The organism is Candidatus Nitrosacidococcus tergens (assembly GCF_902810445.1).
Lineage (GTDB): Bacteria > Pseudomonadota > Gammaproteobacteria > Nitrosococcales > Nitrosococcaceae > Nitrosacidococcus > Nitrosacidococcus tergens.
Genome location: NZ_LR778175.1, coordinates 575,859 through 633,529, shown reverse-complemented (window position 1 = coordinate 633,529; position 57,671 = coordinate 575,859). Strand labels below are relative to the sequence as shown.

General features: G+C 36.5%; 52 protein-coding genes (2 of these 52 cut by a window edge). 19 read left to right on the top strand and 33 right to left on the bottom strand.

The genetic code is table 11. From position 1 onward, the window contains the following. The 6 genes from fghA to NSCAC_RS03095 all read right to left on the bottom strand — a co-directional run. A protein-coding gene (fghA, locus tag NSCAC_RS03120) for an S-formylglutathione hydrolase (RefSeq protein WP_197744966.1) crosses the window boundary here: on the bottom strand, positions 1-609 show its 5' portion. It extends 231 nt beyond the left edge of the window; only the first 609 of its 840 coding nucleotides appear in the window; its start codon is at positions 607-609; its stop codon lies beyond the left edge, outside the window. Positions 610-632: 23 nt separating this feature from the next. Then, positions 633-1,739, bottom strand: a complete 1,107-nt coding sequence (locus NSCAC_RS03115) for an S-(hydroxymethyl)glutathione dehydrogenase/class III alcohol dehydrogenase (RefSeq protein ID WP_197744965.1) — start codon at positions 1,737-1,739, stop codon at positions 633-635. Between the two features lie 112 nt (positions 1,740-1,851). Then, positions 1,852-4,014, bottom strand: coding sequence for a CotH kinase family protein (locus tag NSCAC_RS03110; protein ID WP_197744964.1), 2,163 nt, complete (start codon positions 4,012-4,014; stop codon positions 1,852-1,854). Further along, entirely contained in the window at positions 4,011-4,826 is an 816-nt protein-coding gene (locus NSCAC_RS03105; RefSeq protein WP_197744963.1) for a VTC domain-containing protein, read from the bottom strand. Before NSCAC_RS03105 ends, NSCAC_RS03110 begins: the two co-directional genes overlap by 4 nt. Positions 4,827-4,829: 3 nt before the next feature. Next, positions 4,830-5,402 (bottom strand): DUF4956 domain-containing protein, encoded by a 573-nt coding sequence (locus NSCAC_RS03100; protein ID WP_197744962.1) that lies wholly within the window; start codon positions 5,400-5,402, stop codon positions 4,830-4,832. Positions 5,403-5,520: 118 nt separating this feature from the next. Continuing rightward, complete coding sequence (locus NSCAC_RS03095; protein ID WP_197744961.1) at positions 5,521-7,782, bottom strand: CotH kinase family protein; 2,262 nt, start codon at positions 7,780-7,782, stop codon at positions 5,521-5,523. A gap of 579 nt (positions 7,783-8,361) precedes the next feature. Between NSCAC_RS03095 and NSCAC_RS03090 the strand changes: the two genes are divergently transcribed. Both NSCAC_RS03090 and metA read left to right on the top strand, forming a co-directional pair. After that, complete coding sequence (locus tag NSCAC_RS03090) at positions 8,362-9,207, top strand: ATPase (RefSeq protein WP_197744960.1); 846 nt, start codon at positions 8,362-8,364, stop codon at positions 9,205-9,207. Positions 9,208-9,223: 16 nt separating this feature from the next. Beyond that, the gene (gene metA, locus NSCAC_RS03085) at positions 9,224-10,312 is read left to right on the top strand and encodes a homoserine O-succinyltransferase MetA (RefSeq protein WP_197744959.1); all 1,089 of its coding nucleotides are present in this window, start codon (positions 9,224-9,226) and stop codon (positions 10,310-10,312) included. On the opposite strand, the gene NSCAC_RS03080 is transcribed toward metA, so the two are convergent. Next, the gene (locus tag NSCAC_RS03080) at positions 10,302-11,093 is read right to left on the bottom strand and encodes a tetratricopeptide repeat protein (RefSeq protein WP_197744958.1); all 792 of its coding nucleotides are present in this window, start codon (positions 11,091-11,093) and stop codon (positions 10,302-10,304) included. The genes metA and NSCAC_RS03080 overlap by 11 nt on opposite strands. Before the next feature lie 168 nt (positions 11,094-11,261). On the opposite strand from NSCAC_RS03080, the gene NSCAC_RS03075 reads away from it, so the two are divergent. Then, the gene (locus NSCAC_RS03075; RefSeq protein ID WP_197744957.1) at positions 11,262-11,642 is read left to right on the top strand and encodes a hypothetical protein; all 381 of its coding nucleotides are present in this window, start codon (positions 11,262-11,264) and stop codon (positions 11,640-11,642) included. A gap of 75 nt (positions 11,643-11,717) precedes the next feature. Here the strand turns inward: NSCAC_RS03075 and NSCAC_RS03070 are convergent, their stop codons facing one another. Beyond that, on the bottom strand, positions 11,718-11,951 hold the full coding sequence (locus tag NSCAC_RS03070; protein WP_197744956.1) for a hypothetical protein: 234 nt from the start codon (positions 11,949-11,951) through the stop codon (positions 11,718-11,720). Positions 11,952-12,282: 331 nt separating this feature from the next. On the opposite strand from NSCAC_RS03070, the gene NSCAC_RS03065 reads away from it, so the two are divergent. Then, positions 12,283-13,122, top strand: a complete 840-nt coding sequence (locus NSCAC_RS03065; RefSeq protein ID WP_197744955.1) for an arylamine N-acetyltransferase family protein — start codon at positions 12,283-12,285, stop codon at positions 13,120-13,122. Positions 13,123-13,204: 82 nt separating this feature from the next. Beyond that, entirely contained in the window at positions 13,205-13,564 is a 360-nt protein-coding gene (locus NSCAC_RS03060) for a DUF1523 family protein (protein WP_197744954.1), read from the top strand. A 2-nt stretch (positions 13,565-13,566) separates the two neighbouring features. Here the strand turns inward: NSCAC_RS03060 and NSCAC_RS03055 are convergent, their stop codons facing one another. The 3 genes from NSCAC_RS03055 to NSCAC_RS03045 all read right to left on the bottom strand — a co-directional run bounded on the left by NSCAC_RS03055 (position 13,567) and on the right by NSCAC_RS03045 (position 16,678). Next, entirely contained in the window at positions 13,567-14,223 is a 657-nt protein-coding gene (locus tag NSCAC_RS03055; protein ID WP_197744953.1) for a class I SAM-dependent methyltransferase, read from the bottom strand. A 7-nt stretch (positions 14,224-14,230) separates the two neighbouring features. Continuing rightward, positions 14,231-15,253 carry a ChuX/HutX family heme-like substrate-binding protein gene (locus tag NSCAC_RS03050; protein WP_197744952.1) on the bottom strand — a complete coding sequence of 341 codons (1,023 nt, stop codon included), beginning with the start codon at positions 15,251-15,253 and terminating at the stop codon, positions 14,231-14,233. 306 nt (positions 15,254-15,559) lie between these two features. After that, positions 15,560-16,678 (bottom strand): PepSY-associated TM helix domain-containing protein, encoded by a 1,119-nt coding sequence (locus NSCAC_RS03045; protein WP_197744951.1) that lies wholly within the window; start codon positions 16,676-16,678, stop codon positions 15,560-15,562. A 202-nt stretch (positions 16,679-16,880) separates the two neighbouring features. Between NSCAC_RS03045 and NSCAC_RS03040 the strand changes: the two genes are divergently transcribed. The 3 genes from NSCAC_RS03040 to NSCAC_RS03030 are packed head-to-tail and all read left to right on the top strand — an operon-like array spanning position 16,881 to position 22,884. Next, on the top strand, positions 16,881-18,176 hold the full coding sequence (locus NSCAC_RS03040; protein ID WP_197744950.1) for a TolC family protein: 1,296 nt from the start codon (positions 16,881-16,883) through the stop codon (positions 18,174-18,176). Between the two features lie 20 nt (positions 18,177-18,196). After that, entirely contained in the window at positions 18,197-19,720 is a 1,524-nt protein-coding gene (locus NSCAC_RS03035; protein WP_197744949.1) for an efflux RND transporter periplasmic adaptor subunit, read from the top strand. Positions 19,721-19,734: 14 nt separating this feature from the next. Further along, positions 19,735-22,884, top strand: a complete 3,150-nt coding sequence (locus tag NSCAC_RS03030; protein WP_197744948.1) for an efflux RND transporter permease subunit — start codon at positions 19,735-19,737, stop codon at positions 22,882-22,884. On the opposite strand, the gene NSCAC_RS03025 is transcribed toward NSCAC_RS03030, so the two are convergent. Then, positions 22,867-23,274 (bottom strand): DUF4870 domain-containing protein, encoded by a 408-nt coding sequence (locus tag NSCAC_RS03025; protein WP_197744947.1) that lies wholly within the window; start codon positions 23,272-23,274, stop codon positions 22,867-22,869. The genes NSCAC_RS03030 and NSCAC_RS03025 overlap by 18 nt on opposite strands. Before the next feature lie 211 nt (positions 23,275-23,485). Between NSCAC_RS03025 and NSCAC_RS03020 the strand changes: the two genes are divergently transcribed. From NSCAC_RS03020 to NSCAC_RS03000, 5 genes are all read left to right on the top strand, one after another. After that, a complete protein-coding gene (locus NSCAC_RS03020; RefSeq protein ID WP_197744946.1) occupies positions 23,486-25,417 on the top strand; it encodes a cytochrome c/FTR1 family iron permease in 1,932 nt (643 codons plus the stop codon). Between the two features lie 38 nt (positions 25,418-25,455). Next, positions 25,456-25,965, top strand: coding sequence for a hypothetical protein (locus NSCAC_RS03015; RefSeq protein WP_197744945.1), 510 nt, complete (start codon positions 25,456-25,458; stop codon positions 25,963-25,965). Between the two features lie 108 nt (positions 25,966-26,073). Further along, positions 26,074-27,513 carry a TolC family protein gene (locus NSCAC_RS03010; RefSeq protein WP_197744944.1) on the top strand — a complete coding sequence of 480 codons (1,440 nt, stop codon included), beginning with the start codon at positions 26,074-26,076 and terminating at the stop codon, positions 27,511-27,513. Between the two features lie 10 nt (positions 27,514-27,523). After that, on the top strand, positions 27,524-28,717 hold the full coding sequence (locus NSCAC_RS03005) for an efflux RND transporter periplasmic adaptor subunit (protein WP_197744943.1): 1,194 nt from the start codon (positions 27,524-27,526) through the stop codon (positions 28,715-28,717). Between the two features lie 8 nt (positions 28,718-28,725). Further along, complete coding sequence (locus tag NSCAC_RS03000) at positions 28,726-32,058, top strand: efflux RND transporter permease subunit (RefSeq protein ID WP_197744942.1); 3,333 nt, start codon at positions 28,726-28,728, stop codon at positions 32,056-32,058. On the opposite strand, the gene NSCAC_RS02995 is transcribed toward NSCAC_RS03000, so the two are convergent. From NSCAC_RS02995 to NSCAC_RS02955, 9 genes are all read right to left on the bottom strand, one after another. Continuing rightward, entirely contained in the window at positions 31,953-32,591 is a 639-nt protein-coding gene (locus NSCAC_RS02995; protein ID WP_232085980.1) for a DUF599 domain-containing protein, read from the bottom strand. The genes NSCAC_RS03000 and NSCAC_RS02995 overlap by 106 nt on opposite strands. 20 nt (positions 32,592-32,611) lie before the next feature. Then, positions 32,612-33,592 carry a magnesium/cobalt transporter CorA gene (corA, locus tag NSCAC_RS02990; protein ID WP_456298413.1) on the bottom strand — a complete coding sequence of 327 codons (981 nt, stop codon included), beginning with the start codon at positions 33,590-33,592 and terminating at the stop codon, positions 32,612-32,614. Positions 33,593-33,653: 61 nt separating this feature from the next. Next, positions 33,654-34,028 (bottom strand): HPF/RaiA family ribosome-associated protein, encoded by a 375-nt coding sequence (locus NSCAC_RS02985; RefSeq protein WP_197744940.1) that lies wholly within the window; start codon positions 34,026-34,028, stop codon positions 33,654-33,656. A 149-nt stretch (positions 34,029-34,177) separates the two neighbouring features. Then, the gene (locus tag NSCAC_RS02980) at positions 34,178-34,951 is read right to left on the bottom strand and encodes a PEP-CTERM sorting domain-containing protein (RefSeq protein ID WP_197745283.1); all 774 of its coding nucleotides are present in this window, start codon (positions 34,949-34,951) and stop codon (positions 34,178-34,180) included. A 514-nt stretch (positions 34,952-35,465) separates the two neighbouring features. Further along, complete coding sequence (locus tag NSCAC_RS02975; protein ID WP_197744939.1) at positions 35,466-36,272, bottom strand: sterol desaturase family protein; 807 nt, start codon at positions 36,270-36,272, stop codon at positions 35,466-35,468. Between the two features lie 95 nt (positions 36,273-36,367). Further along, a complete protein-coding gene (locus NSCAC_RS02970; protein WP_197744938.1) occupies positions 36,368-37,138 on the bottom strand; it encodes a PEP-CTERM sorting domain-containing protein in 771 nt (256 codons plus the stop codon). Between the two features lie 309 nt (positions 37,139-37,447). Beyond that, positions 37,448-38,248: a PEP-CTERM sorting domain-containing protein gene (locus NSCAC_RS02965; protein WP_197744937.1), complete on the bottom strand. Its 801-nt coding sequence runs from the start codon at positions 38,246-38,248 to the stop codon at positions 37,448-37,450. A gap of 303 nt (positions 38,249-38,551) precedes the next feature. Then, the gene (locus NSCAC_RS02960) at positions 38,552-39,346 is read right to left on the bottom strand and encodes a PEP-CTERM sorting domain-containing protein (protein ID WP_197745282.1); all 795 of its coding nucleotides are present in this window, start codon (positions 39,344-39,346) and stop codon (positions 38,552-38,554) included. 514 nt (positions 39,347-39,860) lie between these two features. After that, positions 39,861-40,694 carry a pirin family protein gene (locus NSCAC_RS02955; RefSeq protein WP_197744936.1) on the bottom strand — a complete coding sequence of 278 codons (834 nt, stop codon included), beginning with the start codon at positions 40,692-40,694 and terminating at the stop codon, positions 39,861-39,863. 246 nt (positions 40,695-40,940) lie between these two features. On the opposite strand from NSCAC_RS02955, the gene NSCAC_RS02950 reads away from it, so the two are divergent. Both NSCAC_RS02950 and NSCAC_RS02945 read left to right on the top strand, forming a co-directional pair. Continuing rightward, complete coding sequence (locus NSCAC_RS02950) at positions 40,941-41,561, top strand: glutathione S-transferase family protein (protein WP_197744935.1); 621 nt, start codon at positions 40,941-40,943, stop codon at positions 41,559-41,561. Positions 41,562-41,702: 141 nt separating this feature from the next. Next, positions 41,703-42,368: a DUF2959 domain-containing protein gene (locus NSCAC_RS02945; RefSeq protein ID WP_232085979.1), complete on the top strand. Its 666-nt coding sequence runs from the start codon at positions 41,703-41,705 to the stop codon at positions 42,366-42,368. A 38-nt stretch (positions 42,369-42,406) separates the two neighbouring features. On the opposite strand, the gene NSCAC_RS02940 is transcribed toward NSCAC_RS02945, so the two are convergent. The 4 genes from NSCAC_RS02940 to NSCAC_RS02925 form a co-directional block, all read right to left on the bottom strand. After that, positions 42,407-42,817, bottom strand: a complete 411-nt coding sequence (locus tag NSCAC_RS02940) for a hypothetical protein (RefSeq protein WP_232085978.1) — start codon at positions 42,815-42,817, stop codon at positions 42,407-42,409. 142 nt (positions 42,818-42,959) lie between these two features. Then, positions 42,960-43,865 carry a CbbX protein gene (cbbX, locus tag NSCAC_RS02935; RefSeq protein ID WP_197744934.1) on the bottom strand — a complete coding sequence of 302 codons (906 nt, stop codon included), beginning with the start codon at positions 43,863-43,865 and terminating at the stop codon, positions 42,960-42,962. A gap of 80 nt (positions 43,866-43,945) precedes the next feature. Further along, positions 43,946-44,380 (bottom strand): ribulose bisphosphate carboxylase small subunit, encoded by a 435-nt coding sequence (locus NSCAC_RS02930; RefSeq protein ID WP_197744933.1) that lies wholly within the window; start codon positions 44,378-44,380, stop codon positions 43,946-43,948. A 23-nt stretch (positions 44,381-44,403) separates the two neighbouring features. Further along, on the bottom strand, positions 44,404-45,873 hold the full coding sequence (locus tag NSCAC_RS02925) for a ribulose-bisphosphate carboxylase large subunit (RefSeq protein ID WP_197744932.1): 1,470 nt from the start codon (positions 45,871-45,873) through the stop codon (positions 44,404-44,406). Positions 45,874-46,267: 394 nt separating this feature from the next. Here NSCAC_RS02925 and NSCAC_RS02920 point away from each other — a divergent pair, with 394 nt between their 5' ends. Next, a complete protein-coding gene (locus tag NSCAC_RS02920) occupies positions 46,268-47,164 on the top strand; it encodes a hypothetical protein (RefSeq protein WP_197744931.1) in 897 nt (298 codons plus the stop codon). Between the two features lie 51 nt (positions 47,165-47,215). Here NSCAC_RS02920 and NSCAC_RS02915 read toward each other — a convergent pair whose 3' ends face one another. Then, the gene (locus tag NSCAC_RS02915; protein WP_197744930.1) at positions 47,216-47,494 is read right to left on the bottom strand and encodes a hypothetical protein; all 279 of its coding nucleotides are present in this window, start codon (positions 47,492-47,494) and stop codon (positions 47,216-47,218) included. A gap of 167 nt (positions 47,495-47,661) precedes the next feature. On the opposite strand from NSCAC_RS02915, the gene purB reads away from it, so the two are divergent. Continuing rightward, on the top strand, positions 47,662-49,029 hold the full coding sequence (purB, locus tag NSCAC_RS02910) for an adenylosuccinate lyase (RefSeq protein WP_197744929.1): 1,368 nt from the start codon (positions 47,662-47,664) through the stop codon (positions 49,027-49,029). Between the two features lie 16 nt (positions 49,030-49,045). Here the strand turns inward: purB and NSCAC_RS02905 are convergent, their stop codons facing one another. Both NSCAC_RS02905 and NSCAC_RS02900 read right to left on the bottom strand, forming a co-directional pair. Next, positions 49,046-50,263 carry an argininosuccinate synthase gene (locus tag NSCAC_RS02905; protein ID WP_197744928.1) on the bottom strand — a complete coding sequence of 406 codons (1,218 nt, stop codon included), beginning with the start codon at positions 50,261-50,263 and terminating at the stop codon, positions 49,046-49,048. A 93-nt stretch (positions 50,264-50,356) separates the two neighbouring features. Beyond that, positions 50,357-51,157 carry a ferritin-like domain-containing protein gene (locus tag NSCAC_RS02900; protein WP_197744927.1) on the bottom strand — a complete coding sequence of 267 codons (801 nt, stop codon included), beginning with the start codon at positions 51,155-51,157 and terminating at the stop codon, positions 50,357-50,359. A gap of 131 nt (positions 51,158-51,288) precedes the next feature. On the opposite strand from NSCAC_RS02900, the gene NSCAC_RS02895 reads away from it, so the two are divergent. Together NSCAC_RS02895 and fabA are read left to right on the top strand one after the other, a co-directional pair. Beyond that, entirely contained in the window at positions 51,289-51,942 is a 654-nt protein-coding gene (locus NSCAC_RS02895; protein WP_197744926.1) for a glutathione S-transferase family protein, read from the top strand. A 110-nt stretch (positions 51,943-52,052) separates the two neighbouring features. Continuing rightward, positions 52,053-52,568, top strand: a complete 516-nt coding sequence (gene fabA, locus NSCAC_RS02890) for a bifunctional 3-hydroxydecanoyl-ACP dehydratase/trans-2-decenoyl-ACP isomerase (protein WP_197744925.1) — start codon at positions 52,053-52,055, stop codon at positions 52,566-52,568. 72 nt (positions 52,569-52,640) lie between these two features. Here the strand turns inward: fabA and pnp are convergent, their stop codons facing one another. From pnp to infB, 5 genes are all read right to left on the bottom strand, one after another. Continuing rightward, entirely contained in the window at positions 52,641-54,728 is a 2,088-nt protein-coding gene (gene pnp / locus NSCAC_RS02885; RefSeq protein ID WP_197744924.1) for a polyribonucleotide nucleotidyltransferase, read from the bottom strand. A 74-nt stretch (positions 54,729-54,802) separates the two neighbouring features. Beyond that, on the bottom strand, positions 54,803-55,072 hold the full coding sequence (gene rpsO / locus NSCAC_RS02880) for a 30S ribosomal protein S15 (RefSeq protein WP_197744923.1): 270 nt from the start codon (positions 55,070-55,072) through the stop codon (positions 54,803-54,805). 39 nt (positions 55,073-55,111) lie between these two features. Next, positions 55,112-56,041, bottom strand: coding sequence for a tRNA pseudouridine(55) synthase TruB (gene truB, locus NSCAC_RS02875; RefSeq protein ID WP_197744922.1), 930 nt, complete (start codon positions 56,039-56,041; stop codon positions 55,112-55,114). A gap of 5 nt (positions 56,042-56,046) precedes the next feature. Then, positions 56,047-56,415, bottom strand: a complete 369-nt coding sequence (rbfA, locus tag NSCAC_RS02870) for a 30S ribosome-binding factor RbfA (RefSeq protein WP_197744921.1) — start codon at positions 56,413-56,415, stop codon at positions 56,047-56,049. A gap of 2 nt (positions 56,416-56,417) precedes the next feature. Continuing rightward, on the bottom strand, positions 56,418-57,671 hold the 3' end of the coding sequence (gene infB, locus NSCAC_RS02865; RefSeq protein ID WP_197744920.1) for a translation initiation factor IF-2. The gene runs 1,356 nt beyond the window's last position; the window shows 1,254 of its 2,610 coding nt (coding positions 1,357-2,610); its start codon lies beyond the right edge, outside the window — the gene reads right to left on this strand; the stop codon is at positions 56,418-56,420.

Sequence of the window (57,671 nt, the reverse complement as noted above, 5' to 3'; positions counted from 1 at the left end):
GGTATCATATTTACGCCAAAGTTGGCGATCTTCTCCTAGGTAATTTCTAAATGCTTTTTGCCCTAATGATGAGTAGATAGGAGCAGCAAGGGGAGCAAAAGCAGAGACAGAACAGTATAGTTTTGGGTATTTTAAAGCAAAGATTAAGGCACCGTGACCACCCATAGAATGTCCCCAAATTCCTATTTTATTACTATCTACCGGAAATTCTTCAAGCACAAGCTCATAGAGTTCTTGGGTAATATAACTTTCCATCTTAAAATATTGAGACCAAGGAGCTTGAGTGGCATCAAGGTAAAATCCAGCCCCTGCCCCTAAATCCCAGCTATCAGTTTCGCCAACAATTCCTGTTTGCCTTGGGCTAGTATCTACACTAACCAAAATAATGCCGTATTCTGCAGCCAGTCGTTGAGCCCCAGCCTTGATCATAAAGGTTTCTTCTGTGCTAGTTAGACCTGCTAAGAAAAATAGTACAGGTACTGGACCTTGTTTTGCTAGGTGTGGTATGTAAGCAGAAAATCGCATAGGTAAACCAATCACTTTAGATTGATGCTGATAATAATATTGAGTACCACCAAAACAAGCATGAGAACTACAGCCTTCCAACATAATATTCCTCCAATACTATTATATTAATAAACTACTACTGCTCGAATAGATTTACCTGCTTTCATTAAATTAAAACCTTCATTAATATCTTCTAAAGCTAAGGTATGGGTAATTAAAGAATTGATATTAATTTTTCCTTCCATATACCAATCTACAATCTTAGGTACATCAGTTCGACCTCTTGCACCCCCGAAGGCAGATCCTTCCCACTTTCTCCCTGTAACCAATTGGAATGGACGAGTGCTAATTTCAGCTCCTGCAGGAGCCACCCCAACAATAATGCTTCGTCCCCATCCTTTATGGGTGCATTCTAATGCTTGGCGCATCACTTGAGTATTACCTATACATTCAAAACTATAATCTGCTCCCCCACCAGTAAGTTGAATAATAGTATCCACTACATTTTCAACCTCATTAGGATTAACAAAATCAGTCATCCCAAATTGGCGAGCCATCATTTCTCTATTTGGATTAGTGTCAATACCAATAATCCTATTAGCACCCACCATTTTGGCACCTTGAATCACATTTAAGCCAATGCCACCTAACCCAAAGACAGCTACATTCGCACCTACTTCTACTTGAGCGGTAAAAACTACTGCTCCAATTCCGGTAGTTACCCCACAGCCGATATAACATACCTTATCGAAAGGAGCGTCCTCACGAATTTTAGCTAAAGCAATTTCTGGAATCACACTATAATTTGAGAAAGTAGAGGTACCCATATAGTGAAATATGGGTTTATCTTTAAAAGAGAAGCGAAAAGTGCCATCAGGCATTAATCCTTGCCCTTGAGTCTGACGAATAGCTTGGCAGAGGTTAGTTTTTTTTGATAAACAAAACTTACACTCACGGCACTCCGGGGTGTACAAGGGAATGACGTGATCTCCTACTTTTAGGGATTTCACTCCTGTACCCACTTCTACCACTACTCCTGCACCTTCATGACCAAGAACCACGGGAAAAAGCCCTTCAGGATCGGATCCAGAAAGGGTGTAATAATCCGTATGGCAAATGCCTGTAGCTTTAAGCTCTACTAATACTTCACCCTCTTTAGGACCTGTAAGCTCTATCTCTTCAATTGCAAGAGATTTATTTACCTCCCAGGCGATCGCAGCACGTGTTTTCATAGGTAGTTACTCCTATATCAATTCTTAAATTAAAGAAATAACTAAGTGTACCCTATAAGTACTAGGGTAGCACTTAGGAATTTTAAACGTTCTTGGTTGAATATCTAGCATGTTAACTTACCCTCTCAAACACAGCGATAAGCTTTAAATCAGCCTCAGGTTGTAACTCTAGGATAGGATGAATAGTTTGTTCATCAGTAAGTCCTGCTCCTTGCCAATGACTAAATACATAGCCTGATTTAGGGATAGCCTCTAGCTTAAGGGATAGATTTTTAAAATACTTACCCTGCCAAGGAAAAGCCAGTACTTTATCCATCAGTACCGCTGGACAACTAGCAGCAACTGGCTTTGTTAATTCATTATCCTTTAATCCTAGGTGAAGGGTATTTACTTTTAGCGCTCCAAAATCTGAATCATTTACGTCTATCTTAAGCTGATAAGTACCACTGAGTTCAAAAAAACTCTGTAGTTGCTGATACTGAATAGCGGGGCGTTGTTGAGCAAATCCAATCATTAAATTAATGCTCTTTTCCCATTCCTCTATGCTAAGTGGATATTTCCAGCGTTGAATATGGCGAGGGAGCTCTTTTTCTACTTCTCGTTTAGTGTTTTCTACGACATTCACCATTCGTTCTGGTACGAAAGTAGTATTCATTAAGTCGCTAAAGCGAGTAATAAATCTCTCTTTAAACTCAGGGTTTTTAAGAAGCGTAGAAAATATAAAGGTAAAAGGGTATAGTTCAGAATTGGTAACAGCTGCTCTTTCTAGTGATTTATTATAAATTTCTAAGAAAGTGGCATCTAAATCATAAATAAGCCAACGATATCTGCCATCAGTAGCAGGATTATTTTTATTATGCTCGCCTATATACTTCCAAAAGGCATAGTTATTTTGAGGCCAATCTGTATTAGCTAAGAAAATTTCGGCAATGTAATAATCAATAAAGCTGTCGATATCGATATATTTTTGAGCAAAATCTAAATTCTGATTTTCTTTTTGAGAGAATGCTTGATTAAGCTCGTCCCATTGTGCAAAATTTCCTTTCAAGAGTGCGGGGAGATCTTTGTTACTGGGGACTTCATTATTGGCTTTATTAGATAATATCTCTATTTTTTTTCGATGGGGTAGATGATAGAAGTGACTAACGTAGCGATTATCTTTTACATCTCGGATATTTCTAATGCCATAATATTCTCCATTTAAAAAAATATTACGATAACCGTAGGAGTTTTGGGTACCAAAGGATAATCCTTCTATAATTCTTTGAGCTGCAGTATCAGTAACAAAGTTGCTAGATCTAATGATTCCATGAGGTATTCCATCATGTCTAAAATTTAATCGTAACCCTGTTAACTTCTCTCCATTAGGGACAAAACCCTTTAGTGATTGTTTTTCCTTGAAATAGATTCTAAAGCTCTTATATGAATCCATGCGAGATCCATTACCATGGATTTTTAATTCCACGTTTAAACTAGGCGATAATCGATTTTGACTAATTTGCTCTATGGTAACTTTTACATGTTTACCTCTTCTATGCCAATTAGCGGGCGTACTACTTGCCCGAGAAAGTTTAAGCTGCTCTGGTTCAGTAGCAAGCCAATCATCATAATCACGACCTGCTACAAATATTCCCTCATCATAATCAAATAAATCTTTCTCTGGTACAGTCAAAGCAATAATAGGTAAATCAAAGCTCTCTTGGCTACCAATAAAAAAGGTATGGGTAGCAATCGGGCTTTTTATTCCTAACTCATTAACAGCAATGGCTCTTACCGGAGTGCCTTTCGCTATTTTTTTTATTTTATTGGTATCGTAGGCTTTCCACGCACCCCACCAAGGCTGGGGAAAGTAATCTGGTTTTTCATCAAAGGTAGTAGAGATTTGAGAGATTCTATCAGGATCGTGGCTACGATCTTTAATGAGGATAGGTCGAGTATATTGGTAAGTTTTATAACGATGATATAGAAAGTTATCTTTGGGTTTATTAGGGGGTTGCTCGTAGTTATTTTTATAGCGATAGGTACTGCCCTTTAAGTTATTGGGATCGGGCTCAGAGCCATCTAGGGTGTAGTAGATTTTTACATTGCTATCTGGGTGGCTTAGGCTAAGTTTAAATTCTTTTTCATAAAATCCTGAGGGTTGAGAGAAGGCTACTTCATCTGGATTGGGGATGGTTATTTTTTGCTCTAGGATGGCTTGTGAAGTTGTCTCTGCTTTTAAAGATGTTGTACTAAATAGACTTATTAGTAATAGTACTTTTATTTTATAGTTCATGAAGGTGGTTTTGAGGATAGCGGCGTATATTTAAAACTATCCATAGGTTTATGAAATGATCGACGAATAGTTGGGGTAAATTGAGTGTTTTTATGAGCTAATTTAAGCAAATTCACACCTATGCTATACTTCGAACATTTACTTACAGGACGATGATGATTATGCTGTAGCCAACGATCTACGCTACTGCGTCCTGTAGTAGATTTTACTTCAATAATATACCGATTATAGGGTAAGTTATCTTCTTGTTGTTCAAAGGTAAAAAGGAGCTGGTGATCTACCGTAATCCGCTCAACGCTCTGTTTCGAAACCAAAGTTAAACGTTGGTAGTTAATTTGAATACTCGGAATAAAATCATTAGCTAATGTGTAAGCATAATGTTGATGTATTCTCTCACTAAGAAACCCGAATAATGATTCTGGCAATTTCTTTGTTTGATAAGTTTCTATATCAATAGGTAGTCGATATTTATAAGTCATGCTTCGAGCTTCTCTAATTTTTACCTCGAAGAAAAATAAATTACTTTCTAGGTAATAGCGAAAGCGTACCTTAAAGCGTTTACGTCGATCTTTATTATGATCATAAAAAGTACGTAAATTTGGGCTATCCCAATAAATATTATGATAGGTAAAATTCCTAATGCCATTGATTTTTAATATACAAAAATCATTTTGCATTGCCTCTAGAAAAACAATGAGTGTATCTGTATCTAAAACATACTTGTTATTAGCACGCTGCATTAATTCAGCACGATCTTTTAGCTCAGCTAAGCTAATTCCGATAAAGCCTTGAAGAGTATTCTTAAACTCCATAGATCATGAAATTTTGTAGCTAATTTCTATTTTCACGACTTCAGTAACATAATTTATGGAAAGGACTTTTGCAGAAATTACTTCTACATTGAGTCTTTGTGATAGTTCTTTATATAAAAGCTCAGATTCGGCTAGAATATTTTGTGGGATAGAATCTAAAGTAATATTGATTTGTCCGGTATAGCGGAATATTTTAGGATGGTCTACTAAATAGACTAGTCCTAATACAATAGTCAGTATCGTAATTACAAAACTAAGGCTAGCCCCTCCTATTGAGGTAATGACTGCGATAGAAATACTACCAAAAAAATAAGCAATACTGGATTTATCTATTGCCTCAGAGCGTAGATTAAATAGGGCAAGAATTGCGAATAAACCAAAACCTGCCGCAATACTAAAATCTACGTTAGATAGGATAGATAGAACCCCAAAAGTAAAAGTATTAAATAAAGCTGCAGCTAGCGTGATTTCTTTATTTTTATAGCGTGGCCAAAACATACCAAACAGTAAAATAGCTACTGCTAGCGTGTTTATAGTGAAACTGATTAAAAGTTTAATAGATTCAGCTTCTAACATAATATTTTTTCATTAAATTTATATAAAATAAGTAAGAGGGAGGAAATTTATTCTACTAACTTCATATATTATAATAAATAGAGAAATTCAAAGTGTTTCTAATTGAATATCTAGCATGTTAACTTACCCTCTCAAACACAGCGATAAGCTTTATATCAGCCTCAGGTTGTAATTCTAGGATAGGATGAATAGTTTGTTCATCAGTAAGTCCTGCTCCTTGCCAATGACTAAATACATAGCCTGATTTAGGGATAGCCTCTAGCTTAAGGGATAGATTTTTAAAATACTTACCCTGCCAAGGAAAAGCCAGTACTTTATCCATCAATACCGCTGGACAACTAGCAGCAACTGGCTTTGTTAATTCATTATCCTTTAATCCTAGGTGAAGGGTATTTACTTTTAGCGCTCCAAAATCTGAATCATTTACGTCTATCTTAAGCTGATAAGTACCACTGAGTTCAAAAAAACTCTGTAGTTGCTGATACTGAATAGCTGGACGATCTCGAGCAAAATTAACCATAGTATTAATATTATCTTGCCAAGCTTCTATGCTAAGTGGATATTTCCAGCGTTGAATATGGCGAGGGAGCTCTTTTTCTACTTCTTGCTTAGTATTCTCAATAATACTAATCGTTCGTTCTGGTACGAAAGTAGTATTCATTAAGTCGCTAAAGCGAGTAATAAATCTCTCTTTAAACTCAGGATTTTTCAATAAAGTAGAAAATATAAAAGTAAAAGGATCTTGGGTAGGATTAGCAATCGCAGCTACTTTTAAAGATTCGTAATTAACCTCCTGAAGAGCAGCATCTAAATCATAGAGTAACCAACGGTATCTACCATCTGAGGCTGGGTTATCCTCATTATATTTTCCTAAATATTTCCAAAAAGCATAGTTATTCTGGGGCCAATAATCCTTATTAGCTAGGAAAATCTCTGCAATATAGTAATCAATAAAGCTGTCGATATCGATATATTTTTGAGCAAAGTTTATACTTTGATTCTCTTGTTGATCAAAGGCTTGGTTAATTTTTCTCCATTCTTGAAAATCTCCTTTTAAAAGAGAGGGCAAATCCTTATTAGTTGGAATTTCATTATTAAATTTATTGAATAGTAGTTTTATTTTTTTTCGATGGGGTAGATGGTAGAAGTAACTAAGATAATGAGTATCTTTTACATCTCGGATATTTCTAATGCCATAATACTCCCCATTTAAAAAAATATTGCGATAACCATAAGAGTTTTGAGTGCTGAACGATAACCCTTGGGCTATCCTTTCAGCTGCTGTATCGGCTATAAAATTAGTTGCCTTGTTTCCAATTCTAAAATTAAACCGTAATCCTTTTAAATTCCCCCTTTCAGTAACAAAACTATCTAAAGATTGCCATTTTTTTAAATAAATTCTAAATTTTTTATCTGAATCTGCACGGGAACCATTTCCATGAATTTTTAATTCAATACTTAAAACAGCTGAAGATTGCCCCTGGTTAATTTGTTCTAAAGATGCTTTCTTTCTATTAATTAACTTACCTTTTTTATGCCAATTAGCAGGAATTCTAGCTTCAGTACCTAAATTTTCAGGACTAGAAGCAAGCCAATTATCATAATCATGACCTGCTACAAATATTCCCTCATCATAATCAAATAAATCTTTCTCTGGTACAGTCAAAACAATAATAGGTAAATCAAAGCTCTCTTGGCTACCAATAAAAAAGGTATGGGTAGCAATCGGGCTTTTTATTCCCAACTCATTAACAGCAATGGCTCTTACCGGGGTGCCTTTGTAGCTATATGCAGGAGATTTATATGTTATTAATGGGATAAACTCTTTTGTATGTAAAAGTTTTATTTCTCCTGTAGAGATTTTATAATATTTACGCACTAATCTATTACCAAGTGTATTTATTTGCTCAAAAACTCGATTTATATAAAATATTGTGCTATCCAGTTTGTTACTGATAGGAAAATAAAAAGGCCATTTATCTGTTGTGGTAGAGATTTGAGAGATTCTATCAGGATCGTGGCTACGATCTTTAATGAGGATAGGTTGAGTATATTGGTAAGTTTTATAACGATGATATAGAAAGTTATCTTTGGGTTTATTAGGGGGTTGCTCGTAGTTATTTTTATAGCGATAGGTACTGCCCTTTAAGTTATTGGGATCGGGCTCAGAGCCATCTAGGGTGTAGTAGATTTTTACATTGCTATCTGGGTGGCTTAGGCTAAGTTTAAATTCTTTTTCATAAAATCCTGAGGGTTGAGAGAAAACCACTTTATTAGGGAATTGGGCTTCTCCTTGAGGAACATTACCTGCTTTTAGATATGCTGTACTAAATAGACTATAAGTAATTAATAAAAATAGGATTTGTATTCTATAGTGCATGGGGATGGTTTTGAAAATTCTAATGTATTGATAGTGAGACTAGCTTATTCATTAAAGCTATTGTTCTCAGTGAATTAACTAAATACTGATAGTTAATAAAGTAACATCAATTTCATAGAGTGACACTAAAATCAATAAAACTCTTTTCTTGCTATGTATTATAGATAGTTTTTATCTTATACTCTATGAAATCTACCTCTTATCCCATGAATATCCATTCCTTCCACAGTTTCCGTCTCTTTATCTAAGAACTTTCTCAGCCTCCATAGATTTACTGATTTCCATTAGATTTATCTAACGTATAAAATACAGCTGCTGCAATGATAAACACTAGTAAAGATTGACTTCTCATGATAGATTTCCCGTTAAGATAGAAAATCCATAGTAAATTAGCTATAAAACTCTAATAATAACTATTATTCAATAGATTCTTTTTTCATTAAATTCTACTAAGTACTCTATTTCTGAATTTAAGCCCTATCTTATCTATCGCACAACTTAACAATAATTTGAGTCTCTATTACTACATTGGGAACTAATACGATCTTCAATAACAATAGATAGATCAAGCAGCATAATATGAAATTTACTGTTAAAGAGTTTAAAGATTGGAAAAATAAGGCAATTACTCTGCTCGGTATGTCTGGGGTAGGAAAAACCTATCTTGCCTCTATGCTCTATAAGTATAATTGGTTTCATTATTCTGGAGATTATCGAATTGGTGCTCGTTACTTAGATGAACCTATTCTTGATAATATCAAGCAACAAATGATACATATCCCTTTTTTAAGGGATTTGCTCCGATCGGATTCGATCCATATCCGCAATAACATTACCGTAGATAACTTAAGTCCCGTGTCTAGTTTTTTAGGAAAATTAGGTAATCCAGAATTGGGAGGATTAGGATTAAAAGAATTTAAACATCGGCAAGAATTACACCGGCAAGCAGAAATTGCTGCGATGAAAGATGTGCCTGAGTTTATCCAAAAATCCTATAGTATTTATGGTTATCATCATTTTATAAATGATGCAGGCGGAAGTATTTCAGAGCTAAATGATACTAGTGTTCTAGCCATTTTAGCACAGCACACTTTGATTTTATATATCAAAACTACTGAAAAAGATGAGCAAGCACTCATTAAACGTGCCGAAGAATATCCCAAGCCTCTCTATTTTAGAGAAGATTTTCTAGATGAGCAGCTTGCCCAATATAGTAAAGAAAAAAAGCTCCCATATATAGCTTTAATAGACCCTGATGAATTTGCTCGTTGGGTTTTTCCTCGCTTATTTTATACCAGACTCCCACGCTACCAAGCCATCGCAGATAGTCTTGGCTATACTATTACTACGAATGAGCTTGCAGAAATAAATGATGAAAAAAATTTTTTACAATTACTAGAAACTGCAATCGCAAGACAAATTTAATAACACACAGCTTATTATGCCTTTAGTTGCTAACTCTGATTTACCCACTTTTGAGCGATTAAGACAAGAAGGGGAAACGATTATTCCCAAGGAAGTGGCTATCCGCCAAGATATTCGTGGAATGCATATTGGATTGTTAAATATGATGCCAGATGCAGCTCTTGCTGCAACTGAGAGGCAGTTTTTTCGTCTCATTGGTGAGAGTAATCAAATTGCTCAATTTTATTTACACCCTTTTACCCTACCGGAAATTAACCGTAGCCAAGAAACAACTGAATATATTAAAAAATACTATCAACCCTTTGAACAACTTCAAGAAGAAGGATTAGATGCGTTAATTATTACAGGTGCTAATGTTACTCAACCCCAACTTTCCTTTGAACCATTTTGGGAGCCCTTAATTAAGATTATTAATTGGGCTTATGATAATGTCACCTCTACCTTATGTTCCTGTCTTGCAACCCATGCAGTGCTAGAGTTTCGTTATCATCAACCACGCCAAAGACTGCCTGCTAAACGTTGGGGTGTTTTCTCTCATCAGGTTGTGGATCGAAACCACCCCTTAGTTCGGGGAGCAAACACTCGTTTTGATGTACCTCACTCCCGATTTAATGATATTAGTATGGATCAATTTAAAAAAGCAGGCATTCATATCCTAGCAGAGAGTGGAGAAGGAGGAATCCATCTGGCAGTCAGCGAAGATCTATTTCGAATTGTATTTTTTCAAGGTCATCCAGAGTATGACAGTATTAGCCTGCTAAAAGAATATAAACGAGAAGTATTGCGCTTTGCTCATAAACAACGAGAAGATTATCCTCCTTTCCCTAAAAATTATTTTTGTTTAAAAAGTCAGGCGATTTTAGAAGAATATAAAGATCAAATTATCATGGCTAGAGATAATAGTGCACTTATCCCTGATTTCCCTGAATCATTGGTTGTAACCCCTTTAGATAATACGTGGCACGACACAGCAGAAACTGTATTAAATAATTGGATTGGTAATGTTTATCAGGTTACTCATCATGATCGCTGCATTCCTTTTAAAGAAGGAGTAAATCCTTATGATCCTTTAGGGTTGCGTTACCAAAATGCTACTATTTCATAGGCGTACTTACAGGTTTCCATTGTTTTGTTAAAGCAATTGCTTCATCAATCTGTTTTTTTGTCATTTCTTTAGCGATGGAATCTCTAAATTCAGTTGCTTCTTTATCTCCCTGCTCTGCTGCAAGATTAAGCCAAAAATAGGCCTGTACATTGTTTTGAGCAACTCCATAGCCATCGCTATAGAATTCTCCTAGTTTAATTTGAGCCTGTGCTAAACCATGATTGGCTGCTTCTCGATACCACTTAATAGATTCTTCTGAATTTTCTTCAACACCATAGCCATTTTCATAAAAATAACCAAGATTGAATTGAGCCTCATAATCTCCATCTTTAGCTGCTTTTTTAAACCAACTGATTGCTATTTCATAACTTTGTGGCACCCCATTTCCTTGATAGTACATGACTCCTAAATTAAACTTACCATCTATTCCAATTTGTTGAGCAAATTTATCAAACCATTGTTCAGCTTTTTTAGTATCTAAGGGTAACCCATGTCCATTAGCATACATTAACCCCATATAATACTGGGCATTTTTATTACCCTTTTCAGCAAGAGGTTTAAGCTCTTCAAGGGCTGTGTTGTAATCTTGACTCTTATAGGCTTTTCTACCTAGATCAAGATGGGCTGAAATTTGAGGATCTTCTTTCTTCTCAATAGGAGTAAGCTCTTTAAACTCATAAGTAGGTTCTTGTTCATCAGCTCGAGCAAATGAGAATAAACTTAGAAATAAAATTAAAAATATTATCTTTTGGTAGGGGTCAAATTTTATTGCTTGGTACATTAAGCGTGAAATCTCCTGCATGAATTTTTTGGTATAAAAAAGTAAATTTTTTACACTTTATGTATAGATTAATTAAACTAAATTAAGTACATTTATCATCCTTGATTTTTTTAACTCTTCAATTAAACAACTTAGGATTTAGAAATCAATTATATAAAGGGTATAAAGATGAGTATAGATGATAAAGCACTTTGGTATGGATACCTTAATTCTGGAGATAAAAGTACACCTATTGTTTTAGATTATGAGCTACATACAGGCAGTGATGAAACGATTTATTTATTTAATTTTAAAAGAGGAGCAATTTTAGAATATCGCCGGATAATTGTCGAAAAAAAAATGAAAGAGTTAGATGAAAAAGAATCAGCTCTTATTAAAGAACTAAAGAAAAGCTATTTAGCTGCTAAAGAAAGTTTTAACCTGCCTAAAATCATTAAAAATACCCAATCGATAGACAAGGGGAAAAATAATTCTGAAGATGAAGATTTTAGTGAAGTAGATACTTTTTTAGATATAGATGACGAAGAATTCCTTAGAGAAGAAGATTAGGTCAGGGGTTTTAAAACTGCGTATAAATCCCATGTGAATACATGGGATATATAAACCTATATTTAAAATTTCTGCTTAATGCCAGATATTAGCATAACCTAAGGTTGCTGCTATAAGATAAGCAATACTTGCAAGTGCCATACCTGCCCCTGAAATAACTGCCCAGAAGACCCGTTTTTTAATTCCTAAAATACAAATCCCAACACCCACTATTAAAGAGTAAATAGCGGTGACCATCATGATACCTTCATCAGCCCCGGTGTCTTGAATACCTACCACATCTTCTGGAGAAGTTTCTCTATAGCGCATTTATTTCCCTCTTTTTTTAAAAAATATTATTAGAAAACATAACTAAATATTACACCTTATGCAAGAAAGTAAAAAATTAACTTAAATCTTTCTTAAGAATTTAAACACTTTTGGGTAATTAGTATAGAGATTTATAGCTATCCAAAATATTTAGCTACTAAAATTGCTATAGAAATTACTTTCTCCCATAATAGTGTGTGGGACATTTCTGCAATGATTACTGTTTAAGAAATTATCTTTTGTTGTTTTAGTGATCAGAATCTTAAACTCTACCAGTTTCTTCTCAAGGAGATTAATATCTAACTGTGTATTTAAAATACTATTTATCTAAATGAGTTTAGAAATTCTCAATAATTACTTAAAGAGAATAAACTGGGAATACTCCGCTCCTAAGCCAGATTTAGCCACTTTAACTCTGTTGCAAAAACAGCATACTCATCATATTCCTTTTGAAAATCTAAATCCTTTTTTAGGGATTCTAGTAAAATTAGATTCTGATTCGCTCCAAAGAAAATTTTTACAAGATCATCGAGGAGGTTATTGTTTTGAGCATAGCCTATTTTTTAAACAGATATTAGAGATTATAGGTTTTAAAGTAAAAGGAGTGATGGGGCGAGTTTGGAGAGATAACATCATCGTAGAAATACCCGAGAATCCTAGAACCCATATGATTTTAGTGGTAGATATTGATAACACCCTATTTCACGTAGATGTAGGGTTTGGTGGTTTAGTCCCAACTCAGCCATTATTACTTAAACCAGATAGTATTCAGAAAACTACCCACGAAGATTATAAATTTATTCAAGATAAGTACGAATTTACACTATCTGCCTTAGTAGAAGATCAGTGGCGTGTTTTGTATACGTTTAATTTAGCAGCTCAATATTTTTCTGATTTTGAGATGGCAAATTGGTTCACTGCAACTCATCAAAAATCCTTATTCACTAATCATCTTATCGTAGTAAGAAGATATAGCGATGGTCACTATGCACTAAAAGATAATCGATTGACTACTTATGCTTTCAATAAAGATCCAGAAAGAAAATACTTTGTTTTATCTACAGAAATTAAGGAAGTATTGCAAGATATATTTGATCTTCCTCTTTACAATTTACCGGGGTTAAATGAAAAATTGACCCAAATTATTCATCAAGAGCATCACAAAGCGTAGAAAGTTGTAATATACTTTAAAATAATAGTGGTTACTTATAATTTATATTTGTTAATACATATTTACTTTTAAGAGTGCTTCAGTGAATACATTAAAAACAGCCTTATTTTCCTTTATTGCTATTATAGCTATCTTGTTTTTGAGCTATCAGTGGCCGAGAAATGCTATATTTACCGTGGTTAGTACTGAAGTAAAACGTACAAATAACAAAGATCAATATCGAATTACCGCAATTAAACAAGACAATAGTAAACAGATGGTATTTCGAAATGAGGATTCTTTATCTCATTTAAAATTTAATAGTGCAGATATTCAAGGACTAGCTGCTTATGCAGCTCAAGAAAAAACTCCAGTAAAGATACGTTACTATGGTTGGCGATCTAATCTATTTTCTTGGTTTTGGAATATAACGAAAGTAAAAGTTGTAAAACAAAAGGATTAATTTTAAGGAATCAAAGCTGGTTTTTTCGCAGACCAAAAGTTAATTAAGGAAAACCAGTACCCCATAATTTCTACTTCTTCGAATCCGGCTTGATTTAAATAATTAGGTATTTTTCCTTTAATGTTTGTCGCAATATTTGGAATTGCAAGATAGAGCCACAATATTGACCACCATAAGAAGTGTTTAGGCTCTCCAATATCTACCCCTAAAAATCGTCCATTTGGTTTAAGCACTCGAAATATTTCCTGTAACCCTTTTAATTTTAGATCATTAGGTAAGTGGTGGAACATCAAGCTAGAGAGTACTAAATCAAAAGAACAATCTAGAAAAGGAAGATCTTCAATAACTCCTAGCTCAAATTTAGCGGTACTTTGAAGTTGCAAGGATTTTTTTTGAGCTAAAGAAATCATCTGTACTGAAGGATCAACCCCAATAATTTCACCCATATCCCCTACTTTCTTAGCAGCCAATCGAGTAAGTACCCCTGTACCACAGCCTACATCTAGCACTCTCATCCCAGTGTTAAGTTGAGCATAATTTAAGGTAGCTTGACGAAAGTTGCTGCTCAGCCCTACTAAAGTACATTCAAGATCATAGATATAAGCCTGCCACTTTAAGACAGAACCCTTAGTTTTAGGTATCAAATCTTGTTTTCTCATAGAAGTATTACACTTTTTTTTCTAAAGTAGTTAATAACTGTTGCCAGATTTTTTTTGCAGTACGCCCATACCCATTTTGGCTAGAGATCTGAAAAACAGGTGTACCATAGCGATCATATAAGCTAATGACTGCCATTTCATTGCTTCCTTTAAATTTACGGATGATCCATAATTTTGTTTCTTTTAAAGATCGCATTCGAAGAGAAAAGTAAGTATCTAAAATGGTAACGCAACCTCCAGTTGCTGCACAGTACTGTACCTCACCCTGGTAGGTTTGCACTGCTCCTTGATTATACGTACGAAACACAACAGGAAGTTTTGTCTCTTGTAGTAAATTTAATAAATACTGTAAACCATACACCGTAATAGGTACCGCAAAATCAGTACCAGCAATTTGTAACCCCTTAAGTTGATCTACTCCAAAATAGTGAAAAATACTGGGTAAATCTTGAAGATCTTGAAGTTCCTGCCAGCATTGTTGTAATTGAGGTGAGGTGATTTCATCCTGATGAGGGTGAATTTTTCTGGGTAAAGGAGAAATAGATTGTCGAGGGGTTTGATCGGAACTACGATGGCGTATAACTAAACTTTTATAAGTGTATTGATTGCTTTTAGTAGTCAAATGTATCTTATATACTCCTACTCCATCCCGATCAAAAAACTGCAAGCTATAAGAAAACTTTCCATTGCTATCCCAATCTTGAATAGCAAATCCATAGTGCCAGTGATTTAATAACAAACATAGGCAAGTATTGCTTCCTTGAATACTCCCCTGATTGTCCCATAACTTAGTTTCTTTGTACTGGATAGTTTGTCCCTGAATAGCATACGGATTACTTATCACTGCTCTCACTTTTCCTAATTTAGGTAGCTCTTGAATTAAATCCTTTAGCCCACTTAATCGAGTAGCTGTACCTCCACATTTTTCGGCTAATAACTCCACCTCACTTATATGTTTTTGAATGGAAGGTTCTATATTGTTAATTTTGCTATTTTTTTGGAGATGGGTAGGAGTTGTTAGGGTAAGCATTTTAAATGACCTCTTAGCTCAGCAGTAATTTCATTTTCTTTAAATGATAATGATAATCATTTAATTTAATAAGTCAATAAATACTTGTAGTTGTTGAAACTAGCCAAATATTATTTAGTTAAATTAAAAATCTAATATTTTCCCCCGTTCATAAAATGGGTTGAATATATTGAACTTACTGTATTAAATATATAAGGTATTGAGACATCTCTTATAGAATATTTGGTAGGATGGCACTTTTTTTGCTAAGTTTTTATTTTTTGGAAGAAATACTACTTATTGTTGCTTATATTGATAAGTAGCTTATCAGTGCTTACGCCAGTAAGTAACTAGACCGCTTGTAATCAGCCCTAAAGTAATCAGCCCTAAAATAGCAATTACCCAAGATCTCCCTTTATGTAGAAATTCCATAGTATGCAAATAATACAATAGGTTTTTCCAGTGAGAAGAGGGAGAAGAAGTTCCAATTACTTCATTTCCTTGAAAATAAACTAGCTTACGACCTTGAAATTCTAATTGTATCCAATGCATCCAAGGCATCATACTATTACCTGGGAAAGCGATTTCTTCTAAAGGAGCATTGGGATAAATAGCACGTCCCTTAGCAATAATCTGTTCTAATTCTAAAGAATCTAAAGGTTGAACTGCTATCTTTTCCATTTTAACGGGAGGTACAGGATCGATCCATTGATCTAAAAAATCAAACTGATATAGTGCCCCAAAAGTAGCGATTACGGCAGCTATGCCTCCTAAAGTAAGACCAACACCTCGATGAAAGCTACGCAGTTTTACTTTCCAAGATTTCCCTTGCCAAAGGTAACTACGCATGGGGTTACGTTTCCAAACTATAAATCCCACTATCCACAAAACTAAAAACAAGATTCCATTTACACTAGCTACGGTTTCTCCTATTGAGCCAAAGGGTTTCCCATGATGTAGAGAATGTATAAAACCTAACCAGTCTTTATGATCTGCAGATTGAGAGGCAAAGATAAGTCCCGTCGCTGGATTAACAAAAATTAACTGACTTTTATGATCTGCGTTTTTAAGTTTTGCAAGTACTGCATGCGATGGATCTGTAGAAAAAGTAAGTTCAATAATCTGAGCATGAGGATAAGTTTCATAAATTTTTTCTACTAATTTTTCCGGTGATAAGGGATGATTTACTGGAGCATCAAGTTTATAAGGAGACGCGCTATAGCGTAATTGCTGATAAAAACCTAATAAAATACCTGTACTAGCAATAATCAATAAGAATAAAGCACATAAAGTACCTAGATAAATGTGTATTTTCAAAAGAATACTTGTTATTTTTTGACTGCTGGCTACCCTTGATAAAGGTTGTTGATTAGAAATGGAATGGGAAAGTACCCTTTCTTGACTTTGGGGTGGATCATATGTGGCCGGATAGGTCGGTTTTTCCATGGATTGGTGAATCTCCCATATTTACACAGTTTAAAGTTAATAATGATAATCATTACTATCAGTATAGACTATAAAATAGCTAAAAAACTAATCAAGCTATTTTGCTATTTTTCCATCGTTACTCTACTTTTATTTATATATAAAAGCTAGTATCCTTAAAAACAACTTTACCACTTTTCCGATGATTAATTTTTTCAACGCTATGGTACTGAAAAAATCCATTTTCTTGGCTTTAGTAATAATACTTAGTCAAGTAATTACTAAATCTTTATATGCCTCACAGGAAAAAATAGCACAAAATATTACAATTACTCAGCTTGTAGAGTTAGTACTTTCTTATAGCCCAGGGATCAAAGCACAACAAGCAGCAGTGACCGCAGCAAACTATCGTATTATTCCTGCAGGCAATTTAGATGACCCAACATTAAGTTACTATACAGCACCTGCTACTCTAGGGAATCATCAAAGATTTAGCCAACAAATTGAATTTAGCCAGCCTCTTCCTTGGCCGGGTAAATTAGCGCTTCGTAAACAAGTAGCAGAAGAACAGGCGCATGAGGCTGTAACCGATGAGGACGTACTACGTTTACAAATGGCAACTGCAGCTAAAACTCTATACGCTGAATGGTTCTATGTACACAAAGCACTTGATATTAATAAAAAACATCAACAATTGTTTAAAACTCTACAGCAGGTTAGTGAAACCCAATATAAAGTAGGCAGATCAGGACAAAAAGATTCTTTACAGGCACAGATGGCACAGGCTAGGCTTAAGGTAAAAGCAGCTTCTTTACAGCGTCAATTACGAGAGACTCAAACACAAATAAATGTACTATTAAATCGTCCAGTAGAAACCCTAGTTCCATCTCCTGTCGATCTTCATGGTTTAAATAAATTAACTCTACCTGAGCATATTGAGCAGCTATCTTTCCGTGAGCAACATCCTGAGATTTTACGTGTTTACGCGCAGATTGCTAGAATAGAAGCACAAAAAGGATTAGCCGAAAAGAATTTTTACCCAGACTTTCAAGCGATAGCTGGCTATAATAATTTTTGGGAACAGCCTAGTCAGCGGTGGAATATAGGGTTAGCAGTTAATCTTCCCATTAATTATGGTAACAAAAGAGGAGCTGCCTTGGATGCTGCTCAGGCTGATCTTAATCGAGCTCAATGGCAACTAACTGATGAGAAAGAGCGCTTACTTGGTCAGCTAGAAACTAGCCAAGCAGCGATAGAGGAATCTCAGAAAATCATTAGACTCTATACTAATCAGCTCCTTCCTCTTACTGAGAGCAATTTTAAGACAGCCCAAGCCAATTACCGTACTGGTATAGGATTATTCTCAACAGTGATTGATGCGGAAAACGAACAACTACGTACTGCTGATGAATTAGCCCGTGCAGATGCAGACTATGTACGTAGTTTAGCAAATCTAGAGTATTGGTTAGGTGTACCTCTACCTATACTGATAGTATCAAATACGATAGCAAATCGTTAAAGATTAGATCGTAATATTTTATGGTAAGAAATATTGCCATATTGTTAGTATTAGGCATCTTAGCTGCTCTAACAGCATGGAGAGGTTATTCTTTTATACATTCCCAAATAAATATAGATCTTCCTGTATTACAAAAATATTACTCTGGATCGCTACTCGTTGGTATCGCTCTTAATCCACAGACTCCTATCGTAGGAGAAAATACATTAACCATTACGATACAACGAGATAAAGAAAATAAATTTATTGGTCATAGCATAATTAAGGCAAAAGCCCAAATGCCGGCAATGGGCTCTATGGCAAGTATGCAAATATCCATATCTGTTCATGAGATTAAACCAGGTTTATATGAAGGCACATTTAAAATTCCTATGGAAGGTAATTGGCCACTTACCTTAGAAATTAATACTCAAAAAGAACACACTCAATTACGCTTTGATATGACTACAGGCCAAGCTGGCCTTACTTTAATTTCAGGGGCATCTCTTACTGAAAAAAAGCATAAAATGGAAGGGATGGAAGGGATGGAAGGGATGGAAGGGATGAAAAAAAAACAAGAAAAATCTAGTGCAATTATTATAGATAACCATCGCCGTCAACTCATTGGAGCCAAAACAACTAAAGTTGAATATCGTCGTTTAATTCGTACTATCAGAGCTTTAGGGCAAGTTACTTATGATGAAACCACCCTCACGGATATTACCCTAAAATTCAATGCTTGGATAGGTAAAGTATATGCAAGTTATGTAGGCATTCCGGTTGAAGAAAACACACCCTTATTTACTATTTATAGCCCTGAATTACTCACTGCTCAGCAAGAATATTTAGATTTGACACATCAAGCAGCTCACCACAGTGAATTATCCACTAAAACATTATTAAATACAGCGTACAAGCGGCTTTCTTTATGGAATATGGTACCTGAGGAAATTAAAGCTCTAGTACAACGAGGTATACCTAATGATTACATCTCTATCTATGCACCTCACTCTGGTGTAGTAGTAGAAAAAAATATTGTTGAAGGTACAGCACAGCAAGCAGGTAAGCTATTAATGCGGATTGCTGATCTCTCTAAAGTATGGATAGAAGCTGAAATCTACGAAGATGAGATTCCTTTAATTCAAAAAAATACTCCTGCGCTGATTACCTTTCCCTACTTACCTAATCAAACATTTAAAGCCTATGTTGATTATGTTTATCCTTATCTTCAAGAAAAGACTCGTACAGGAAAAGCACGCTTAATACTAGATAACCCTGAGGGAATCTTAAAACCAGGTATGTATGCTCAGATCAACATTCTTGCTAATTTAGGAAATCGCTTAACTGTTCCTGAAAGTGCAATACTCTTCTCTGGTAATCATCGAATTGTATTTAAGGATTTGGGTAGTGGGCAATTAGCTCCTGTCGAAGTAAAAACAGGTCAATCTAATAAGGATTATATTGAAATACTAACGGGATTAAAGACTGGAGATAGGGTAATTAGCTCTGGAAATTTTCTCATTTCCTCCGAAACTCAATTAAAAGCAGGCCTTGAGCATTGGTAAAATTTCCCTAAAATATGATGATCCAAAAAATCATTGCTTGGTGTGGAGAAAATTGGCTTCTTACCCTAATAGCTATAACCTTAGCAACCTTCTTAGGCTATCATTCTCTTATTCATTCCTCTTTAGATGCGCTTCCTGATCTTTCTGAAACTCAAGTCATTGTTTATACCCAGTGGGAAGGACAAAGCCCAGATCTAGTTGAAGATCAAATCACCTATCCTCTTGCTGCCCTGTTTCTTTCAGCTCCTAAAGTCAGCTATGTACGGGGGCAAAGTATGGAGGGATATTCTTTTATCTATGTTATTTTTGAAGAAAATACAGATATATATTGGGCAAGATCTCGAGTATTAGAATACCTGAATACTGCTCAAGCAAAGCTCCCTCAAAATGTACAGCCTACCCTTGGTCCAGACGCCACAGGGATTGGCTGGGTATATCAATACGCATTAAGAGATACTGGTGGCATGCACGATCTTTCAGAGCTACGGAGTATTCAAGATTTTAATCTTCGCTATGTACTTGCATCAGTAAATGGGGTAGCAGAAATAGCTTCTATCGGAGGTTATGAAAAGGAGTATCAAGTGGATATTGATTCTAATAAATTAGCTGCCCTTAATATTCCCTTAACTAGAGTAATCGATGCAGTACGAGATTCAAACCAAGAAGTGGGTGGACGGGTACTTGAAATAAGTGGTATGCGACAAGTCATCCGTGGTCGAGGTTATCTTCACTCTATTGAGGATTTAAAAAAAACAGTTTTAGCGGCAGATAAAGAAAATATTCCTATTACCTTAAACCAAGTAGCTACAGTCCATTTGGGACCAGCCTATCAAGTAGGGCAGGCGGATTTAAACGGTGAAGGCGTGACTGTAGGTGGCATTGTCATTATGCGTTATGGGGAAAACGCGCTTCATGTGATTGAAGGAATAAAACAAAAAATAGAGGAATTTAAAAAAAATTTACCTAAAGGGATTGAAATTGTTCCTGTCTATGATCGATCTGAGCTGATTAATCGAGCAGTAAATACCTTAAACCATACCTTAATGAAAGAGATAGCTATTGTCTCGCTAGTAATTATTGTTTTTTTACTCCATGCACCTTCTGCATTAGTGGTGATCATTACCCTACCTATTGCGGTATTACTAGGGTTTATTCCTATGTATTATCAAAATCTCACTGCTAATATCATGTCTTTAGGAGGGATTGCGGTAGCTATTGGGGCCATGGTAGATGGTGCGATTGCTATGATTGAGAATGTACATCGTCATTTGGGCCAATGGCAAGGTAGTGCTGAAAAAAACGCAACACGTACACAAGTGATTATTGATGCTCTGCAGGAAGTAGGCCCAAGTATTTTTTTTGCCCTACTTATTATTACCGTTTCCTTTACTCCTATTTTTGCTCTTCAAGGAATGGAAGGACGGCTTTTTAAGCCCTTAGCTTTTACTAAAAGCTATGCCATGTTTTTCGCTGCACTATTATCTATTACCCTTATTCCAGCTTTAGCGGTATTAGTAATAAAAGGATATATTCCTAGCAAGCAGGATTGGTTAAACCAATGGCTGATCACAGGCTATGCCTTTATCGTCCGGGAGATAGTGAAACTAAGATGGATAATCATAAGTATCGCTGGGATTAGCTTAATTGCTATTGTGCCTTTATCTCAATCCCTAGATACAGAGTTTATGCCTCCTTTAAATGAAGGGGCTATTTTATATATGCCCACCTCAGTACCAGGGATGTCTATGCAGGTAGCTACCCAAACCCTACAAACTATGGATCGAATGCTTAGTCAATTTCCAGAAGTAGAGCAAGTATTTGGAAAGACAGGACGATCTACTAGTCCTACAGATTCTGCTCCTCTTTCTATGTTTGAAATTAACATTCAATTAAAACCCCAAGATCAGTGGCCACAAGGAATGACTTGGGATAAGCTAATTCAAAAAATGGATCAAGCTATGGTATTTCCTGGGATGGCTAATATTTGGTGGATGCCTATTCAAACGAGAATTGAAATGCTTACTACGGGAATTCGCTCCCCACTTGGTATTAAGGTTTTTGGCTCTGATTTAAACATGATTCAGCAAATTACTACTGAAATTGAGCAAGCTTTAAAAACCGATTCTCGTATTCAGCCTTATACTCGTAATGCTTTTGCAGAGCAAGCTACTGGGGGTTATTTTATAGACTTTGATATTGATCGGGTTAAGGCAGCTCGCTTTGGACTCAATGTAGCTGACGTGGAAAGTGTGATTACTACTGGTATTGGCGGTAAAGTAGTTTCCCAAACGGTAGAAGGTCGTGAGCGATACAATATTTTAGTACGCTATGAACGATCGTACCGAGATCATCTCCAAGCTCTGCAAAGAACCCTAGTTAATACCTCAAATGAATCCCAAATTCCTATTTCCCAAGTGGCAGATATTCAATTTCGCACTGGACCAGCAACTATTTATAGTGAAAACGCCCAGCTAGTTAACACTATTACGATAAATGTAGCAGATGATATTGGCATTATAGATTATGTAGAAAAAGCTAAAGAAGTTATTAGCAATAGTGTATCTATCCCTATTGGCTATCATTTAGTATGGGCAGGTCAATTTGAGCACTATACCCATGCTAAGAAAAGTCTTGTCCTACTTGTACCCCTTACCCTTGCAATTATTTTCTTTATGCTTTATCTCCATAGAAAATCTTTAATAGAAACATCTATTATTATGATGATTTTACCTTTCTCTTTACTAGGCAGTATAAGTATGCTTGTTTGGCTTCACTACAAATTAAGTGTAGCAATAGTCATAGGCATGATCGCCTCGGCAGGTTTAGCCATTGAGCTAGGAATGCTAATGATGCTCTATCTTAATATTTCTTATCAAAATTATAGAGATAAAGGAAAGTTAAATAACTGGACTGATCTCATTGATGCAATCGTAGATGGAGCGGCAAAGCGGCTTAGACCTAAACTTATGACTGGTTTTGCTCTTTTTATAGGACTTGTTCCTATTATGTATACCGAAGGCACCGGATCTGAAGTAATGCAACGGATTGCTGCTCCCATGATAGGTGGCGTTATCGTTTCTTTTTTAACAGTATTGGTTGTATTTCCTGCAATTTTTTCTATTTGGAAAGGGCAAGAAATAAAAAACTCAGTGAAAAATTCTTAAAGTTAGAGGATAGCGATATTGCTCTCCTTGATTGGCTTTAAAAGAGGCAATAATAGTAAAGACTAACCAATAAATTGCCAGCATTACCCACAAAGGTACCGCAATAATCAAACCTAAACCAAAAGTGATGGTAACGAGTAAAAATAAGGCTAAAGAAAAAATACCTAAAGTAATGTTAAAGTTAAAAGCTTCTTTCCCTTGATCATCTACAAAGGGCATGGTATTACGCTTTATCAGCCATACGATCAAAGGACCTACAAAACAACCCCACCCTGCGGTAGGACTCGTAAGTAATCCGCCAAGAAATGAAGACAAATGAGCTAAAGTTGCCCATAATCGCTCCTCAGCATTTGGCATGTTATTACTCACAGTCAAACTTATATTGTCCATAGTAGTATTACCTACTAGCTAATCTATTTATAATTTAAAATACTTACCATTATATCTATTTACGGTACTTTATATTTTTACCTGACTATAAATTAAGAATAATTGTAATTATTATTCATATTTAATTAATCTAATTGAGTTAACTTAATATCTAAGATTAAAATCCTAAAAAAAGGATAGATTAATCTTTATTCAGAAACGAGGAGTCACTATGCAGTTTAGGTTTTTCACATATCCTATTTGGTTAGGTTTATTTTGCTATAGCATTATGAGCTATGGAGCGTTAAATCAACCTGCTCAAAATGCTCTGCATATGCTGGATTATATTAGTGTAGATTACCCTACTTTTGTTCAAAATGGACAAGTGCTGGATGAGCAGGAATATCAGGAGCAACAGGAATTTTCTCAAACTGTGGTAAAAACTTTAAAAACCCTCCCTGATCATCCTGAAAAAGACACCCTCCTACAACAAGCACAAAAACTAGTTACTCAAATAAACAATAAAGAAGCTGGGGAAGTCATCACCACAATAGCTAACAAAATCCATAATGATCTTATCCAAGCCTACCATCTCGAGATTGCTCCTAAAAATATACCTGATATTGCTATAGGAAAAACCCTGTATCAGGAGCACTGTGCCAATTGCCATGGAGTAAGTGGAAATGGGAAAGGCCCCAATGCTGAAAGCTTAGATCCATTACCGACAGATTTTAGTGATAAGACACGCCAGGATCAGCGTAGTATTTATAGCCTATTTAATACCCTAACGCTAGGGGTATCCGGGACAGCTATGCCTAGCTTCCAAGAAAATTTAAGTGAAGACCAACGCTGGGCTATCGCATTCTTTGTCAGCACGTTTTCTGCTACTGAAAAAGAAAGATCTGAAGGAAAAACTCTTTGGCAACAAGGAATAGGTAAAGATGTTTTTACTAATCTACAAATCTTAACTAGCCAAACCCCAAAGGAAACGAAAACTCAGTATGGTGAGCAGACTCAAAGTATTTTAGCCTATTTACGTAGTGATCCTAACCAAATTAACCGTGGCCAATCCCCATTAGAGTTTAGCCAACAACGCTTAAAACAAAGCCTTGAGGCTTACCAACAAAATAACTATCCTAAAGCACAACAGCTAGCTATTGAGGCTTATTTAGAAGGCTTTGAGTTGATAGAAAATAATTTAGATGCTATCGATTCCCAACTTAGACTCCAAGTTGAACAAGAAATGATGGCATATCGCCAGATGATTCATAAGAAAGTATCTTTAGACATGTTAGAGCAGCAATATGAGTCTTTATATCATCTACTAGAGAAAACCCAGCAACGCCTACAAGAGACAGAACTCTCTACTACTGCTGTTGTTTTAAGTGCTTTAACCATCATTGTTCGAGAAGGATTAGAAGCAGTATTGGTGATTGGTGCCCTACTCTCTGTGCTTATCCGCACTCAAAGGCGAGATGGATTGCTTTATGTTCATGCTGGGTGGATCACTGCCTTAATCTTTGGTGGACTTACATGGTTAGCAGCGACCTATTTTATCAAAATTAGTGGAGCAAGCCGGGAAGTTACTGAAGGGATCGCAGCACTCATTGCTATGATTATTCTACTTTATGTGGGATTTTGGCTGCATAGTAAAACTTATGCAGATGGTTGGCAGCGTTTTATTTCTAAACAAGTGCAAGGAGCTTTAAACCAAAAAACCCTTTGGGCACTGGCTTCTCTATCCTTTCTTGCAGTATATCGAGAAGCATTTGAAACGGTATTATTCTACGAAGCGCTTCTTACTCAAGTAGGTATTGAAGGAAAAAACGCTGTGCTATGGGGCTTTATTACTGGTACTGGGTTACTTATTATTTTAAGCAGCATTATTTTTTACTCGAGCATTCGCCTACCTCTAAAACTATTTTTTAGCGGGACTTCAACTATTCTTGCCTTACTTGCCGTAATACTAGCTGGTAAAGGTATCAGTGCTTTGCAAGAGGCTGGCTGGATTCCCTTAGATTCTGTTACGTTCCCAACAATCCCTCTTTTAGGCGTTTATCCAAACTGGCAAGGACTAAGCCTTCAGGCAATAGTTTTAGCACTTATTCTCTTAGGGTTTTTCTATCAAAATCGAATAGTACAAAACGATAAAGCCACTCAATAATAAAGATAGTTATTAAGCACGCACCATCATTACTAGCCATGCTACTTAGTAAAAATAAAAAACAAGTAATTTGCAAAATATGCCTATCTGCTTATCTTGTAGGTTGGCTAGTAAGTGCTCAAGTATTACCTTTATTTATAGCCACACTTGGTTATTCTCATCAACTATTTGTAACTCAGCAAAATAATCAGTTAGAAATTTTCCTACACCATCCGGGCCATTATGATCAGCATGAACTAGCTTCTTCATCTATTAATTTAGAGCAAGATTTATTAGATAAATTAATTTATTTACTTACAGATGAAAACAAGCAAGAAAATCCAGACCATATTTTTTATATCCCTTTAGATAAACTGCCCTCTTTAGAAGCAGATGAAATATCTGACTCTAAACCCATAAAAGTAATTGCTATATTTTTTGCTTCAATTATTTCACTAGTATTTATTACTTACTCTAGTAGGTATTTATCTACTAGTTCTTTTAGAAAAAAATCCCTAGAGATTCCTTTAATTCCTATGCACCTTGCCACTACGGTATTACAGATTTAGATCAGAATTAGCGTTTTTTATCTAGGATTAGTTTGTAAGGTGTACTTTCTTAGCATGGCTAAGTTCAAGGTTAGACATTTGTATGATTTTGAATAAAAGAAAAGAAATATGGGGATTCTTATTAAAAAAATCTCTAACCTATTTATAGGTTACATTGTTATAGCTACTTTAACTGGATGTGGGGCTTACTATAGCTCTAGATTTCCTAAAATTGGACTGGCTTCAGTTAGAGATCAAGAAATTATTAATGAAAAAAAGGTGATTAAAACTCCTTTAGCTAGAGATATTAAAGAAACTTTACCAGAAGAAGAAACAGAAACCTTTAAGGTACACGAGCCTGCTGGAAATATTACTTTATCTCAAGTACTGACTTTAGTATTAATGAAAAACCCAGTACTCTCGGTCTTTTCTAAAGAAATTAGAGCAAGAGAAGCGGAGATTATTCAAGCCGGTTTATTGCCAAATCCAGAGCTGCACTTCGATTCAGAAGATCTTGCCAATGATCGGCTAAGACAATTTGGAGATGGTCCGCAAATTATTAGTAGCTTAAGCCAAGTAATTCTCCTTGGAGGTAAGCGTATGAAGCGAGTCATTGCTGCAAACCTCACTCGAGATTTAGCTACTTGGGATTATGAAGTACAGCGAATGAATGTACTTACTCAGACGTCTAAAAATTTTACCGCCATGCTCAACGCTCAAGAAAAATTAGATCTTGCAAAACAGCTTATGAAACTCGCCGAGCAAGTCGTCTATGTAGTTTCGAAACGAGTTGAAAGAGGGAAAACCTCACCAGTAGAAGAAACTAAAGCTCGGGTTGCCTTATCTTCTGTGCAAGTAGAATTGATTCAAGCAGCCCAGGAATTTCATGCAGCTAAAAAAAGATTAGCAGTACTTTGGGGAAGTACTGAACCTAAGTTTGAACGGGCTATAGGGCAGCTTAGAGAAATTTCCCCTATTCCTTCTTTAGAACAACTCACTCAATTAATCCACCAAAACCCTGATCTTGCTCGCTGGACTACTGAGCTTGCTCAAAGAAAAGCAATAGTAGATCTAGAAAAAAGTGAAGCCATTCCGGATATTACTGTCAGTATTGGAGATGTACTTTACCCTGGCCCAGGAGACGGGAATCCTTCTACCAATGCTAATGGACTTGCTGCAGGAATTTCAATACCCTTACCTGTATTTAACCGCAATCAGGGGGATATTTTAGCAGCCCACCATCGTTTAGCTAAGGCGAAAGAAGCCCAATATGCTGCTCGAGTACAAATTGTTTCTGATTTGAGCACAGCCTATCAGGAGTTGGCCAGTGCTCGAGCAGAGGCAATTATTTTAAATACTCAAACTGTCCCGGGAGCACAGAGTGCTTTTGATGCTGCTACTCGAGGTTTTCGTTTGGGTAAGTTTGATTTTCTTAGTGTATTAAATGCACAACAAACTCTTTTTGATTCTAAAGCAAAATACTTGCAAGCCCTCACTGAATATCACCAATCTATTGCTGAAGTAGAACGACTTATTGGAGATCGACTTGAGGTTGCGATACATCTTTAAGGATAGCACTATGAAATATAAAACCAAATTGATTGCCATCATAAGTGTTATTGGACTAGGAATCATCCTCGGGGTGCTTATATTAAGATCAGAATCTCCTATAGAATTTTCTCAAAATGAAGAAAAGACAGAGGATATTCAAAATGAAAGTAAAATTTATATCTCTCTTAATGATAAAGAGCGAGAAAAAGTTGATATTCAAATAAAGGTTGCTGGTCCAGAAGTCTTACAATCCACTCTTATTTTTCCTGGAGAAATAGAATTTAATCCGAAAAGAATATCCGATGTAGTGCCATTAGTAGACGGGGTAGCGACTGAGGTGCATAAATTTATAGGGGATAAAGTAATAAAGGGAGAAACCCTAGCTGTTTTAGAAAGCCAAACATTGGCAGAACTTAGAAGCCAATATCTAGTAGCACTTCGACAATTAGACTTTACAAAGGTAATAGCCGATCGAGAAGAAATCTTATGGAAAGAAAAAGTCTCTGCACAACAAGATTATTTAGCAGCTAAGATTGATCGGAGTAAAGCTGAAGTTTTAGTTAAAGCGGCAAAACAAAAGCTGCTTGCACTAGGAATGCCTGAATCTCATCTTTCTGAAGATTCTCATATACCTTTTAATCGTTATGAACTACATGCACCTTTTGATGGAGAAATAGTTCAACAAAACTTAGTATTGGGGGAAGCAGCTGCTCCTTCGGTAGCGGTATTTTCCATCGCCGATCTTTCTACAGTCTGGGGTGAAATCACTATTTACACCAAAGATCTAAATGCTGTTCAGGTAGGTCAGGAAGTAGTTATTGAAGCTACGGACACAGGGCTGACCACGATAGGGACACTTTTTTACATTGGTCCTTTAGTAGGACAAAGAACTCGCTCAGCAATTGCTTATGTAGAGATTCCTAATGTGCAAGGTTATTGGCGCCCCGGATTATTTATTAACGCAAGAATTTCCCGTAAGCAAAATAAAATCCCTATCGCTGTAGATCATGAAGCAATACAAACTTATGAAGATAGCCCAATCATTTTTGTCCAGCATGGGGATAAATTTGAAGCTCGATCCGTTACTTTAGGAGAAAGAGACGATCAATGGGTTGAAGTACGAGAAGGTCTTGCGGCAGGTGAATTTTATGTAGCACATAATAGCTTTTTCTTAAAAGCTGAGCTCAATGGGTTACTTAATAACGATGAGGATGCAGAATAAGTAAAGGTATGTTTGATAAGCTTTTAAATTTCTCGCTCCAGCGGCGTTGGTTAGTGATTTTATTTGTTCTAGGGCTTATCTTTACTGGTGTCTATAGCTTCCAAAATTTATCAATCAGTGCTGTGCCAGACATTAGTAATGTTCAAGTTATTATTAACACCCCAGCACCAGGGTATTCTCCTTCAGAAACCGAAGAGTTAGTTACTTTTCCAGTAGAACTAGCTATGCTGGGAACCCCTCGGCTTCAAGAGACACGATCCATCTCGAAATATGGTCTTTCTCAAGTGGTTGTAATTTTTGAAGATGGTACAGATATTTATTTTGCTCGCCAACAGATCATTGAACGTATTCAAGCAGCTACCGCTAATTTACCCTACGGTATTACTCCTCAAATTGGTCCTATTGCGACCGGACTAGGAGAAGTATTTTTGTGGTCATTAGAAGCAATGCCTTATGCACGCAAACCTGATGGCACTCCTTATACTTTAACTGATTTACGTACTTTACAAGATTGGGTTATCCGCCCTCAATTACTTACCACTCCAGGATTGGTAGAGGTAAATAGTATGGGAGGATATAAGAAAGAATATCATGTAACGCCAGATCCTCAGAAATTAATAGCATACGGATTAAGCTTTCAAGAAATAATTGCCGCACTTTCTTACAACAATAATAATGTGGGTGCAGGTTACATTGAGCACAAGGGAGAACAATATCTCATTCGAGTACCAGGGCGGGTTCATACTTTAGATGAGATCCGCCATATCCAAGTAGGATTCTCTCAAGGCATTCCAATCTTAGTGCAAGACGTAGCCGAAGTCCTATTGGGAAAAGAGCTTCGGACTGGTGCGGCTACTAGGGAAGGTGAGGAAGCTACCATAGGGATTGCGATTATGTTATTGGGCAAAAATGGTCATACCGTTGCTCATGCCACCAATAAGAGGCTCATGGAAATAAATGATACCCTACCTAAGGGAGTAACAGCCCAGCCCTTTTATAATCGAACAACCTTAGTTGATAATGCGATTGCCACTGTAGAGCATAATCTTATTGAAGGTGCTACATTAGTGATTATCGTACTCACATTACTGCTTGGTAATATTAGAGCAGCCCTCATTGCAGCTATTGTAATCCCACTTTCCTTACTATTTACTATTTCTGGCATGGTTAGCGGTGGCATAAGTGCTAATTTATTAAGCTTAGGAGCGATTGATTTTGGAGTAATTGTAGACGGCGCAGTGGTCATTGTTGAAAACAGTATTCGTCATCTTACTGAAGAGCAAGCTCGGTTAAAACGCCCTTTAACTTTAGATGAACGGTTAAAAGCTGTCTATATTTCTTCTCAGGAATCTCGGCGTGCCCTTTTATTTGGGCAGATGATTATTATGGTGGTATATATTCCTATTTTTGCCCTATCTGGGGTAGAAGGTAAAATGTTTCACCCCATGGCTCAGACAGTTATTATTGCTCTTTTAGGTGCTATGATTCTTTCAGTCACTTTTGTACCTGCAGCTCTCGCTTTATTTATTGGACAATGGGTTTCAGAAAAAGAAAATCTTTTTATGGAACTAGCGCAAAAAGCTTATATCCCTATTTTAAATTTTTCTCTTAAAAATAGAGGACTTATGGTAACTATTGCGCTGGTTGCAGTGACCCTAAGTGGTTTATTAGTAACCCGTATCGGCAGTGAGTTTGTGCCTAATTTGGATGAAGGAGATATATTAATTGCTAATTTTCGAATGCCTGGTACCAGTTTAAGCCAATCTATTGCAATGGAAAAAGATCTGGAAAAAGCACTTCGAATATTCCCTGAAATAAAAACTATTGCTTCCCGTATTGGCACTGCAGAGGTAGCTACCGAAGTTATGGGACCTGAGCGTAGCGATACTTACGTTATACTCAAACCTAGAGAAGAATGGCCTGATCCTAAACGATTAAAACAAGATCTAGTAGAAGCAATAGAGCAAGAACTAGAAAATCTACCTGGTGCTACGCTGCACGAAATCAGCCAGCCAATTAAGGATCGTTTTAATGAAATGCTCTCTGGTGTTAAAGCGGATGTCTCAGTTAAAGTATTTGGAGATGATCGTCAAATATTGTTAAACAGCGCAAATCAAATTGCCAATGTTCTTAACATTATTCCTGGAGCTACCGATGTACGAGTAGAGCAAGTGACTGGACTACCAGTTTTAAATATTAAAATAAAACAACAAAATTTAGCCCGCTATGGGCTTAACATTGCTAATATTCAAGGAATTATTCAAGCGGCTACTGGTGGAATGGTCGCTGGGCAGATCTACCAAGGAGATCGCCGTTTTGATTTAGTAGTGCGGTTGCCGGAGCAGTATCGAGAAGATATTTCTCATTTAAGCCGACTCCCTATTCCTTTACCAATACCAAATTTGACTACTTCAAACAGCATTCAAGATTCTAGTAGGCTTTCTACTCATAATATTAGTACGATTGATCCTGCCAATGCTCAACATGGAGGCAGTTACTCTTCTCTTAATTCCCATGGTATCAGTATGGTTAATTATATTCCTTTAAGTGCGGTGGCTAAAATAGATATTCATGCAGGCCCGAATCAAATTACTCGAGAGAATGGAAAACGGCGAATAGTAACAACTTTTAATGTGCGTGGCCGAGATATGGGCTCTGTAGTAGCAGATGCTCAGAAAAAAATCCAAGAAGAAGTAAAAATACCTGCCGGTTATTGGGTAAGTTGGGGAGGAGAATTTAAATTAATGATTAAAGCAGCACAACGCCTTACTATTGTTATTCCTATTGCACTCTTACTTGTTTTTTTCCTGCTATATAGTACTTTTGGTAACTTTAAAGATGGGTTATTAGTTTTTACGGGGATTCCCTTCGCTTTAACTGGAGGAATTCTCGCTCTTTGGATTCGAGGTATTAACTTATCTATTTCTGCTGGAGTAGGTTTTATCGCTCTTTCTGGGGTAGCTGTATTGAATGGGCTAGTAATGGTTGCTTTTATTAATAAACTCTATAAAGAGGATGGATTATCTCTAGAAAAAGCTGTTTACCAAGGAGCGTTAACTCGCTTACGTCCAGTATTAATGACTGCGCTTGTTGCCTCTTTAGGTTTTATCCCTATGGCATTAGCGGTAAGTGTAGGTGCTGAAGTGCAACGTCCTTTAGCTACAGTAGTTATTGGAGGGATTGTTTCCTCTACCATACTTACTTTATTGCTTTTACCTACTTTCTATACTTGGGCTTATACGAACCGATCAAGTCGCAATAGTATTACAATCAGCAATAATGATCCTACTAGTAGCCAAATTGAACCAAATAACCAAAGTGATAAGGGGATAGAAAAGTAATACCCTCGCATTCCTAGCGTATAATGATTTGCTCCTCTTTGAAGGATCTTTGTGACAGATTCTACGCCAATGTTTGCCTCTTCATGCCCAGAGACAGTAATAATAAATCCAACATGATTATAGTAGCGGATAGCTAGGATAAAATTAAAAAAAGCAAAGAAAAAATCGCTGCTTAAAGTGATTAATTTCAATAGCCAGAAGTTTTCACTAGGATAGCCAAGATAGTCTATTAATTTTGCCAACTCAGGTTCGCTTTCTGTCACAAAGGCTACATTTAAAATGCCTAGGGCAATTAAAATTGCAGTAGAAGACAGCAAAGTTGCTGCCATCGTCCAGTTTCTAAGGGTTTGAATAGCAAGCAGTGCTTGATTTTCAGCAATAATTTGCTTTACCCAAATTTTGCGAATTCTGCGAGATAGCCCGATAGCAGTAGATAGGGGTTGATGGTGAGTTTTCCATAGTAACCAAATATGGTAGCTACTTAATATAACGATTGCGAGTAAAGTAAATCCATAATCCCAGTAAGACATCATGGTTTTTTATTTAAAGTAAATTAGAACCACTTACGCTTTTTAAAAAAAGCTAGCAACCCAATTACAATAGAGGCCATCACTAGCCACACTATAGGATATCCGTAATACCATCTTAATTCTGGCATCGCCCAAGGGTTATTATTGCTTGGTTCAAAATTCATTCCATAAACACCCACAATAAATGTTAAAGGAATAAAAATAGTAGAAATAATGGTCAATATTCGCATCACTTCATTAGTGTGATTACTAATGCTAGAGAGATAAAGATCAAGCATATTCCCTGCCATATCTCGATAAGTTTCTAATAGTTCCATTAATTGAATACTATGATCGTAACAATCTCGAAGATATATTTGGGTATCTGGACTAATTAAATCACTTTCCATATGTAGCAATGCGTTAATCACTTCTCTTTGAGGCCAAAATATTCGCCGCAAAAGTAATAGTTCTCGCTTTAGTTGGTGTATTTGAGTAAGCTCAGATCTAGTGGGCTGAAATAATAAAATCTCTTCTAAATTTTCAACTTCTTCTCCCTTGTGTTCTAGTAAGGGAAATCCTTGATCGATCACAGAATCTACCAAGGTATAAAACAGGTAATCGATACTGCGATCTTGAATCTTATTGTTTTTTCGGTGTAATTTCTTTTGAAGGATTGCAAAGGGATTATTTATCCCATCACAAAAACTAATTAGATAGTTCTTTCCTAGAAATAAGCCTACTCTTCTAATTTTTAAAGTATTGTCTTCAGTAATAGGTAATCCTAGAACGATAAATAATTGCTCTTCATAGGGCTCTATTTTGGGACGCTGTTCTTTTTTAAAAATATCCTCTATGGCTAGGGGATGAATATTAAATAATGCTGCAAAGTACAGCAAAGTTTTATAGTCTGCTAAATCTTGAATGTGAATCCAAATATTCTTAGATTCAAGAATATTTTCTTGGCACTCAGGTACCTCAGAAAACTCCTGCATTTTAAGCTGAGATTTTGTATAGTGAGTAATTTGAATAGATTGCAGATTTACAAACGCCCCAAATAGAAAATTTAATTTATTTCATAGTTAATTATAAAAGATCGCTTTCATTTTCAAATGAAGCTTTATCGTGCTTTCCTTGATCCCGCTGGCGACGTATATATTCTTCTAGCTGACGACGCATAGCGCGGAAAGAATCTCGAATAGCAATGTAAACATCTTCATGGGCATGGTTTTTTTCTGGCTCACGGCTGACGACTAGCTCTTTTCCTGGGATAGTAAGATCTATCCGTACATGATAGATATTACCCTGATTATGGTGTTTGTCCCCTTTTTCTACAATCACATGGCAGCGAATAATCTCCTCGTAGAATTGATGTAGTTTATCTGCTTGTTCTTTAATATTTTCTTCTACTGCAGGTGAATATTCAGTATCACGAAAAGTTACCTCTAATGGTAATTTCATTCATTACGCTCCAATTTTAATTTATATCTTTATATATTATCTAACCTTCCTAATGGTGAGAATATCATAACTGAAATTTCACCATAAAAAAGGGCGTATAACTACGCCCTTGCAAATGTGAGGATTAATTTATGAAGTAATAACGATTTCTATTCTAGTGTGACTGTGCGGCGACGGCTTATGAAAGCTAATCCAATTAATCCTGTACCAAAGAGCATCATTACAGAGGGTTCTGGAACATTAGCTACCATAGATACATTGGTTAATAATGCCATAGGAGGAAGCCCACTCGGAGTACCTACAGAAAGAAACGTTAAGGTTTGACTTGCTGCAGTTGCAGTAAAAGTCATAGTCTCAGACTGCCAGCCAGTAAAACTATGAGAAGGATTATCTATAGTACTAGTATCTTGTGTATCACTACCAAAAGTAACTGCAAGATATTCTTGAGTATCTCCATCACGGCTTTGCATTTGTGCTGCACCCCAATCAAAAGTTAGGGTATACTGTTGACCAATTGTTAAATCACCGATAGTTTGGCTAATACTAGATTGGACACCAGAGGTTTGATCTCCATCTAAACCAACAAACGTATTGGTACCATTGGGTGCTGGAGCAATTGCCCATAACATTTCTTTATTAGTATTTTTAGTACTAGTCTCTCCCCATTCTGAAGTGGCATTTACACTAGTTGCTGATGCTGCATCTGGATACCAGATCTCATAACCCTCGTTTCCCGTCCAATTTGCAATAAAGTCAGATGCTACATAGCCATTATTATTTCTAGAACCAAACTGAGTAGGGTCAGTGATACCGCCAACATCAGAAAAGTCCCCATTTTGTACTAAATTAATAGGAGCAGCATGAGCACTCATTGCAAGTGCTGTACTCAAGGTGAGTGCAGTAGATATTTTTGATAATTTCATAGATATTGAACCTCTATATTACTTAAGTTAATTAAAAAATTACTTAAGATATATAGCAACACCTGTGCCATTTATTCTATATTACAATATAATTATATAGTTAATTATTAACTATGATTGATAACTAACTAATAATGTTGACCTATGAGTGCATATTTGAATATCTATTTTGTCAGTGACGCTCATGGTAACAAAAAATCAATATTGAGCTTATCTAAGATAAGATCCAATTATTCATCATAATGATGAAGTTATTATTTTCTTTTAAGAAAGATATTTTATTGGGTAAAAATGATTGCTTATTTCCGTCAGTGTTAATTTTGAGCCATTTAGAGAATAAATACTACCTATATAAAATGCCTAGATAATATACTTAATTGAAAATTAAGGATAAAACCCACAGCAGATAGAAAAACTTAATTTTCTCAAAGAAAAAATAGAAAATTGTCAAGGCTCTTAGCACTATAAGGGCTTAAGCCCAGAGGGATAATCTATCTTAGTACAAGATATAGTATTAAGAAGTACGACGGGTAGTAGCGGAATAAAGGTTAAGAAAAGGTTTAATGAGTTGCCCAAAAAATGAAGCAGGCATGGGAGCATCAATGCCATATTGAGTCGGCCAGTGTTTAGGAGAAATATAAGTACCAAAAATATGATCTAAGATAGGCAACATGGAAGCATAATTTCGATCCCGTTGCCCCATATTGGTATGGTGCCAATGGTGAAAAAAAGGAGAGGCAATAAAATTTTCTAATAGCCCAAAACGCCAGCGGATATTAGCGTGAATAAAAAATCCCCAAGTCACACCAATGACTAAAAACAATGCAGTCACCGTAGAGGAATCTCCAGTCAACCCTAGGGAAAGTACGGGGAGAAAAGTACATATGCGCGTGAAAAGAATATCTACAGGATGAGCACGGGTATTGGTTAAAAAATCCACTTCTTTAGCACTATGATGAATAGCATGAAACCGCCAGAGTAAAGGCACAGCATGGGTAAGACGATGGGCCCAGTAAAAACCTAATTCTCCTACCATGAGTGATAAAGCAAGGCGAGTTCCTCCGGGTAATCCATTGAGTATCTCATGTATGTGGGTTGGAATCAGCTGGTAAATAAAGCCGCCCATAATCGCTAAAGGTGGTGTCAGCACTATGCCAGAAACTACCCCATTGAGCATATAATAGCCGAGATCAACCCAAAATTGAGCGCGAAAAAAATCCTGCTTCTCAATTTTAAATGCTCGCTCTAAGGGAACAAAAATAGCACAGAGCAGAAATAGCCAAACAGATAGATGTAAGATGGTAGCAATTAACGCATTCATGAAGTATGTAAATTTTTTATATTAAAAAGGCTACTAGGAATAGATATTCCTAGTAGCCTCCATCATACAACGCCTTTTTTTAATAAGGCAAATAGTTATAATAAATCAATGGCACGACGGCGAGTAAAGAAGGTTAGCCCAAGTAACCCAGCACCAAAGAGCATCATCACAGAAGGCTCTGGTACAGTATTAGGTACCATAGATACATTCGTTAATAATGCCATAGGAGGAAGCCCAGTTGGGGTACCTACAGAAAGAAACGTTAAGGTTTGGCTTGCTGCAGTTGCAGTAAAAGTCATAGTCCCAGACTGCCAGCCAGTAAAATGTCCAGAAGGATTATCTATAGTATTAGTATCTTGTGTATCACTACCAAAAGTAACTGCGAGATGTTCTGTAGTATCTCCAGTACGGCTTTGCATTTGCGCTGCACCCCAATCAAAAGTTAGGGTATACTGTTGACCAATTGTTAAATCACCGATAGTTTGGCTAATACTAGATTGGACACCAGATGTCTGCTCACCATCTAAGCCTACGAATGAGCCAGATCCACTAGGTGGTGTAGTAACTGCCCATAACATTTCTTTACCAGTATTTGCACTACTACCCTGTCCCCATTGACTATGAGCTTCCGTACCAGTAGCTGCTGATGTACTTGGATACCAGATCTCATAACCATCGTTTCCCGTCCAATCTGTAATAAAGTTAGATGCTGTATAGCCATTACCGCTTGCAGTACCAAACTGAGTAGGGTCAGTGATACCGCCAGTAACAGTAGAAAAGTCCCCATTTGTAATTAAATTTGCATGAACGTTCATTGCAAGTACTGTACTCAAGGTGAGTGCAGCAGATATTTTTGATAATTTCATTAATCCAAGTCTCCTTAAAGTAGTTACATAACTAATTACGTAGCTACTAAAGTATTGGATAAGATGTAATTCTTATTATTCTTACGATCCCCAGCGAAAACTAGATCATAAAATACAGAAATACAAGAGAATCAAAGAATAAAAATTTTAGAGTAAGCTTAAAAAAATTTATTTAAAAATTAATTGTTAAAGATAGAAAATAGAGGATATTTGTTTTTGCCTTGGCTCCTAGTGGTGATGTACTAGGAGCTAAAGCAAAAGCAATTAAGACTATCTTCTTAGTATTCGTTAATTATATAAGGCAAATAATTATAATAAATCAATAGTACGGCGGTGAGTAAAGAGGGCTAGTCCAAATAACCCAGCACCAAATAGCATCATCATAGAAGGTTCTGGAACCGATATATTCACATTAGCTAATAAAACCATTGGCGGTGACTGCACAGCTCCTTCTCCACCCACAGCAGTGAAGGTTAAATTCTCCGAGCTGGCTGTTGCATTGAAAGTAAGAGATTGACTCATCCAGTCACTAAATCTAGCCTGCGTTAGATCATTCGCATCATATGAGGGAGTCATATTCATACTCATAGGATAGTTACCCATCGGAATATCCATGCTGCCCATACCACTCATACCACTCATACCACTCATACCGCTCATACTTCCCGTCATTGTCATTGCCCCTTTAGTATTTTGAACATCCGTGCCTAGGCTTACATTAAGGTAACCAGTCGTTTCTCCGGTATCGCTTTGCAGTTGAGCTACTCCAAAATCGAAACTAACCACATAAGTTTGACCTGGCGTTAAACCGTTTATTGTTTGCTCAATGCTAGCACCTTCACTATTCTTTGAACTACCTCCTTCTAAGCCTACAAATGTTCCAGAGCTGCTAGGTGGTGAAGTGACTCCTTGTTGCAGTGCTCCTGTAGTAGAACTACTAGTCGCTGATGTTGCACCTGAATACCAAAACGTATTACCACCAGTTACAGTCCAATTAGCAAGCTCTTGACCATTGGAGAAGTCCCCATTTTGTACGAGAGGAGCAGCATGAGCACTCATTGCAAGTGCTGTACTCAAGGTAAGCGCAGCAGATATTTTTGATAATTTCATTAATCCAAATCTCCCCAAAGTAGATACATAACAAGTTACGTAGCTACTAAAGCATTGGATAAGATGTAATTCTTATTATTCTACGATCCCCAGCGAAAACTAGATCATAAAATACAGAAATACAAGAGAATAAAGAATAAAAATTTTAGAGTAAACCTAAAAAAATTTATTTAAAAATTAATTGTTAAAGATAGAAAATAGAGGATATTTATTTTTTGCCTTGGCTCCTAGTGGTGATGTACTAGGAGCTAAAGCAAAAGCAATTAAGACTATCTTCTTAGTATTCGTTAATTAGGCAAATAGTTATAATAAATCAATAGTACGGCGGTGAGTAAAGAGGGCTAGTCCAAATAACCCAGCACCAAATAGCATCATCACAGAAGGCTCTGGCACATGAGAAACAGGCGTCAGAGATACATTTGTTAATACTGCCATAGGAGGAAGTCCGACTGGCGTACCTATAGAAAGAAAACTTAATGTTTGGGTTGTTGCATTTGCTGTAAATTGCATGGTCGCAAACTGCCAACCAGTAAACCCTTCGCTAAGATTAGGGATCTTAGCAGTATACTGAACCTGGGGTTGAGATATACCAGGCATAAGTGGATTATTACTTAGGGCAACTGCAAGTTGCTCAGTGGTATTGCCAGTACGGCTTTGCATTTGAGCTGCACCCCAATCAAAAGTAAGAGTATAAGTCTGACCTACTACTAGGTCATCTATTTGCTGACTAATACTAGATGGAGTCCCACCATCTAAAGCAACAAACGTATTTGTACCATTGGGTGGTGGAGTAACTGCCCATAATTTTTCTTTCCCAGTACTCGTCCATTCTCCAGTGGCGTTTACAGTAGTCGCTGATGTTGCATCTGGATACCAGATCTCATAGCCATTGTTTCCCGCCCAATCTGTAATAAAGTTAGATGCTCTATAGCCATTACCGCTTCCAGTGCCAAACTGCGTAGGAGCAGCTACAGGATTTTCGTTTAAATCCGTTTGAGAGAAATCCCCATTTTGCACTAAATTGATAGGAGCAGCATGAGTGCTCATTGCAAGTGCTGTACTCAAGGTAAGTGCAGCAGATATTTTTGATAATTTCATTAATCCAAATCTCCTTAGAGTAGATACATAACAAGTTACGTAGCTACTAAAGTATTGGATAAGATGCCACTCTTATTACTTTATGATAGTTAGGAAGGCTAGACTATAAAATATAGAAATACAAGGGAATAAGGAATAAAAATAAAAGTTTTAGAAAAAATTTAACGCAAAGAAATTTATTTAAAAGTTAGCTAAATATAGGAAGCGAGGGATATTTATTTTTTGATAAAGAATAGGATTCGAAAGAAAAGAAAGATAAAAAAAGGCTCCTAGTGCACCACCACTAGGAGCCAAAACAAAGGCAATTTATGCTACCTTTGAAAACCATCTTACCAAGTACTTTAGTACTCGCTAATATATAAAGCAACTACCGTGCCAATTTTATCTAAATTAGATAATTCAATTAGTTATAAAATTTTTCTAAAAATACTCGCTATTTTTACTGACCTAAATGGTCATTTTATGACCAAATATGACTAAACATGTCATGTTTTAATATTGATTATCAAATTTTTTATAAAGTACCTGATTGATAATCTGCAAGTGCCTGCTGAATTTCCTCTTTACTATTCATCACGAATGGTCCATAGCGCACAATAGGTTCTTTAAGTGGTTGACCTGCAATGAGTAATAACCGAGCAGATTCATCTGTTGTAGTTACAGTGATTGTATTGCCTGAATCAAGCACAGCAAGAGTACCTTGATTTATCACTTTAGCAGGTGTACCTACTTGAGCAATACCTACATAGACATAAATAAATGCATTGTAGTGATTAGATAAAGCTATAGTATGGCTTGTATGAGGTGAGAGCTCTATATCTAAATAAATAGGCTGGGTAGTAGGTGCATCCACAGGTCCTGTATGTCCACTTATTTCCCCTGCAATGACTTTAATTTTTGCCTTATTTTCTTTAAAAACAGGAATACGATCTGATTGAATATCTTGGTATCGGGGAATTGTCATCTTATCTTGAGCTGGTAAATTGACCCAAAGCTGAAAACCCCAAAGTAAGCCATCTTCTTGTTCTGGCATTTCTGAGTGTACAATACCACGACCTGCTGTCATCCACTGCACACTCCCGGCAGTAAGTAGCCCTTGATTCCCCTGATTATCTCCGTGACGCATTCGTCCTGCAAGCATATAAGTGACAGTTTCAAATCCTCTATGAGGATGATCGGGAAACCCTGCAATATAATCATTAGGATTGTCAGATTTAAATTCATCCAATAATAAAAACGGATCTAATTGAAGTAATTGGGATGTACCCATTACTCGATTGATATGTACTCCAGCACCATCGTAAGTCGATTGCCCTTGTACAGTTTGCATTACCTGTCGCTGCTTCATGGATTTATTCCTTTAGCTAAAAACCTGAAATATATAATACTTAATACATGGTGTTTAAAAGATATAAATTCAAGAAATTAAAGACCTCATTAGCTAAGTTTTGTATTTCACTCTATACTTTTTATAGAGCTATTTATAAATAGCTTTTAATTCTGGCTGAATATCCAACATAGCATTTTTGTTACTGTGTTATGGATAGTTAGCCTAAATGTCTAAACTTGATTTAGGTAAGGAGATTAATTAATAATGATTAAGCTTTATTATTCACCCGGTGCCTGCTCTTTAGCTGCTCATATTGTACTTGAGTGGATTGGAGAACCCTATGGAGCAGAAGCGATAACAATTGGTAGTCCACAACTTATTAAATTGAATCCTGCAGGTGCTGTGCCTGTATTAGATACAGGAGAAGGATGGACCTTAACTCAATCAGGCGCAATTCTTAAGTATTTAATTAGCCGCTTTCCTAAATCAAATTTAGGTTCTGACAGTTCTTTACGTGGAAATGCTGACTTTGATCGTTGGTTATTATTTATGACTGGGGATTTGCATCCTGCTTTTTATCCTTTTTACTTCCCTCAACGCTATACCACTTCTAACGATGAAGAGGATTTAGAAATTGTGCGATCCGCTGCAAGAAAGCTCATTGCCAAGCGTTATGAGTTACTTGAAAATCATCTTGATGGTAAAGATCATATTGTAGGGAATAAACGCACTGCAGTAGATGCTTATGCCCTTCCTATGCTCCAATGGGGCAATAAAGCACTAAAAGATGGGATTAAACCCTACCCTAACTTACAACGCTTTCATGATGCTTTAGTACAAGATAGTCAGGTACAACAAGTGCTTAAAATTGAAGGGTTAATTTAATAAGCTCAGGGCTATTTTTAAATTAAATAGCCCTTATATGAAAATTTTTTCCTTTCTATCCATTCTGTTATTATTACCCTATTATTAAAATTCTAAGCAATAAGTAAATTTCTACTCTAATTGATAATTTTTGTATCCACCATGAATCAAGTCCGCTATTTTAATATTATTGCTATTACCCTATTTCTCATGGGTTGTGAGACTGTTTATTACAACACTATGGAGAAATTTGGTGTTCAAAAACGGGATATTCTCACTAGTCGAGTTGAAAAAGTAAGAGATGCCCAAGTAGATGCCAAGGATCAGTTTCAATCAGCCCTCGAGCAATTTTCTTCTGTCGTCAATTTTGATGGAGGGGATTTAGAGGTGATGTATAAAAAAATGAATGGAGAATATGAAGATAGCGAAGCAAAGGCTAAAAAAGTCAATAATCGAATTAAATCTGTTGAAAACGTTGCCGATGCTCTATTTGCAGAATGGGAAGGGGAATTAGAGCAATATAGTAACGCCTCGCTAAAAGCACAAAGTAGACAAGAGCTCATTGAAACTCGAGCTCATTATGAAAAGTTGCTGCAATCTATGAAACGGGCAGCAGCAAAAATGGATCCAGTGCTTACTACCTTTCATGATCAAGTACTTTTTTTAAAGCATAATTTAAATGCAAAAGCGATCGCTTCTTTACAAGGCAGTTTAGATGGAATCAAAACCGATGTAACTAAATTAGTTAGCGAAATGGAAGCAGCGATTGATGAGGCCAATAGCTTTATTCAAACCTATGAAGCTCAAAATAAGAAAGAGAGTAAATAAAATATAAGCTATTTAAAAATTCTCACTTTGTAGAAATATTAAGCGATAGAAGAAGTCTTTCCTTCCTTGATAGAATGGGGACGTACTTCCTCAAGCTGCAGGGCAAGTACTTGGCTAAGATGCTCGATTGCTGATCCCATAATCAATCCTGCATGCATATGATAAAAGCTAAGCATGCAGGAAATAGGCTTGTGGATTGTTTGCCTATGGCTTGTTTGAAAAGATCGCCAAGCAAGAATGAGACGATCCTCATGAAAACTATCTACACAGAGCCACTCTTTATCATCTAGAATCATCACAAGACCTCGATGTCTAGGTAGGGCTATTTGTAGGGGGTTACTTATCCTTCGTAGTGCTAAGCGAACACGATTAAAATGAACCGCATCAATAGTTTTCGGCATTGTCCGAAGGGGTGATAGTTCGTTATTGTCGTTATCATATATGTTCACAATTTACTCCTCCCTATCTAGCCCTAAATAGTTTTTGCTATTTGTGTTACTACATAACTATCTTAATTTATACCATAATTTTAAATAAGCTATAATTATTTTTTTACTTATAAATAAATCGCAAGCTATTGCAATAATTCATTTATCGTAGAATACGGCTAGCTCGTATATCTTCTGCTTCAATAGTAATTAAATCAATCTTGTTTAGCTTCTTACTACGAGAGGCAAATAATCGATTAGCTTGACGAAGGCGAGCACGATCAAGAGCGTTACGAATAGATCTAGCATTTGAAAAGTGTTCAAGTTTCATCCGCTCTGGAATATATTCTGCAAATGCTTGTTCCCCTTCAGCACTAAAACGATAATTTTGGTTAGCTAGCATAATTTTAGCAATCGCCATCAGCTCTTCTGGAGTATAATCAGGGAAATCTAGATGGTGGGCAATTCGAGAACGCATTCCTGGATTACTTAAAAAGAATCGATCCATTTTATCCTTATAACCTGCAAGAATAACAACTAAGTCATCTCGGTTGTTTTCCATTACTTGCAATAAAATTTCGATGGATTCTTGGCCATAATCCCGCTCATTTTCTGGTTTATAAAGATAGTAGGCTTCGTCAATAAACAGCACACCGCCCATTGCTTTTTTAATGACTTCTTTAGTTTTTGGGGCAGTATGCCCAATATATTGACCTACGAGATCATCTCGAGTTACAGTAATTAAGTGACCTTCTCTTACATAACCCAACCTTTTTAAGATTTCTCCCATTCTTAGTGCTACGGTGGTTTTTCCGGTGCCTGGATTACCAGTAAAGTTCATATGCAAGGTGGGCGTTTCAGAGATAAGCTCAAATTGTTTACGTAGTCGATCTACAAGTAAAAGAGCAGCAATTTCACGAATACGAGTTTTAATTGGTTTTAAGCCAATTAATTCTTTATCGAGCCGATCCAAAACCTCTTGGATATTAGAGGATTTAAATTCAGCATCTAAGTCCACCGATGAATTTTCAGCTAAAACCGTACTTGTATTTTTATTATCATTACTCATGATATCTGCTCCTTTGATATCTAAATTAATCACGGGTCTTTTTATTTTATAAGACCCGTGATTAAGATGTTTAGTAGAAATTAATACCGTTCGCCTTCTGGCTTTTGGGTAGCATAACTACTGACGGTATAGCGGACTTTGCGTCCTTCCCATTCTTGCCGTACCAAACTAAATCCAGGCTCATTCTTAGGACGGTTGACAATATAGGACATAGCAGGAGATTCAGTACCTCGATTGCTATTATAGGCGGTTACCCGAATATAGTGATTAGGGAAAGTCTTACGGCACTCGTTGATCTCCATTAAGATTCCGGCAGGATCTTTAAGATCAAACATGGGTAAGCCGAATAATTCCCAATAAGTATTACGAGGATGAGGATCATCGGTATACTCTATGTTTACTGCCCAATCGTTCTTTAGGGCATATTTGATTTGGGATAAAATTTGATCGTCAGTTAAATCAGGCAGAAAAGAAAACTGCCCTTGAGTGAGACGATTCCCGTGATTGGTCATCATAATTGAGTATTCTCCTAATCTTATTAAACGCTACCAGTAGCAGTAGGTACAAAGTCTGCAGTATCAGTGGATTCGTAATTGAAGGTAATATCTTTCCAAGTATCCAGGGCAGCTCTAAGAGGTGAACACCACTTGGCAGCAGCTTCAAGGATTTGTGGACCTTCTTTGACGTAGTCACGACCTTCATTACGAGCCAAAATCATAGCTTCAAGAGCAACACGATTAGCAACAGCTCCAGCTTGGATACCTTGTGGATGACCAATAGTACCGCCACCAAATTGAAGTACGACATCTTCACCAAGATAGTCAAGAAGTTGATGCATTTGACCGGCATGGATACCACCGGAAGCTACGGGCATGACTTTGTTTAAAGAAGCCCAATCCTGATCGAAGAAAATTCCATGCTGAAGATTTTCTGGGACATGGGTTTCACGCAGGGTATCATAGAATCCTCTAGTGATAAGCGGATCACCTTCGAGTTTTCCTACTACAGTCCCTGCATGGATATGATCCACACCTGCCATTCTCATCCATTTACAGATCACACGGAAGTTCATACCATGATTTTTTTGGCGAGAATAGGTAGAATTACCAGCGCGATGGAGATGGAGAATCATGTCATTCTTACGTGCCCATTTCGCCATGGATTGAATGGCTGTATAGCCAATAACTAAGTCAATCATGATAATGGTAGAACCTAGGGATTTGGCAAATTCAGCACGCTCATACATATCTTCCATAGTGGCAGCAGTCACGTTGAGATAATGCCCTTTGACTTCACCAGTAGCAGCAGAGGCTTTATTTACAGCTTCCATGCAATAGAGGAAGCGATCACGCCAGTGCATGAAAGGTTGGGAGTTGATGTTTTCATCGTCTTTAACAAAATCAAGGCCACCTTTTAAGGCTTCATAGACAACACGACCATAGTTACGACCAGAAAGACCGAGTTTTGGCTTAGTAGTAGCACCAAGGAGTGGGCGACCAAACTTATCTAAACGCTCCCGTTCTACTACGATACCTGTAGCTGGACCTTGGAAAGTCTTTAAGTAAGCAACAGGAATACGCATATCTTCTAAACGAAGGGCTTTTACTGCCTTCATTCCGAATACATTACCAATAATAGAAGCAGTTAAGTTAGCAATGGAACCTGGCTCAAATAAATCCATATCGTAGGCGATATAGGCAAAGTACTGAGCTTCTGTCTTAGTACCTTCTCCAGTGTTAGGTACTTGATCTACTCGATAAGCTTTTGCACGATAAAGCTCACAAGCGGTAAGACGGTCAGTCCATACTACCGTCCAAGTTGCGGTTGAAGATTCACCAGCTACTGCTGCAGCAGCTTCTTCTGGATCAATGCCTGTTTGTGGGGTAATCCGAAACATAGCAATCATATCTGTATCTTTAGGCTGATATGCTGGTTCCCAATAGCCCATGTTTTTATAAGGGATAACCCCAGATTTATAACGCTCTTTTCCTTCGGCCATAGTTGCCATAATGTCTATTCTCCGTTAATTAATTAACTAATTAAGGTCATGCTAAAGCTAATAAATTTCTAGCTTAAAACCTAGTCTTCATATTCCTATAATTCATCATAAAATAAAACTAAATTTTTTATATCATCACCATAAGTTTTTATTTATGATTAGGTGAAAAATTTTTAGTATTTTAATGAATACGAAATTAGAATCATTTTCAATTAAAATATAGAACTTATTGATTAAGTATAAGATATAATGTATTAAATTTAATTTTAAAAGTAGATATCCATATCCTATTTATTGATCATAAAAATATGCCCATATCTTAGTTATAATGGGGATTTTAAAATTTAGGATAGCATCCTATCTAACTGAGCTAGGTTTGTTTTGACTTAAGGAGACAAAAAGAATGTCCGAGAGAGGAAAATATCGTTCCATTTTTTCACCTACTTCTCCTGAAGAAATGGAAAAAAACTTTGAAAGCTATTGGGAATATACCCAAGAGCATACTGGGGGGCTTTTAGAGGAAGAAAAAGATTTAGTTAAGAAAAAAGAGAGATTACAATATTTTAAGGATCATCCTGTACGGGCTAAAAACCCTATTGATAAGGAAGCATTTTATCGTAATTATATGGAATTTAAGGATGATCCAAGTAAGGTAGATCGTAAAACTCTATGGCTTACTAATGTATATAAATTTGCTCGCCATGAATGGGCTGGTATTTCAGCTGCTTGGGATGCAGAACCTGTGATGGCAGATTCTAAAAAACTTACCCAGAAAATTAGCCGTCTACATATGGCAGAGGAATTTTGCCATGCTCGTCTTTTCTATGAGATGCTACAAGTATTTAATCTAGATAAAGCAGAATGGGCACTTTTTAGTCCGCTTACTCAAAAAACCTATTATTATTTTGTTCACTTACCTGGTCTCATTAAAGATATTCCAGCTTTTAATATGGAGCTAATGGGTCTTACTTTCTATAAGCATTTAGATGTTTTAATTGATGATGTCTTTGCTGATGAGCCTGAAGCAGCACAACGACTAAGAGAGCTTTTATATGAAATTACTATTGATGAGCTTGCTCATTTAGGTCAGCGGAGAAACTTCTTAAGCCCTATGCAAGTGAAAATTGCAAAAGCAACTACCCCAGCATGGTATCGTTATTTTTTTAGAAGCTGTGTTCCAGAAGGAAAGTACTTGTTTAATGTAGACAAAATGATCCAGGATGGGCTTGATTTTGACTACAGCCTCATGGACGATAAACTCATCGATCAAAGCTGGGTGCCTACTTATTGCCAAGCATAAGAAGTGAGTTTAAAAACTCACTTCTTAAAGTGGTTGGGGGAGCTTGTATAGTTAATCATTAGCCAATAGTTGATGATCGCAATTATAAGCTTTCCCATAAGCATAGGGAGATGAATAATCTCTAGGGATTCTAATCCACATAATATGTGTTGCATTCAGTTGAGCAGCTTTCTCTAAAGCAATATGTATTGCCTTATTATGTTTTTGCCTAGAAGTGGTTTTACCCCAGCCTGAAAACCCTTGGACACGGCCTAGAAATTCGCAATTTTTTACCTCTTTAGGCACTGCTTGCTGGATATCATCTATTCTTCTAGCATATGAGATTCGCATCGGTAAAATGTACATAGCTGATAGGAGTAAACTTAAAAAAAATAAATAATTCATTCAATTTCTTTCTTTATATAAATAAGTTTCATATCTATTATTTATAAGGATATAGATATATATTTTCTGTATTAGAACCTTAGTTTCAAATTAAATTTTATTATATACTTTTAATGGATTATTCACCTCTCACTGCCCTATCCCCTATTGATGGTCGTTATGCTAGTAAAGTAGATAAATTACGTCCAATTTTTAGCGAGTACGGGTTATTACGCTATCGAGTCATTGTAGAAATAAAATGGCTTATTTTATTGAGTAATTGTAATGAAATTTATGAAGTACCTAAATTGAGTAGAGATTCTGAGCAATTTCTCACTGCTATTATTGATAATTTTTCAGAGCAACAAGCACAACGGATTAAAGAAATAGAAAAAATCACAAACCATGATGTTAAAGCAGTAGAATATTGCTTAAAAGAGCAGTTTAAAAACTGTCCTGAATTACTCAATATTAGTGAATTTATCCATTTTGCTTGTACTTCCGAGGATATTAATAATCTTGCTTATGGGTTGATGCTTAAGGATGGTCTAGGGCAAGTTATCTTTCTTCAAATGGAGCTGCTTATTGAGCAGATTCAGGATCTCGCTCATCGCTATCAACAAATTTCTATGCTTGCACGTACCCATGGTCAGCCAGCATCACCTACTACTTTAGGTAAAGAAATGAGCAATTTTGCTTATCGCCTTATATTACAATATGAGAAGATCAAAGAAATTTCAATTTACGGAAAGATTAATGGAGCAACAGGTAATTACAATGCCCATCAAGTGGCTTACCCTGAAATCAACTGGCTTGAATTAAGCCATAATTTTATAACTCAGCTAGGGCTTTCTTGGAATCAGTACACTACTCAAATTGAACCCCATGATTACATGGGGGAAATTTTTCATGGTATCAGTCGATTTAATAGTATTTTACTTGATTTTTGTCGGGATATTTGGGGTTATATTGCATTAGGTTACTTTAAACAAAAAGTAATAGAAAATGAGGTAGGGTCCTCTACTATGCCCCATAAAGTCAATCCTATTGATTTTGAAAATGCAGAAGGCAATATTGGTATTGCTAATGCCATTTTTACTTACCTAGCTGAAAAATTACCCATCTCTCGTTGGCAGCGAGATCTCTCCGATTCTACCGTACTTAGGAACTTAGGGGTAGGATTTGCTCATTCTTTAGTAGCTTATCAAGCTACGCTTAGAGGAATACAAAAACTAGAAGCTCACCAAATACAAATGGATAATGATCTGGAGGCAAATTGGGAAGTTTTATCTGAAGCAATCCAAACTGTAATGCGTCGTTATGGAATTCCAGAACCCTATGAGAAGCTTAAGCAAGTCACTCGAGGAAAAAAAATAACCCTACCTCATCTACAGGAATTTATTTCTAGTTTAGATTTACCATTAGATACTAAAGAGCGATTGCTTAAACTCACCCCTCATAATTATATTGGTTATGCAGCACAGCTAGCAAAAGAAATTTAGCTCTCTATTTTAGGTGTTAAGATTGATACTTATTCATTGCCTCAATGCGTAGTCGCAGTGCATTAAGCTTAATAAAACCTTCAGCATCTTGTTGCTTATAAGCACCTGCATCTTCCTCAAAAGTTGCAATTTTCGGCATAAACAAGCTATGTTCTTTTGATTGCCGTCCTAACACAATCACATTGCCCTTATACAATTTTAGAGATACAAGCCCGCTTACAGTCATTTGAGAAGAATCAATAAGCTGCTGTAATAATTTTCGTTCAGGCGACCACCAATATCCATTGTAAATTAGGTTTGCATACCGTGGCATAAGCTCATCTTTAAGATGGGCTACTTCCCTATCTAGAGTTAAAGACTCAATTGCTCGATGGGCTTTTAGCATAATGCTACCCCCAGGAGTTTCATAGCAACCTCGGGATTTCATTCCTACATATCTATTTTCTACTAAATCTAACCGGCCAATTCCATGTTTATTTCCTAAGTAATTTAGGGTTTCTAATACTTTAGCAGGACTTAGAGATTCTCTATTAACCTTAATAATATCCCCTTGTCGATATTCCAGCTCTATTTCATCTGGCTGATTTGGTGCCTGTTCTGGAGAAGTAGTCCAGCGCCACATAGATTCTTCAGGGGCACACCAAGGATCTTCTAATAACCCGCCTTCATAGGAAATATGCAATAAATTTGCATCCATAGAATAAGGGGATTTTCCTTTCCGCTTTCCTTCAATAGATATTCCGTGCTGATCTGCATAGGCAAGTAATTTCTCTCTTGATGTTAAGTTCCATTCTCGCCAAGGGGCAATTACTTTAAGATTAGGAGATAGGGCATAAGCACCTAACTCAAAGCGTACTTGATCATTTCCTTTACCCGTAGCCCCGTGTGAAATTGCATCAGCGCCAGTTTCGTGAGCAATTTCTACTAGTCTTTTAGCAATTAAAGGTCGAGCAATAGAGGTGCCTAATAAATACTCCCCTTCGTATAAAGTATTCGCTCGAAACATGGGGAAAACATAATTCTTAACAAATTCCTCTCGTAAATCTTCAATATAGATTTTTTTTACTCCAAGATTTTCAGCCTTTGTTTGCGCAGGTGCTACTTCTTCACCTTGGCCAATGTCTGCAGTAAAAGTAATTACTTCGCATTGATAGGTTTCTTGTAACCATTTTAGAATAACAGAGGTGTCTAGTCCTCCTGAATAAGCTAATACAACTTTACGAATAGTGGACATGGATGATAACTTTATCTATATAAAATTATTTATAGAGAGTAATTTAATTTAAATTATTTTAACCTATTCTTTACCAGATATATCTAGAATATTCTAAACTTGTGCTAAAATCATCAATTCTTGTTCAGAAAACCCGGCTTTAAGTCTTGCATCATAATTGAGTACCCCCTTAGGGCTACTCTTAAGAAATTTCTTAATTAAGCTAAAAAAGGTATCCTCGGGGTTTAAATTACGTATTTTACAAAAATATCGAAACCAATAAGACCCAATAGCTACATGATTTATCTCGTCTCGAAAGATAATTTCTAAAATAGCAATTGCTCTTAAATCTTCTATTGCTCTTAAACGCTCTATCATGCTCGGGGTTACATCTAGCCCCCTTGCTTCCAATACTCTTGGGACAAGTGCCATCCTAACCATAGGATCATAAGCTGTTTTTTCTGCCATTTCCCAAAGGCCATTATGAGCTGAAAAATCTCCATACTGATAGCCTAGTGAATGTAAATGTATATTTAGTAAATAAAAATGATGAGCTTCTTCGGCTGCAACTTGTACCCAATGACTATAAAATGTTTCAGGTAATCCTTGAAAACGATATATGGCATCCCAAGCTAGATTGATTGCATTAAATTCAATATGTGCTATGGCATGGATAAAAGCGGCTCTCCCTTCAAGAGAGTGTAACCTACGTCGAGATAGATACTTTGGAGCAACTAAGCGTAGATTCTGAGGTAAGCCTGGGGTTAATTGAGTATTATAAGTGAATGAATAAGAAGTAGTTAATTTACCTTCTTTCCAGAGCTGTGCTACTTGCTGAGTAGCATTAATTTTTCTCTCAGGATCGCAAATGGTAAGACAGTGAAGTGCTGTATCAGTTAAGGATATTCCTTCCATGTTAAAATAAGTACAGTGTATTTAAATCTTAACTTAAAGGTAAATACTATTTAAGTATACAGTACCCTTGCAAGGTGTACATTTTCCTTACGAATAAAGTAAAAATTAAATAATATTTTAGGAGAAGTACTATGCTTGTTTTAGACGCAATTAGCCCAGCACCTAGATGCTTACGTATGTTTCTTCTAGAAAAAAGTCTTCAATTAGATAGTCAATTTATTGATGTTATGACCGGGGAAAATAGAGAAACTAACTATCTAGCTATTAATCCTGCAGGTCAAGTGCCTAGCTTACGTTTAGATGATGGTAGTTATATCACAGAATCAGTAGCAATCGCAGAATACTTAGAAGAGCTTTACCCTCAACCAGTATTAATTGGTAATAGCCCAAAGGAGCGGGCTATAACCCGTATGTGGTGGCGGCGAGTAGAGTTAAATATTACAGAGTTTATCCATAATGCATTTCATTATAGTGAAGGATTAAAGCGTTTTGAATCTCGTATTCCTATTTCCCCAGAAGCTGCCCCCGGTTTAAAAATGGTAGCTCAAGATAGAATTCAATGGTTAGATAGTATGATTCACGGTCCTTATTTATGTGGAGAGCGTTTTTCTGCAGCAGATATTTGGCTCTATGTTTGGTTAGATTTTGCAAATCAAGCCTCAGTAAATCAACCTATAGATTTTAATCGATTAGAAAATCTATCTGGCTGGTTTGAGAAGATAAGTAAAAGAGCAAGTGCCCAATTAAGCGAAAAACCTCTTCATGAAATTAAAACAAATTCATAAAGTAAATGATCTTACCCTTATATTAATCTAATTAAAGTTATTGATTATTTTAGTTTAGAGCTCAGTAGGGTTATTAATGTGTGTTTTCCAATTAAGTAAATATTGATGTAATGGAAAGGCCTAATAAGTTTAGCTATGAAGATTTACTCCAATGTGCCCAAGGCGATATGTTTGGTCCAGGTAATGCACAACTACCATCTCCGCCGATGCTTATGGTAGATCGCATTACTCATATCAGCGATAATAGTGGCAAATTTGAAAAAGGAAAAATTATTGCAGAAATGGAAATTAAACCTAGCTTATGGTTTTTTGATTGTCACTTTAATGGAGATCCGGTTATGCCTGGGTGTTTAGGATTAGATGCTATGTGGCAATTGTTAGGTTTTTATCTTGCTTGGCTAGGGGGATTAGGTCATGGTCGAGCATTAGGATCAGGAGAGGTAAAATTTACAGGACAAGTAACTCCTAAAAATAAATTAGTTACTTACCATATTGATTTAAAGCGGGTAGTAATGCGCAAACTAGTGATGGGAATAGCAGATGGTACTATGTTTGTAGATGATCGTGAAATTTATTCCGCTCAAGATCTCCGCGTTGGACTTTTTACATCAACTGAAAATTTTTAATTTTACTTAAGTTACAAAAAATCCCTTATAGGCATACCTATATCCTTATGCCTATAAGAGAGAGAAAATAGTTTATTCTTCTTTAATTGCTTTTATGCTTAGGCGAATTCTGCCCTGCTTATCCACTTCTAAAACTTTTACACGAACTATATCTCCTTCTGAGAGTTTATCACTCACATGATTTACCCTTTCATCTGAAATTTGAGAAATATGAAGTAAGCCATCTTTACCGGGGAGAATAGTAACAAAAGCGCCAAAATCCATTAACCTAGATACTTTTCCCTCATAGATCTTCCCAACTTCTATATCAGATACAATTTGTTCTACTCTACGCTTTGCTTCTAGCCCGTTTGCTTTATCAGTAGAAAATATTTTTACTGTGCCATCATCACTAATATCAATAGTAGCCCCTGTTTCCTCAGTTAGGGTACGTATTGTTGCGCCACCTTTACCGATAATATCCCGAATTTTATCAGGATTAACTTTGAAAGTTACCATGCGTGGAGCGTACTCAGACATTTCCCCTCGAGGAGTAGAAATAGCTTTATTCATTTCATTTAAGATATGAAATCGTCCCTCCCTAGCTTGAGATAAAGCAGTACGCATTATCTCTTCGGTAATTCCATCAATTTTTATGTCCATTTGTAGGGCTGTCACTCCCTTTGTTGTACCTGCTACTTTAAAATCCATATCACCAAGATGGTCTTCGTCACCAAGAATATCACTCAGTACTGCAAACTGATCCTCTTCTTTAATTAATCCCATAGCAATTCCAGCTACAGGAGATTTAATTGGAATACCTGCGTCCATTAAGGAAAGACTTGTACCACATACAGTTGCCATTGAGCTAGAACCATTAGATTCCATAATTTCGGATACAACTCGAATTACATAGGGGAAATCTTCTTCGCTAGGTATAACTGCACTAATACTCCGTTTAGCAAGCCTACCATGGCCAATTTCTCGCCGTTTTGGTGCACCCACCATACCCACCTCGCCCACACAAAAAGGTGGAAAATTATAATGAAGCATAAACCGCTCTCGGTATTCTCCATCAATGGCATCAATTACCTGTGCATCCCGCTCGGTACCTAAAGTAGTAGTGACTAACGCTTGGGTTTCTCCTCGAGTAAAAAGTGCGGATCCATGGGTTCTAGGTAATAATCCAACCATAATATTAATAGGTCGAACTTCATTTCTATTGCGACCATCAATTCGTTGCTTTCCAGAAATAATTTGTCCTCTTACAAGGTTTTTTTCTAAACGATTAATGGCTACTGATACTTGATCAGCACTCCATTTTGAGCTCTCATCTGGTATCAATTGTTGTACTATAAGTTCTCGTGCTACTGCTACATGCTCTTGGCGATCTTGTTTCGACTGGATTTGGTAGGCATTTTCTAAATGCTTTTTTCCAATCTCCTCAACTGCTAACTGTAAATCAGTATCCTCTAAAGGAGGTTGCCAACTCCAAGGTGCTTTTCCAATTTCTGCAGCTAGCTCTCTAATTGTTTGAATGACTCCCTGCATTTCTTGATGACCAAACATCACCGCACCTAACATAATCTCTTCAGGCAACTCTTTAGCTTCTGATTCCACCATAAGAACTGCTTTTTCTGTACCAGCAACTACTAAATCTAGTGCTGATTTTTTAGCCTCGCTAGTAGTTGGGTTAAGTACATATTGTCCATTGATATACCCAACCCTTGCAGCTGCAATAGGGGCACTAAATGGAATACCAGAAATAGCAAGTGCGGTAGATGCTCCGATAATAGCAGGAATATCTGAGTCATTTTCTCCATCTGAAGAAAGGACAGTAGCAACTACTTGTACTTCATTAGTAAATCCTTTTGGAAATAAAGGACGTAGAGGACGGTCAATAAGACGAGAAACTAAAGTTTCTCTTTCTGTAGGTCTACCTTCTCGCTTAAAAAAACCACCTGGTATTTTACCTGCAGCATAGGATTTTTCTTGGAAATTTACAGTCAATGGAAAAAAATCCCGATTTTCACTAACTTCTTTCACGCCTACTGCAGTTACTAATACAGTAGTCTCACCATAATGGACAATTACAGCTCCAGTAGCTTGCCGTGCCATATAGCCGGTTTCAATAGTAAGCGTATGATCGCCATATTCAATTACTTTTTTAACTGGAGTCACATTAAGATCCTTATAAATAGTGAATAGATGTTCAATAAGAGAAAAATCTATATTTTTAAAAGTGAAAATTAGTATTAACGGCGTAGTCCAAGCGTGCTAATTAGATCACGATAGCCTTGTAAATTCTTCCTTTTTAAGAAATCAAGCAGTTTTCTTCTACGGCTTACTGCACGTAATAAACCTCGCCGTGAATGATGATCATGTTTGTGTATTTTAAAATGCTCAGAGAGCTGATTAATCCGTTCTGATAGTAGTGCAATTTGCACTTCTGAAGAACCTGTATCGTTTGTGTTATATTGATGTTCTTTGATAATCCGAGCTTTCTCTTCGTAACTTAAAGGCATATAATCTTCCTATTTCTTAATTCTTACTTTAACTAAATGCTAACCATTAGAAACAAATAATAGCCTATATGGGGCTACTTGGTTATGATTCACAATCTTACCTATTCCAAAAAAATCTTTATTATCTTCAACTAAACGTACCAATCCTTGAGAAAACAATTGAGAAATAGGTACGGTTTGTCCTTGACGAAGACAATGGGCCAAATGGGGAATAATACTAATTTCAGGAAAGTTTCTAAGAATATCTCTTGGAGGTAAAACCAATGCATTTAACTTATCTTTATTTGTTTCAGCAAGATTTTTCAATTGATCAAGAGATACTATGTCAGAATCATTAAAATTACCTACTTGGATACGTCGAAGCATCGTTGTATGTGCACCACATTCAAGAGCATGACCAATATCTTCTACTAAAGTACGAATATAAGTTCCTTTAGAGCAGGAAACTTCAAAACTTAAACAAGCTTCTGTCACTTCAGTAAGTTTTATATTATAAATGATAATTTTACGAGGAGATCTTTTAATTTCAAGCCCTTGGCGTGCTAACTTATATAGTGGTTGACCATGATACTTAATTGCTGAGTACATGGGAGGTATTTGTTCTTGAGCTCCAATAAACCTCTTTAAGATATTTTCAACAAACTTCCAATCAAAGGTTTGTACTGGAGTTGTTTTTATTATCTCGCCTTCAGAATCACCTGTAGTAGTTGTTACTCCTAAACGGCAACGGACTAAATAGTGCTTATCTGCATCTAAGATAAATTGAGAAAGTTTAGTTGCCTCTCCTAAACAAATAGGCAGTAATCCACTTGCCATCGGATCTAAACTCCCTGTATGTCCTGCTTTACGTACCTGATAAACTCGTTTTACCTGTTGTAAAGCAGCGTTAGAGCTAATCCCTATAGGTTTATCTAACAAAACCATACCATGGATAATATTTTGACTCTTTAACTGATTTTGTTTTTCCATGTATTTTATGGTAAATGGTGATTCTCTTTAACCACTTCATCAATTAAAGAGCGTAGATAATTACCACGCTCAATGGAGTTATCATATAAAAACTTTAAGTTTGGTACTACACGCAGATCAATTCTTTGGTACAAGTTCTTTTTGAAAAAATCCCCCGCTTTATTTAAAGCATTTAACTGGGAGTTAATTCTCGCTTTATCTTGTTCCATAGAGGTAATATATACTTTTGCTTGTTTTAAATCTGGAGAAATATCCACGTAAGAGATAGTAACTAGCTTTATTCTAGGATCTTGTATGTTTTTTTGAATAAGTAGTGCTAATTCCCGCTTTAGCAATTCATTGATGCGACGTGTACGTGGGAAATTCTGATTCATTTTTATAGCGTAGGATCTACTTTTATTTTTTCGTATACCTCTATTTGATCCCCTACTTTCACATCTCTATAATCTTTCACTCCGATACCGCATTCAGTACCAGCTCGTACTTCCTGTACGTCCTCTTTAAATCGACGTAAAGACTCCAATTGCCCCTCAAAAATAACGATATTATCTCTTAGTACTCTAATTGGGTTATTTCGGCGAATAACACCTTCAATCACTAGGGATCCTGCAATAGCCCCAAATTTAGGTGAGCGAAATACATCATCTACTCGAGCAAGACCGATGATACTTTCTTGGTACTCTGGCTCTAACATACCCGTGAGTGCTTTTTTGACCTCGTCAATAGCATTATAAATAATGCTATAGTAATGAAGATCTACTCCTTTCTCTGCGATAGCACGACGTGCTGATGTATCTGCACGGACATTAAAACCAATGATAATTGCATTGGCTGCAACTGCTAGATTTACATCTGTTTCGTTAATGCCACCTACCCCAGCAGTAATTACTTTAACTCTAGCTTTATCTGTAGATAATTGAGCTAGAGAATCAGAGAGCGCCTCTGCTGATCCCTGTACATCTGCTTTAATAATAAGGTGAAGCACTTGAGTTTCTCCAACATTAACCTCATTAAACATATTTTCAAGTTTCGCTGGATGTTGGCGAGCTAGTTTGTTTTCTCGCTCTTTGCTCTGGCGAAACTCAGCGATTTCTCTTGCCTTTCTTTCATCAGGGACAACAATAGCTTCATCTCCTGCATTTGGGGTACCTGATAAACCTATAATTTCCACAGGCGTAGAAGGGATAGCTTCCTCTATTTCAAGTCCAGATTCAGTTAACATAGCCCGAACTCTACCGGTTTCTATACCGGTTAAGAGTATGTCCCCTTTACGAAGAGTACCGCTTTGTACCAAAATAGTTGCTACAGGTCCTTTCCCCTTATCAAGACGAGATTCGATAATTACTCCCTTTGCAGTCCCTTCTGAAGAGGCCCTAAGCTCCATCATTTCAGCCTGAAGTAAAATGGATTCAATAAGATTATCTATCCCTATACCTGTTTTAGCAGAAACCGGTACAAATTGAATATCCCCTCCCCATTCTTCGCTGATTACATCATGATTTGCTAGCCCTTGTTTTACTCTATCAGGATCAGATTCTGGCTTATCAATTTTATTGATTGCAACTACAATAGGGGCTTCTGCTGCTCTTGCGTGTTGGATAGCTTCAATAGTTTGAGGCATTACTCCGTC

What these genes read in the sequence shown, in the direction of transcription:
- NSCAC_RS03115 (WP_197744965.1), bottom strand. Translation starts at nt 1,739, where the DNA reads ATGAAAACACGTGCTGCGATCGCCTGGGAGGTAAATAAATCTCTTGCA.
- NSCAC_RS03110 (WP_197744964.1), bottom strand. Translation starts at nt 4,014, where the DNA reads ATGAACTATAAAATAAAAGTACTATTACTAATAAGTCTATTTAGTACA.
- NSCAC_RS03105 (WP_197744963.1), bottom strand. Translation starts at nt 4,826, where the DNA reads ATGGAGTTTAAGAATACTCTTCAAGGCTTTATCGGAATTAGCTTAGCT.
- NSCAC_RS03100 (WP_197744962.1), bottom strand. Translation starts at nt 5,402, where the DNA reads ATGTTAGAAGCTGAATCTATTAAACTTTTAATCAGTTTCACTATAAAC.
- NSCAC_RS03095 (WP_197744961.1), bottom strand. Translation starts at nt 7,782, where the DNA reads ATGCACTATAGAATACAAATCCTATTTTTATTAATTACTTATAGTCTA.
- NSCAC_RS03090 (WP_197744960.1), top strand. Translation starts at nt 8,362, where the DNA reads ATGAAATTTACTGTTAAAGAGTTTAAAGATTGGAAAAATAAGGCAATT.
- metA (WP_197744959.1), top strand. Translation starts at nt 9,224, where the DNA reads ATGCCTTTAGTTGCTAACTCTGATTTACCCACTTTTGAGCGATTAAGA.
- NSCAC_RS03080 (WP_197744958.1), bottom strand. Translation starts at nt 11,093, where the DNA reads ATGTACCAAGCAATAAAATTTGACCCCTACCAAAAGATAATATTTTTA.
- NSCAC_RS03075 (WP_197744957.1), top strand. Translation starts at nt 11,262, where the DNA reads ATGAGTATAGATGATAAAGCACTTTGGTATGGATACCTTAATTCTGGA.
- NSCAC_RS03070 (WP_197744956.1), bottom strand. Translation starts at nt 11,951, where the DNA reads ATGCGCTATAGAGAAACTTCTCCAGAAGATGTGGTAGGTATTCAAGAC.
- NSCAC_RS03065 (WP_197744955.1), top strand. Translation starts at nt 12,283, where the DNA reads ATGAGTTTAGAAATTCTCAATAATTACTTAAAGAGAATAAACTGGGAA.
- NSCAC_RS03055 (WP_197744953.1), bottom strand. Translation starts at nt 14,223, where the DNA reads ATGAGAAAACAAGATTTGATACCTAAAACTAAGGGTTCTGTCTTAAAG.
- NSCAC_RS03050 (WP_197744952.1), bottom strand. Translation starts at nt 15,253, where the DNA reads ATGCTTACCCTAACAACTCCTACCCATCTCCAAAAAAATAGCAAAATT.
- NSCAC_RS03045 (WP_197744951.1), bottom strand. Translation starts at nt 16,678, where the DNA reads ATGGAAAAACCGACCTATCCGGCCACATATGATCCACCCCAAAGTCAA.
- NSCAC_RS03040 (WP_197744950.1), top strand. Translation starts at nt 16,881, where the DNA reads ATGGTACTGAAAAAATCCATTTTCTTGGCTTTAGTAATAATACTTAGT.
- NSCAC_RS03035 (WP_197744949.1), top strand. Translation starts at nt 18,197, where the DNA reads ATGGTAAGAAATATTGCCATATTGTTAGTATTAGGCATCTTAGCTGCT.
- NSCAC_RS03030 (WP_197744948.1), top strand. Translation starts at nt 19,735, where the DNA reads ATGATGATCCAAAAAATCATTGCTTGGTGTGGAGAAAATTGGCTTCTT.
- NSCAC_RS03025 (WP_197744947.1), bottom strand. Translation starts at nt 23,274, where the DNA reads ATGGACAATATAAGTTTGACTGTGAGTAATAACATGCCAAATGCTGAG.
- NSCAC_RS03020 (WP_197744946.1), top strand. Translation starts at nt 23,486, where the DNA reads ATGCAGTTTAGGTTTTTCACATATCCTATTTGGTTAGGTTTATTTTGC.
- NSCAC_RS03015 (WP_197744945.1), top strand. Translation starts at nt 25,456, where the DNA reads ATGCTACTTAGTAAAAATAAAAAACAAGTAATTTGCAAAATATGCCTA.
- NSCAC_RS03010 (WP_197744944.1), top strand. Translation starts at nt 26,074, where the DNA reads ATGGGGATTCTTATTAAAAAAATCTCTAACCTATTTATAGGTTACATT.
- NSCAC_RS03005 (WP_197744943.1), top strand. Translation starts at nt 27,524, where the DNA reads ATGAAATATAAAACCAAATTGATTGCCATCATAAGTGTTATTGGACTA.
- NSCAC_RS03000 (WP_197744942.1), top strand. Translation starts at nt 28,726, where the DNA reads ATGTTTGATAAGCTTTTAAATTTCTCGCTCCAGCGGCGTTGGTTAGTG.
- NSCAC_RS02995 (WP_232085980.1), bottom strand. Translation starts at nt 32,591, where the DNA reads ATGATGTCTTACTGGGATTATGGATTTACTTTACTCGCAATCGTTATA.
- NSCAC_RS02985 (WP_197744940.1), bottom strand. Translation starts at nt 34,028, where the DNA reads ATGAAATTACCATTAGAGGTAACTTTTCGTGATACTGAATATTCACCT.
- NSCAC_RS02980 (WP_197745283.1), bottom strand. Translation starts at nt 34,951, where the DNA reads ATGAAATTATCAAAAATATCTACTGCACTCACCTTGAGTACAGCACTT.
- NSCAC_RS02975 (WP_197744939.1), bottom strand. Translation starts at nt 36,272, where the DNA reads ATGAATGCGTTAATTGCTACCATCTTACATCTATCTGTTTGGCTATTT.
- NSCAC_RS02970 (WP_197744938.1), bottom strand. Translation starts at nt 37,138, where the DNA reads ATGAAATTATCAAAAATATCTGCTGCACTCACCTTGAGTACAGTACTT.
- NSCAC_RS02965 (WP_197744937.1), bottom strand. Translation starts at nt 38,248, where the DNA reads ATGAAATTATCAAAAATATCTGCTGCGCTTACCTTGAGTACAGCACTT.
- NSCAC_RS02960 (WP_197745282.1), bottom strand. Translation starts at nt 39,346, where the DNA reads ATGAAATTATCAAAAATATCTGCTGCACTTACCTTGAGTACAGCACTT.
- NSCAC_RS02955 (WP_197744936.1), bottom strand. Translation starts at nt 40,694, where the DNA reads ATGAAGCAGCGACAGGTAATGCAAACTGTACAAGGGCAATCGACTTAC.
- NSCAC_RS02950 (WP_197744935.1), top strand. Translation starts at nt 40,941, where the DNA reads ATGATTAAGCTTTATTATTCACCCGGTGCCTGCTCTTTAGCTGCTCAT.
- NSCAC_RS02945 (WP_232085979.1), top strand. Translation starts at nt 41,703, where the DNA reads ATGAATCAAGTCCGCTATTTTAATATTATTGCTATTACCCTATTTCTC.
- cbbX (WP_197744934.1), bottom strand. Translation starts at nt 43,865, where the DNA reads ATGAGTAATGATAATAAAAATACAAGTACGGTTTTAGCTGAAAATTCA.
- NSCAC_RS02930 (WP_197744933.1), bottom strand. Translation starts at nt 44,380, where the DNA reads ATGATGACCAATCACGGGAATCGTCTCACTCAAGGGCAGTTTTCTTTT.
- NSCAC_RS02925 (WP_197744932.1), bottom strand. Translation starts at nt 45,873, where the DNA reads ATGGCAACTATGGCCGAAGGAAAAGAGCGTTATAAATCTGGGGTTATC.
- NSCAC_RS02920 (WP_197744931.1), top strand. Translation starts at nt 46,268, where the DNA reads ATGTCCGAGAGAGGAAAATATCGTTCCATTTTTTCACCTACTTCTCCT.
- NSCAC_RS02915 (WP_197744930.1), bottom strand. Translation starts at nt 47,494, where the DNA reads ATGCGAATCTCATATGCTAGAAGAATAGATGATATCCAGCAAGCAGTG.
- purB (WP_197744929.1), top strand. Translation starts at nt 47,662, where the DNA reads ATGGATTATTCACCTCTCACTGCCCTATCCCCTATTGATGGTCGTTAT.
- NSCAC_RS02905 (WP_197744928.1), bottom strand. Translation starts at nt 50,263, where the DNA reads ATGTCCACTATTCGTAAAGTTGTATTAGCTTATTCAGGAGGACTAGAC.
- NSCAC_RS02900 (WP_197744927.1), bottom strand. Translation starts at nt 51,157, where the DNA reads ATGGAAGGAATATCCTTAACTGATACAGCACTTCACTGTCTTACCATT.
- NSCAC_RS02895 (WP_197744926.1), top strand. Translation starts at nt 51,289, where the DNA reads ATGCTTGTTTTAGACGCAATTAGCCCAGCACCTAGATGCTTACGTATG.
- fabA (WP_197744925.1), top strand. Translation starts at nt 52,053, where the DNA reads ATGGAAAGGCCTAATAAGTTTAGCTATGAAGATTTACTCCAATGTGCC.
- rpsO (WP_197744923.1), bottom strand. Translation starts at nt 55,072, where the DNA reads ATGCCTTTAAGTTACGAAGAGAAAGCTCGGATTATCAAAGAACATCAA.
- truB (WP_197744922.1), bottom strand. Translation starts at nt 56,041, where the DNA reads ATGGAAAAACAAAATCAGTTAAAGAGTCAAAATATTATCCATGGTATG.
- rbfA (WP_197744921.1), bottom strand. Translation starts at nt 56,415, where the DNA reads ATGAATCAGAATTTCCCACGTACACGTCGCATCAATGAATTGCTAAAG.